The sequence below is a fragment of the Thioclava sp. F1Mire-8 genome (assembly GCF_002213165.1).
Taxonomy (GTDB): Bacteria; Pseudomonadota; Alphaproteobacteria; order Rhodobacterales; family Rhodobacteraceae; genus Thioclava; species Thioclava nitratireducens.
Genome location: NZ_NBNY01000001.1, coordinates 393930 through 449620, shown reverse-complemented (window position 1 = coordinate 449620; position 55691 = coordinate 393930). Strand labels below are relative to the sequence as shown.

Genomic DNA, 55691 nt, shown 5'->3' with positions numbered 1-55691 from the left:
TCGAATGGCATCTGCTCTTTCCTTCCTGTGGCTCAGGTCCTATCTACGCCGGACGGGCCGAAGGGGAAAGAGATGAGCGACACTGATCTGATCAAGCTCTATTCGCAGCGCATTCTGGCGCTGGCCGCCGATATGCCGGGCACCGATCCGCTGCCCGAGCCCGACGTGACCATGCGCAAGCGCGCGCCGCTTTGCGGCTCCACAGTCGAAGTCGCGCTGACCTGCGCAGACGGCCGCGTGACCGGCTATAGCCAGACCGTACATGCCTGCGCGCTGGGTCAGGCCTCGGCTGCGATCTTCGGGGCTCAGGTCGTGGGCCGCACGCGCGATGAGATCGCGAAGCTGCGCGATCAGCTGGCCGAGATGCTCAAGGGCGGCCCTGTCCCCGATGCGCCCTTCGGCGATTATGAAGTGCTGCAAGCCGCGCGCGACTACCCCAACCGGCATGGCTCGATCCTGCTCGCCCCCGAGGCGACGCTCGAAGCGCTCGAGCAGTGCTGAGCCGCTAACCACTCTCTCCTACGCTATAAAAAAAGCCGCCACTCGAAAGAGCGGCGGCTGAAGGTTGCGCTTTACGGACAGGCGGGCCTGGGAGACAGGCAAAGCCGCGGGTTTGGGACAGGTGCGGCAGCCAAAAAGCGCGAGGCAGTAACGATGAGACAGGTCGGGCTTAGAGGAGCCCCGGCAGCCAAAGCGCCATGATGAAGCTTGCGCAAAGCGCGATGCCCCCTACGGCGTCGGCCAGCAGCGTGCTGTGATTGCGGTCGAGAAGCTCCTTGATTTCCTTGGCCATCTGGCACCTCCATTCCCTCTGTTGCTACTTTGTTCTCATAATTGACGTCGCGTGTAAAGAACTTTTTAGGAACATTTGAGAACACTGAAGGAGAACGTGAGTCGAACCGGGCTCAGCCGATGCCGATCAGGCGGATCGCGCGGTCCTGTTCCATCAGCCACAGCAGCACCCGCGTCGCCTGTCCGCGCGGGCCGCTCAGCTCGGGATCGTCGGACAGGAGCTTGCGCGCATCCGACTGCGCCACCGCCATCAGACCGGCCTGACGTTCAAGGTCCGCCACGCGGAAACGCGGCAGGCCCGACTGCGCCGTGCCGATCACATCGCCCGCGCCCCGCATGGCGAGGTCTTCCTCGGCGATGCGGAACCCGTCCTCGCTTTCGCGCAGGATCGACAGGCGGCGTTCTGCCGTCTCGCTCAACGGGCTCTGGTAGATCATCAGGCAGGTCGAGGCCGCAGCGCCGCGCCCGACCCGCCCGCGCAGCTGATGGAGCTGCGCGAGACCGAAACTCTCGGCCCGCTCGATCACCATGATCGAGGCGTTGGGCACGTTCACGCCCACTTCGATCACCGTCGTCGCGACCAGCACGCGTGTCTGCCCCTTCACGAAGGCCGCCATCGCGGCGTCTTTCTCGGCGGAGGGCATCTGGCCGTGAACCAGTCCCACGACATCGTCGCCAAGCGCCGCGCGCAGCGCCAGAAAGCGGTCGGTGGCGGAGCTCAGATCGACCCGCTCGCTCTCTTCGACCAGCGGGCAGACCCAATAAGCCTGCCGCCCCTCGGCCACCGCCTTGCGCAGATGCTCGACCACCTCTCCCATCCGCTCCATCGCGACGAGCGCGGTCTTGACCGGCGTCCGACCCGGTGGCTTCTCGTCGAGAAGGCTCACATCCATGTCACCATATTGCGCCAGCGCGAGCGAGCGCGGGATCGGCGTCGCGGTCATGACCAGCACGTCGACCGCCTGCCCCTTGGCACCCAGCTCCATCCGTTGCGCCACGCCGAAGCGATGCTGTTCGTCGATCACGGAAAGCCGCAAATCCTGAAATTCCACGTCTTTCTGAAAAACCGCATGGGTGCCCACGAGGATACCGATCGCGCCCGAGGCCAGATCGGCGAGCTTGCGCGCCCGCTCCGCCCCCTTGTCGCGCCCGGTCAGAATCTCCAGCCGGACGCCCGCCGCCTCGGCCAGCGGCGCCAGACCTTCCAGATGCTGGCGCGCGAGAATTTCCGTGGGCGCCATCATCACGCCCTGCCCGCCAGCCTCGACCGCCGTCAGCAGCGCCATGAAGGCGACCAGCGTCTTGCCCGCGCCGACATCGCCCTGCAGCAGCCGGTTCATTCGCCGCTCGGAGCCCATATCGCCCGCGATTTCGGCGATCGCGCGGGTCTGCGCACCGGTCGGCTTGTACGGCAGGCTGGCCAGAACCTGCGCCGAGAGCTTGCCCGTGCCGCGCGTCACCCGACCCTTCTTGCGCCGCGACTGGCGCCGGGCGAGCGCGAGTGTCATCTGATGCGCGAAAAGCTCGTCATAGGCGAGGCGCGCGCGCGCCGGCGCCGTGGCCGCGAGATCGTCAATCTTTTCAGGGTGATGCGCCGTTTGCACTGCGTCGCGCCAATCCGGCCAGCCCTCGCGGCGCTTGAGCGCAGCGTCGATCCATTCGGGCAGGTCCGGCGCACGCGCCAAGGCCCCCTCGGCCGCCTTCGCCATCAGCTTTTGCGTGATGCCCGCGGTGAGCGGATAGACCGGCTCGAACCGGGGCATCTCGCCCGCATTTTCGGGCGGCAGGATGTAATCGGGATGCACGATCTGCGCCTGCCCGTCATAAATCTCGAGCTTGCCCGAAATGATCCGCCGCGCCCCGTTGGGCATCTGTTTCGCGAGCCAGTCGCCCCGCGCGCGGAAGAAGACCAGCGTGATGTCGCCCTGCGCGTCATGGCATAGAACCCGGTCTGGCGCGCCCTGTTTACGCGCAGGACTATGGGCTCCGATCGTCACTTCGACGGTGACAGTAGTGCCCGCGGGCACGCCTTGCACGGTCGCAACAGGACGGCGGTCGATCACCGAATAGGGCAAGGTGAACAACACGTCGCGCGGGCGGGTGATCCCCAACCCTTCGAAATGCTTGGCCGTTTTCGGACCGACGCCCGCGAGACTGTCGAGCTCGGCGAAGAGCTCGAACAGTTCGGAGGGCCGGGTGCTCATGCGCCCCCCGCGAGCGCGATCCATTCATCCTCGTCGATGACGCGGATGTTCAACTCGGCCGCTTTCTTGGCTTTCGATCCAGCGCCCGGCCCCGCGACGAGCAGGTCGGTCTTGGCGCTGACGGACCCCGAGACCTTCGCGCCAAGCGCCTCCGCCCGCGCCTTCGCCTCGGCCCGGGTCATCTTCTCCAGCGTCCCGGTGAAAACGACGGTGAGGCCCGAAACCGGACTGTCGGATTTCGGCTTCTCGGCCTCCTCGACACTCAGATGCGCGGTGAGACGGTCGATCGAGGCGCGCTCGGCCTCTTGCTGGAACGTCGTCACGACCGAGGTCGCGAGTGTCTCGCCGACCCCGTCGATCGAGATCAGGTCGTCCCATTCCGGGCCCTGGCCGCAGTCTGCCTGCGTCATCGCGGTCTCGAACGCGTCCCACGTGCCGTAATGTGTGGCGAGCATCCCTGCGCTCGTCTCACCGACATGACGGATGCCGAGCGCGAAGATCAGGCGTTGCAGCGGAATCCTGCGTTTCTCTGCGATGGCGGCAAAGAGGTTGCGCGCCGATTTCTCTCCCCAGCCCTCGCGGTTCTTGAGCTGCTGGATGCCCTGCCCGTAGCGCTCTTCCAGCGTGAAGATGTCGGCAGGTTCCTTGATCCAGCCATCCTCGTAGAATTGCTCGACCTGTTTCGCGCCGAGACCTTCGATGTCGAAAGCCGCGCGCGAGACGAAATGTTTCAGCTTTTCGACCGCTTGCGCGGGGCAGATCAGCCCGCCGGTGCAGCGGCGCACCGCATCGCCCTCTTCGCGGATCGCCTCGGATCCGCAGCGGGGGCAATGGGTCGGAAAGTCGTAGGGCACCGCGTCTACGGGGCGGCGCGCGAGATCGACATCGGCGATCTTCGGGATCACGTCCCCCGCGCGATAGACCTGCACCCAGTCGCCGACGCGTATATCCTTGCCGCCGCGAATTTCCGCGCCCTTGGAATCGCGCCCGGCGATGTAATCTTCGTTATGCAGCGTCGCGTTCGAGACGACCACGCCGCCCACCGTCACCGGCGTCAGCCGCGCGACCGGCGAGAGCGCGCCGGTGCGACCGACCTGAATGTCGATCCCTTCGAGCTGCGTCCAGGCAAGCTCGGCGGGGAATTTATGCGCGATCGCCCAACGCGGCGTGGTCGAGCGGAAGCCGAGGCGGCGCTGCAGCGCGAGGTCGTTCACCTTGTAGACGACGCCGTCGATATCGTAGCCGAGCGTGGCGCGCTTTGCCTCGATCTCGCGGTAATGGGCGAGCATGTCAGCAGGTCCGTCGCAAAGCTCGGTCAGCGGGTTGGTCTGGAAGCCGAGGGATTGCAGCCGCGCGATGGCCTCGATCTGGGTCTCGGCCAGCGGCGCGGAAAGCTCCCCCCAGGCATAAGCAAAGAACTTCAGAGGGCGCGACGCGGTCACTTTCGGGTCGAGTTGGCGCAAGGATCCAGCAGCGGCGTTGCGCGGATTGGCGAAACGCTTTTCGCCCGCGGCCTCGTTGCGGCTGTTGAGCGCCTCGAAATCGGCATGGCTCATATAGACTTCGCCGCGCACTTCCAGCACGTCCGGCGCATCCGCGATCGAGGTCGGAATGTCGTCGATGGTGCGTGCGTTCTCGGTCACGTTCTCGCCGACCGCACCGTCGCCGCGCGTGGCGGCATGGATCAGCTTGCCCTTCTCGTAGCGGATCGAGAGCGACAGCCCGTCGATCTTCGGCTCGGCCGTGTAGTTCAGCTTTGCGTCGGATTTTAGACCGAGGAAGCTGCGGACGCTTTCGTCGAACTCGGTCACCTCCTCGTCAGAAAAGGCATTGGCGAGGCTCATCATGCGGATCGCATGGGTGATCTTGCCGAAGCCTTCCGCGAGTTGGCCGCCAACCTGTTCGGTGGGCGATTGCTCGGATTTCAAAGCGGGAAATTTCGCCTCGATCGCTGCGAGGCGTTGCTTGAGCGCGTCATATTCCGCATCCGAAATCTCGGGCGCATCATGAGTATGATAGGCGGTATTGGCCGCCTCGATCTTGGCGATCAGGCTGGGCATTTCTGCGCGGGCCTCGGCCTCGCTCAGCGCGTCGATCTCGGTGCGGCTTGGCTCGGACATGGAAAACCCCCTCGTGCTGACCTTGGTTTAGGCAAGCGCCGAGGGGGCGTAAAGAGCCGTGACGACGGAGATCGCCGGCTTTGTGAAGTCAGGCGCCCATGGCGATGCGCCGCTCCAACTCCGAAGGGTCGGGATCGCGCAGCACGTAGCCACGGCCCCAGACGGTTTCGATGTAATTCTCGCCCTCGGTGGCATCGGCGAGTTTCTTGCGCAGCTTGCAGATGAAAACGTCGATGATCTTCAATTCAGGCTCATCCATGCCGCCATAGAGGTGGTTGAGGAACATCTCCTTCGTCAGGGTCGTGCCTTTGCGCAGGCTCAGGAGTTCGAGCATCTGGTATTCCTTGCCGGTCAGATGCACCGGCTTGCCATCGACCTCGACCGTCTTCGCATCGAGATTGACCGAGATCTTGCCGGTGCGGATGATCGATTGCGCATGGCCCTTGGACCGGCGGATGATCGCGTGAATGCGCGCCACCAGTTCCTCGCGGTGAAAGGGCTTCGTCATGTAGTCATCGGCGCCGAAGCCGAATCCCTTGATCTTGTTTTCGGTATCGTCGGCCCCGGTGAGGATCAGAATCGGCGTGTCGATCTTCGACAGGCGCAGCTGGCGCAACACCTCGTGCCCGTTCATGTCGGGCAGATTGAGGTCAAGCAGGATCAGGTCGTAATCGTAGAGTTTCGCGAGATCGATGCCTTCTTCACCCAGATCGGTGCAATAGACGTTGAGATTCGCATGGGTCAGCATCAATTCGATACTGCGCGAGGTCGTCGGGTCGTCTTCCACCAATAAAATACGCATTCTGGGTTCTCCGCATTAATCCCTCGATCAGGTCGAGACTTACATCAAATGGTTAACACCGGGTTACCTTCTCACGTTTCCGCGAGGGTGCAACCTAAAGCTGTTTGAGCTTCTGGATCGCGGTCACCTTAAGCCCTTGAATCCCGTGCCTTTCGATCGCTTCGATCCAGAGGTCGAGCTCCTCGTCGGAGAGCCCGTAGCGCTCCAGCACCTCATCGCGCGAGATCAGATCATGCGCGACCGCCTGCACGATTACGGCTTTTCGGCTGGCCACCCATCTTCGGGTTTTCGGAGAAGGCAGATCGGCACGGGTCAGGATCGTGCCGTCGGCGAGGGTCACCGCGCGCGGGCCGTCGACTTTCTTGAGATACATGGGCTCACCCCTTCAAGCTCTTCACGCCGGCCACATTGGTGCGCACGCCGTTAACACTGCGTGAAACGCGGGGTTGAGAGTGGGTCGCATTTTCCTATATTGCTGCACGTCTCGTTAAAGGACGCTTCATCATGCCCAAGGATCTGCCGCTCAATTCGCTCGGTTTCGCCAAACCGCCCGCGGACACCCGCGTCGTCGTCGCCATGTCGGGCGGCGTCGATAGCTCGGTCGTGGCCGCGAAACTCGCCGAGGAAGGCTATGACGTGGTGGGCGTGACGCTGCAGCTTTACGACCACGGCGCGGCGCTGGCCAAGAAAGGCGCGTGCTGCGCGGGGCAGGATATCCACGATGCCCGCCGCGTCGCCGAGGAGATGGGCTTCCCGCATTACGTGCTCGATTACGAGAACACGTTCCGCGAGGCGGTGATCGACGAATTCGCCGACGCCTATCTGGGTGGCGCGACGCCGGTTCCCTGCATCCGCTGCAACGAGCGCGTGAAGTTCAAGGATCTGCTGGAGACGGCGAAGGATCTCGATGCCGATTGCATGGCGACGGGCCATTACATCCAGCGCAAGGACGGCGCGGCCGGGCCCGAGTTGCATTGCGCGGCCGATCCGAACCGCGATCAGAGCTATTTCCTGTTCTCGACCACGCCGGAGCAGCTCGATTACCTGCGCTTCCCGCTGGGCCACCTGCCCTCGAAGGATGCGACGCGGGAACTGGCGGCGAAATACGGGCTGGCGGTGGCCGACAAACCCGACAGTCAGGATATCTGCTTCGTGCCGAACGGGAACTACGCAAGCGTCATCGAGAAGCTGCGCCCCGGCGCCGCCGATCCCGGCGATATCGTCGACATGGAGGGCAACGTGCTCGGCCAGCATCGCGGCGTGATCCATTACACGATCGGACAGCGGCGCGGGCTCGGCATCGGCGGACTGGAAGATCCGCTTTACGTTGTGAAGCTCGACCCCGAGACGCGCCATGTCGTCGTCGGCCCGAAAGAGGCGCTGTCGACCCGCACCATCCCCGTGCGCGAGATCAACTGGCTAGGCGACGAGCCCTTCACCTCGCGCGAGGAATGGCACCTGAAGGTCAAGGTCCGCTCGACCCGCCCGCCGCGCGAGGCGATCATCCGCCCCGTCTCGGAGACCGAGGCCGAGGTCGAACTGGTCGTGCCAGAGGAAGGCGTCAGCCCCGGACAGGCCTGCGTGTTCTACGCGCCCGAGGACAGCCGCATCTTCGGCGGCGGCTGGATCTACAAGAAGTAAGCCCGCAGACTGCCCGCAAGCGGCACTGCGCGCGGCGAGCCCCTCCGGCTTGCCGCGCCAACGCGTTTTCGGATCGCTCAGACCGGCACGCCGCCGAGGCTCACCCCGTGCTTGCCGACCCGAGGCGTCACTTTTTTCCGACCGCCTTGGCGAGCGCTTCGCCCTCTTCGGTGGCAGAGCGCACCGCGCGTTCCGCGATCCCCGTCATCGAGGTGGCGAGCTTGGTCATCTCGGCGGTGTAATCGCTGGCCGTACGCTGCCAGAACTCACCCCAGAGCGTCATCGCGCGCATCGGATCGGCAGTTTCCGACAGCTGGTTGACCATCTCCTGATCACGCTCGAACCGGGCTTTCAGGAATTCGAGCAGTTCGATGTTCTGCGCGATCATCGATTCCATCATTTTGAGCTGCGGTGCCATCACCGAGCTTACCGAACCCATATCCGGCACCGGCATGCAGCCGGCCATGTTCATGCCGGGTGGGGATTTCTTCTCTGCCATGTAAGCCTCCCTTGTGACTGGATAGCGTAACCCTAACATGGGCGCGCCGAAGATCGTTTGATTTGGAACAATCGTCGCGCGAAAAGCTTGCCCTAGGGCGATTGCCGAAAATTTGGGCCGGGCGCGCGCCCTCGCGTATGCATTTCGAGCGTTACCGTAAGTGAAAGACCGATGGCCGAGCCGCTTCTGATCCCGCGCCCCGAAGGGCTCTATTGCCCGAGCGGCAATTTCTATATCGACCCGAGTCGTCCCGTGGCGCGTGCGCTGATAACGCATGGTCACGCCGATCACGCGCGCGCAGGCCACGGGCATGTACTGGCCACGCGCCAGACGCTGGAGATCATGGCGATCCGCTATGGCGAGGATTTCGCAGGACAGCGGCAGGCTTACGAGGGGCCGCTCTCGGTGGGGGGCGTGGATGTCAGCTTTCATCCGGCGGGGCATGTGCTGGGCTCGGCGCAGATCGCGATCACGCATAAGGGGCAACGCATCGTGGCCTCGGGCGATTACGCGCGCGTCGCGAACCCGTCCTGCGCGCCTTTCGAGCCGGTGCCCTGCGACACGTTCATCACCGAAGCCACCTTCGCGCTGCCGGTCTTCAAGCATCCCGATCCTGCCGAAGAGATGGCGAAGCTGATGGCCTCGATGCGCGCAGCCCCCAAGCGACCGCATCTGGTGGGCGCCTATGCGCTGGGCAAGGCGCAGCGCGTCATCATGCTCGCGCGCGAGGCGGGCTATGACGCGCCGATCTACATCCACGGCGCGCTGCAGCGGCTCTGCGACTACCACCTGGAGCAGGGCATCCCCTTGGGCGATCTGCGCCCCGCCACGATGGACAAGGCAGAGGCGCGGGAGCTGCGCGAGGCGCTGGTGATCGCGCCGCCCTCGGCCTTTTCCTCACCTTGGGTACAGCGCTTCGCCGACCCGGTGATCTCTTTCGCCTCGGGGTGGATGCAAATCCGCGCCCGCGCCCGCCAGCGCGGCGTCGAGCTGCCGCTGGTGATCTCGGACCATATCGACTGGGTGGACCTTACGCGCACGGTGCGCGAGATCGACCCGTCCGAGCTGTGGATCACCCATGGCCGCGAGGAGGCGCTGATGCGCTGGGCGGAACTGGAGGGGCGCGTGGCCCGTCCGCTCCATCTTGTGGGCTACGAGGAGGAGCCGGAATGAAAGCCTTCGCGGTCCTTCTCGAACGTCTCGCCTTTACGCCCGGGCGCAACGCCAAGATCGACGCGCTGGCCGATTACCTGCGCCACGCGCCCGACCCCGAGCGCGGCTATGCGCTTGCGGCGCTCACCGGAGAACTGGAACTGGGCCGCGCGCAACCTGCGGTCCTGCGCGCGATGGTGGGCGAACGGGTCGATCCCGAGCTGTTCGCGCTGTCCTATGACTACGTAGGCGATCTGGCCGAGACGATCGCACTCATCTGGCCGCAGGAAAACACGCCCCAGGACCTCGATCTGGTGGAGATCGTCGAGACCCTGCAGGACACGCCCAAGACCCGCGTGGGGCCGCTGATCGCCGGGTGGCTGGACCGGCTCGAGCCCTCGGAACGCTATGCGCTCTTGAAACTCGCGACCGGGGGGCTGCGCGTGGGCGTCTCGGCGCGGCTTGCCCGGGTGGCTCTGGCCTCGCTCGGCACGCCCGAACTTGAGGAGATCGAGGAAATCTGGCACGGGCTATCGCCGCCCTATCAGCCGCTTTTCGACTGGATCGAGGGCGGCGAAAAGCCCGAGCGCGCAGGTTTTGCGCCGTTCCGTCCGGTGATGCTGTCGACTCCCACCGATCTCGACGCGCTCACCGATCTGACGCCCGACGACTTCGCCGCCGAGTGGAAATGGGACGGCATCCGCGTGCAGGCCGTGGCCGAGGGCGGCGAGAGGCGGCTTTATTCGCGCACCGGCGAGGATATTTCGGGGGCGTTTCCTGATGTAGTCGCGCATATGGCATTCGACGGCGCGCTCGATGGCGAGTTGATCGTACGGCGCGGCGATCAGGTGGCGCCATTCGGCGATCTCCAGAAGCGGCTGGGGCGGAAATCTCCGGGCAAGGCGATGCTCGCCTCCCACCCGGCGGCGCTGCGGCTCTACGATATCCTGATCGCGGGCGAGGAGGACCTGCGCCCCCTGCCCTTCGAGGCCCGCCGCACCCGGCTGGAGGCGTTTGTTGCTGACCTCAACCCCGAGCGCTTCGACGTCTCGGAACTGCTGCCCTTCGACACTTGGGAGGATCTCGCCGAGTTACGCGAAGCGCCGCCCGAGGTGGTGATCGAGGGCGTGATGCTGAAACGTCGCGATACGCCCTACATGGCGGGCCGCCCCAAGGGGCCGTGGTTCAAGTGGAAGCGCGACCCGCGGATCATCGACGCAGTGATCCTCTATGCGCAACGCGGGCATGGCAAACGCTCGGGCTTCTATTCCGATTTCACCTTCGGCGTCTGGGAGGGAGAGCATCTCGTGCCCGTGGGCAAGGCCTATTCCGGCTTTACCGATGAGGAACTGCGCAAGCTCGACCGTTTCGTGCGCAATCACACGGTGGAACGCTTTGGCCCGGTGCGATCCCTGTCGCCCGATCTGGTGGTGGAGGTCGCCTTCGAGGGGCTCAACCGCTCCACCCGACATAAATCCGGCGTCGCGATGCGCTTCCCGCGCATCTCGCGAATCCGCTGGGACAAACCCCCAGGTGAGGCCGACCGGATCGAGACGCTGCGCGCGATGCTGCCCGAGGTCGAGCAGCCCTAGCGGGTCAGCACGTACGCCCCCGGCGCATCGCAGAGCGCGCGGTATTTGCGCCCCTTGCCCATCGGGGGCGGCGCGATCTCGGACCCGTCCCCGGTCTTGCGCAGCCATTTCGCCCAAGGCTCCCACCACGACCCGTCGCGGGGCGCACATTCCGAGGCCCAGTCCACGGCGGAGGGATGCGGCATGCCGGGGCGATGCTCCATCAGGCGGTAATGCGCCCGCGGCGCACCCGGCGGACGCACGATCCCGGTATTGTGCCCGCCCGAAACCAGCGCGAAATTCACCGCTCCCGGCAGAGACCATGTCAGCTTGAAGACCGAATGCCACGGCGCGATGTGATCGGCCTCGGTCGCGACGGCGAAGACCGGCGTCTCGATATCCTGCAGGAAGACCGGCACGCCGCGCGTATCCATGCGTCCCTCTGCCAGATCGTTGTCGAGAAACAGCCGGCGCAGATATTGCGAATGCATCCGGTAGGGCATCCGCGTCGCGTCGTGGCTCCACGAGGCCAGCGCGCTGTCCGTCTCGCGCTCGCCCATCAGGTAGGTATGAACCGCCTGCGACCAGATCAGATCCTTCGACTTGAGCATCGTGAAAGTGCCCGCCATAGCGGTCTTGTCGAGATAGCCCTCCTCCCACATCATATCTTCGATCAGGCTCAGCTGGTCTTCATTGGTGAACAGGCTCAGCTCCCCGGCCTCGGTGAAATCGACCTGCGCAGCCAGCATCGTCAGCGAGGCCAGCCGTTCGTCGCCATCGCGCGCCATCGCCGCCGCTGCGACCGACAGGAGCGTCCCGCCGAGGCAATAGCCCAGCCCGTGAACCTTCTCCGCACCCGTGATCGCACAGACCGCATCGAGCGCCGTCATCACGCCCTTCTCGCGATAATCGTCGAAGCCCAGATCGCGGTCGCCCTCGTCGGGATTTTTCCAAGAGATCGCGAAAACGGTAAAGCCTTGCCCCACGAGCCAGCGGATCAGCGAATTCGTCTCCTCCAGATCGAGGATGTAATATTTCATGATCCAGGCCGGCACGATCAGCAGCGGCACCGAATGGACCTTCTCGGTGCGCGGTTCGTATTGCAGCAGCTCGATCAGATCGTTGCGCAGCACCACCTTGCCCGGCGTCAGCGCCACATCGGTCCCCGGGATCAGCGTGGGTTCAGGCTTGGTATCGCCGGTGAGCGCCTTGACCGCATCCTCGCCCCAATAGCGCGCCCCGCGCAGGAGGTTCACCCCGCCTTCCTTCAACGTCCGCTCGATCACTCGCGGATTGGTCGCGATGAAATTCGTGGGCGCCACCATGTCGAGCCATTGGCGCGCGTAGAACTGCATCATCTGTTCGTGCCGGGCCTCGACCCCGCGCACGTCCGTCGTGGCGTTGTGCCACCATTGCTGGGCATGCAGGAAACTCTGCGCGTAGAGGGAGTACGGAAACTGCTGCCAGTCGGGCGCGGAGAAACGGCGGTCCTGCGGCAGCGGTTCGAGCGGCTGCGCCTCGACATCGTCGCTGCTGTGCGGCGCCATTGCGCGCAACAGGTGCATCCATTTGCGCCCGGCCTTCCAGCCAAGCTCGGCCTGTTTGCCGGGGCTGAGGGCCAGATGCGTCGCCCAATCGGCCCAGGCGAGGCTCAGCGAGATCGGAGACAGCCCGCCCTCGGCCCGGCCCATCAACGCGTGAGAGAGACGGTCGAGCGCCTCGAAGGAGGCCAGCGCCGCGCTGTGTTCCTCGGTCCGGGGCTGATCGACGCCCGCGAGCTTGCTCACCACATTGGCCGATCCCGCGCCCGCCGTCGCGCCCTTGCGCGGCGACCCCTTGCGTGACGTCCCCTTGCGCGGCGGCACCTTGTCCCCGGCCAGATCCTTCATCCCGCTGTCTCCTGCCTGTGCGATTCCACGCCAAACCTAGCGCAGAAAGCATGACATTGGTTTGACCTGACGCAAGGGAGGACGCGCCCGCGGCACCTCACGGAAAACCGGCGCGATCTCACATGAACGGGAGGCGAATGAAATATCGGAACTGCGGCATTGCTGCATCGGTTCTCCCTGCACATCTCGAGACGCAAGGGCATAGGCAAGATGGCAGGCCGGGATACGCCACCCCCGGACATCGCCGTCGAGCGCAGATGCCTCGCGACATTCGGAAAGGCCGGGTTTCTCTCTCTCCCCCTCCCTGCCCGGGTTTCCGCGACGACCTGCTTCCGGGTTCTCTCGTCTCTCCTGCCCGGAAGCAGGCCCCATCACTCCCAACTCCCCGCCCGTTCTCGGGCGGGGTTTTTCTTTGCCGATCTCACCTGCGCGATAAAGCACGGCGCTCTGCGCGCGCCCGGCGGGGTGACACCGCGCGGCAAAGTGCTAGCTATGCCCGGTCATGCTGAGCAGGCTTCGCGAAAATATCATTCCGCTGACGGTGGCGCTGTCGCTCCTGATGGAGCTGATCGACGCGACCGTGCTGGCCACCGCGATCCCGGTGATCGCGCGGGACCTCTCGGTGCCGGTGCTGTCGCTCAAGATGGCGATGGCGACCTACCTGATCGCGCTCGCGGCCTTCGTGCCGATTTCCGGCTGGATCGCGGATCGGATCGGCGCACGACGAACGTTTCTGGCCGCGATGGGTGTGTTTCTCGTGGCCTCGCTCCTCTGCGCGATCCAGACGAGCGTGACGGGGCTCGTGCTGGCCCGCGCGCTGCAGGGCATCGGGGCCGCAATGATGAGCCCGGTGGGCCGGCTCATCGTGCTGCGCCACACCTCCAAGGAGGAGATGACCCGCGCGATGGTCTATGTCACCCTGCCCGCGCTGATCGGCCCGGCGCTGGGCCCCTTCGTGGGCGCGACGGTGACGACCTTCCTTGGCTGGCGCTCGATCTTCCTGATGAACCTGCCACTGGGCGCGCTGGCGATCTGGCTGACGCTGCGCCACATGCCCGCCGACGGCCCGCCCGAGCCGAAACCATTCGATTTTCCAGGCTTCGTGCTCTCTGCCGTAGGTCTGGCCACCGTGATGACGGGGTTTTCCGCGTTGGGCGAGCATATCCTGCCGTGGCAGGCCGCAGTCGCCCTCAGCGTCGCGGGCGTGGCCCTGCTGGTCCTCTACTGGCTGCGCGCGCGCAATACGTCCGAGCCGCTTCTCGATCTGCGGCTATTCCGGCACAGGACGTTCGACGTTTCGATCACCGGCGGGCTGATCTTCCGGCTGTCGAACGGGGCGATCTCGCTTCTGCTGCCGCTGTTCTTCCAGCTGGGGCTCGGCGCTTCCGTGATGGTCTCCGGCGCACTGACCGGGTTGAACGCCGTGGGCGCGGTCAGCCTGCGGACATTCGTGCCGCGCATCCTCGATCGGTTCGGCTTCAAATGGGTGATGATCTGGGCCGCCGTCATACGGGGTGCCACGATCTTCGGCTTCCTCACCGTGACCAGCATCCATGACTGGCAGTTGATCCCGCTTCTGCTGATCGGCGGCGCCGCGCAATCGGTGGTCTTCACCGCGATCAACTCAATCGGGTTTGCCGATCTCGACCTGCGCGAGATGAGCCCCGCCACCGCCTTCACCGCGATGAGCCGTCAGGTCTCGCTTGCGCTTGGCATCGCGCTGGCGGGCGTGGTGCTGGAACTGACCGCCGGGGCGGCCGCGACCACCACCGGGGCCGAGATGATCCCGATCCACGCTTTCCTCTGGGGATTTGCCATCGCGGGTGCGACGGGACCGCTCTCGGCGCTTTATTTCATGCGCTTGCGCCGGGGCGATGCCGACGGGCTGCGTCGCAAGCGCCGGACGGTCGAGCCCTACGGCTCCTCGCGCGAACGCTTCCACGCTCCGCAGTCCAAGGAGGCGCGCGAAGCGGCCGAGTGAGCCCCCAAGAGAGCAGCCGGAAAATCGGGGATGCACAAGGCGTTGAGCCGGTGTAGCGTGGCGCCATGATCAAGCTCGACCCCCGCGATATCGAAATTCTGCGCGTGCTGGCACGCGAGGGCCGCATCACCAAGGCGGCGCTGGCCGAGAAGATCAACCTCTCGCCGACGCCCGCATGGGACCGGCTGAAAAAGCTGGAGAAGGCGGGCCTCATCGCTGGCTATCGCGCGACCTTCAACCTCAAGAAGCTCGGGCCGCATGTGACGCTGTTCGTGGCCGCCGAACTGGCCGATCACACCGCCGCCAGTTTCCAGACCTTCGAGCGGTCGCTCGATCAGCACCCCGAGGTCGTGGGCTGCTGGGCTCTGGGCGGCGGCTTCGACTACCTGATGCAGATCGTGACCCGCGACATCGACGCCTATCAGCGGCTGATCGACTCGATGCTTGACGCGCGGATCGGGATCGCGCGCTACTTCACCTATATCGTCACGAAAGAGGTGAAGAACGCCGCCATGCCGCCCTTCGACCTCTTCGCAGACCAAATGGACTGACGGTCGGCGGTATTTCAGCCCAAATGCGGGGCCCGCGCAGCCCATTCGGACTATTACCCTGTCAAAACGGGCGCAGAGTGATCTCAACCAAGGAGGTCTCTCATGCTCGATACCGCCATTTCCGCCCGCCCCGATATCGCCGACAAGCGCCTTCTGCGCAGCTTTGCCTATGTGAACGGTCGCTGGGTCGCCGGCGAGACCGGCGAGGTGATCCCCGTCACCAACCCCGCCAACTCGGAACGGCTGGGCGACATCACCGCACTCAGCCGCAGCCAGTCGCTAGAAGCCGTCGATGCCGCACAGCGCGCGTTTCTCGATTGGTCGACGACGCTCCCGCAGGAGCGCTCCGCGATTATGCGCCGCTGGTTCGATCTGATCATCGAGGCCAAGGATGACCTCGCGCGGATCATGGTGCTCGAACAGGGCAAACCGCTGAGCGAAGCTCTGGGCGAGATCGACTACGCGGCGAGCTTCATCGAATATTACGCCGAAGAGGCCAAGCGCCCGAATATCGAGGGCGTCACCTCGCATCTGCATGACGCAGAAGTGGAGCTGTGGCTCGAACCCGTGGGCGTCGTGGGCCTCGTCACGCCCTGGAACTTCCCCGCCGCGATGCTCACCCGCAAGGCTGCCGCCGCCATCGCCGCAGGCTGCACCGTAGTCGCGCATCCCTCTCACGAGACGCCCTATTCCGCGCTGGCGCTGGCGGAGCTGGCCGAACGCGCGGGCCTTCCCGCAGGCGTGTTCAACGTGCTTACCGGCCACGCCGCCGAGATCGTCGAGCCTTGGGGAGAAGACACCCGTGTTCGCGCGCTGTCCTTCACCGGCTCGACCGAAGTAGGCCGCCTGCTCTATCGCCAATCGGCTCAGACGGTGAAGCGACTGGTCCTCGAACTGGGCGGCCACGCCCCGGTCATCGTCTTCAAGGGTGCCGATCTGGACCGGGCGGTGGAAGAGGTCATCAAGGCGAAATTCGCAACCTCCGGTCAGGACTGCCTCGGCGCGAACCGCATCTATGTCGAGCGCCCCGTCTATGAAGAGTTCTGCCGTCGGTTCACCGAGGCCACACAGGCGCTGAGCGTGGGCATCGGCATGGACGACCCCGATATCGGACCGCTGATGAACGAAAAGGCCGTCGCCAAGCAGGAAGAGCATGTCGCCGACGCGCTGGCCAAGGGCGCGAAACTGGCCTGCGGTGGCAAGCGGCTCGACCGCGGCCCGCTGTTCTTCGCGCCGACCGTTCTCATGGATGTGCCCGACAGCGCGAAGATCATGCAGGAGGAAACCTTCGGCCCGGTCGCTCCGATCACCGTCTTCGACACCGAGGAAGAGGTATTCGATCGCGCCAACGCTACCGAATACGGGCTCGTGGCTTACGTCCATAGCCAGAACCCGAAACGCATCTACCGCGCCACCCGCGCGCTGCAATTCGGCATGGTCGCGGTCAACCGCACCAAGGTCACCGGCGCGCCGATCCCGTTCGGCGGCATGAAGCAGTCCGGCCTCGGCCGCGAAGGCTCGCGCCGCGGAATGGAGGAGTTCATGGAAATCAAATACGTCTGCCGCGACTGGGGCTGATCGCCCCGCCCGCCCGGACGCCCCAAGACAAGAAGAAGGAGAGAAAATTGCTGACCAATGACCAACTCGACAAGTGGGATCGCGAAAGCTTCTTCCACCCCTCGACCCATCTCGCCCAGCACGCGCGCGGCGAGTCTCCCAACCGCATCGTCACCGGCGGCAAGGGCGTCTTCATCGAGGATCGCGACGGCAACAAGCTGCTCGACGCCTTCGCAGGCCTCTATTGCGTGAACGCGGGCTACGGGCGCACCGAAATCTCCGAGGCTATCGCCGAGCAGGCGAAGGAACTGGCCTATTACCACGCCTATGTCGGCCACGGCACGGAAGCCTCGATCACGCTGGCGCATATGGTCCTCGACCGTGCGCCCGATCACATGTCGAAGGTCTATTTCGGCCTGTCGGGCTCGGATGCGAACGAGACCAACATCAAGCTGGTCTGGTATTACAACAACATCCTGAACCGGCCCGAGAAGAAGAAGATCATCTCGCGCTGGCGCGGCTATCACGGCTCAGGGCTGATGACCGGCTCGCTCACGGGGCTGGAGCTGTTCCACAAGAAGTTCGACCTGCCGCTGAGCCAGGTGGTCCACACCGAGGCGCCCTATTACTTCCGCCGCCCCGATGAGGCGATGTCGGAAGAGGCCTTCACCGCCTATTGCGCCACGGAGCTGGAGCAGCTGATCGAACGCGAAGGCCCCGACACCATCGCCGCCTTCATCGGGGAGCCGGTTCTGGGCACGGGCGGCATCGTGCCCCCGCCGAAAGGCTACTGGGAGGCGATCCAGAAAGTGCTGAACAAATACGACATCCTGCTGATCGCAGACGAGGTCGTGACCGGCTTCGGACGTCTGGGGAGCATGTTCGGCTCGGATCACTACGGCATGAAGCCCGACCTGATCACCATCGCCAAGGGCCTGACCTCGGCCTATGCGCCGCTCTCCGGCACGATCGTGAGCGACAAGGTCTGGAAAGTGCTCGAGCAAGGCACCGACGAGAACGGCCCGATCGGACACGGCTGGACCTATTCGGCGCACCCGATCGGGGCGGCGGCCGGTGTCGCGAACCTCGAACTGATCGACAAGCTGGGTCTGGTCGAGAATGCGGGCAAAGTCGGCAAATACCTCAATGACCAGATGCGCGCCGCCATCGGCGAGCACGCGAATGTCGGCGATATCCGCGGCGAAGGAATGCTCTGCGCGGTGGAATTCGTCTCGGATCGCGACAACCGCACCTTCTTCGACGCCTCCGACAAGATCGGCGCGAAGATCGCAGGCGCGATGGTCGAGCGTGGCGTGATCGGGCGCGCGATGCCGCAGGGCGACATCCTTGGCCTCGCCCCGCCGCTGTGCCTGACCGAGGCGGAGGCCGACAAGATCGTCGAAGTCACCGCCGATGCCGTGAAATCGGTGCTGGGCTAAGGCCCCTCGGCAGGGGTCGTCTTACGAGGCGAGCTCTGCCAGCCATGCGGCAATCGCCGCGCGGCTGTCGGGATCGGGCGAATGATGCGAGACGATGAAATCGTCGAGCCATTCGCGCCGCTCCTCCGGCGTCTTCGAACCGAGCGCCCAGCCGAGCCTTTCCATCAATCGCTCCGCATCGCGATGACAGCGCCCGCAGGATTGCGTGAAAAGCTGCGCCGGATCGGGTTCGGCCAAAACGCTTCCCGCCCAAAATATCAGCGTCATCACCAAAAAGACGCGCATCACGCCCTCCCGAGAAACTCCAGAACTGAACGCGCGGCACGAAGGCCGGGCGGCTCGCCGCCCTCGCCCAAACGGCGCATCACCTCTTCCATCGCGGCCATCTGCTCGTCACGCGCCGCGTCTTCTTCCAGCAACTCCAGCATCTTCGTCGAAATCTCGCGCGGCTTGCATTCGGGGCCGAGGAATTCCGGGATTACCCGCGTGTCCGAGACCAGATTGACCAGCGTCACCGTGTCGATCTTGAGCATCCGCGAGATAATATGCCAAGTCAGGAAATTCGCGTCATAGGCGATGACCATCGGCACCCGGTTCGCCGCCAGCTCCAGGCTGACAGTCCCCGAGGCCGCCAGCGCGATATCGGCGGCGGCGAAGGCCGCGCGCTTGTCATCGGCATTCTCGACCACGATCGGCGCGACCGGCCAGCGCGCCGTCATCTCGCGCACCATCGGCGCCACGCCCCGCACCGTCGGCAGCACGACGCGCAGCCCCGGCTCGCGGTCGCGCAGCTGCATCAGCGCCTCGTCGAACCGTGCCCCGAGCCGCTTTACCTCGCCGCGCCGCGAGCCCGGCAGACACAGCGCCAGCGGTTGATCCTCGCCGATCATATGGGTCTCGCGGAAGGCCGCCGCGTCCGCACCGGTCGCACGCGGTTCGGCGACGACGGGATGGCCCACGAAATCGCAACTCATCCCGGCGGCTTCCATATAGGGCGGCTCGAAAGGCAGCAGCGCGAGCACGTGATCGACCACCCGCGCCATCTTCGCCGCGCGCCCCGGACGCCACGCCCAGACCGAAGGCGCCACATAGTGGACCACCTTGAGGTCAGGCCTTTTTTCCTTCACCAGCCGCGCGACGCGAAGGCAGAAATCGGGACTGTCGATGGTGATCAGCGCTTCGGCGCCGCTTTCGATCACATGATCCGCGGTCTCGGCGATACGACGTTTCAGATGGCGGTATTTCGGCAGAACTTCCATCAGCCCCATGACCGAAAGCTCTTCCATCGGGAAGAGGCTGGTCAGGCCCTGCGCGCCCATTGCCTCGCCGCCAATGCCGGACCATTCGACGTGCGGCACGAGCTCGTTAATCCCCGCCATCAGGGCGCCGCCGAGCTTGTCGCCCGAAGCCTCGCCCGCGATGACGTAGAGCCTCATGACGCCCGCGCCCAGAGAAAGAGGCCCGCTTCCTCGGCGGCCTCGATGACCGCGTCGCGGTCGAGAAGCATCACGCCGCCCGCCTCGAAGGCGATACCGGACAGGCCAGCAGCGGCGGCGTTCTTCACCGTCTCAACGCCAATGGCGGGCAGATCGGCGCGACGGTCCTGATCGGGTTTCGGTGCCTTGTAGAAGACCCCTTTCACCGCTTTAAGATCGCCGCGCAAGCCTTTGTGGTGACGCACGAAATCAAGCATTGCGTCGGTGCCCGGCAGTGTCTCGACGGCAAGGCAAAGCCCGCGCCCAACGACCGCACCCTGACCGATATCCGAGGCCCCAAGCGCGGCCACGATTTCGGCGCCACGCTCGGCGTCGTCTTTGTCCACGGCGGACGGTTTGCCGCACAGCACCCCCGCCTCGGGCAGCAATGTCGGCACTATTTCATGCGCGCCGACGACCTCCAGATCGAACTCCTCGAAGACCTCGATCACCGCCCGCAACGTTGCATCGTCGCCGGCCTGCATCGCCATGGCGAGACGCGGCACCAGTTGCGCCGAGCGCGGATCGAACTGCTCGGGGTCGATCGCCGGTCGCTGCATCGCGCCGGCGAACACCACTCGCTCGATCCCGCGATCGGCCAGTTCGTCGAGAAACGGCACCAGCCGCTCGATCCGGAATCGCAGGTGATCGCCATCCAGATCGCAAGGCGCGCCGATCATCTCGCAAACGAGGATGTCCGGCACGGCTTCTTGCACGATCGCGGGCAGACGGCCAGAGCCGGCGATCAGCGCGGTATGCTTGCCCCCGCTCATTTGCCGGGCGTCAGGAAGCTGCGCTCGGACGGGCCGAGGATGAAGTCGAGCACTTCGCGTGCCAATTCGCCCTCGACACCCTCTTCGGAGAGGGTTCGCGCGCTTTCGCGGAAGCTGCCCTGACCGAGCGCCTCGACGGTCTTGCGCAATGCCGAGATTTCCTCGCGCGGCGTTCCACGACGCTTCAGGCCCACGAGGTTCAGCCCTTCGAGCCCGGCGCGCGGTCCTGCGACCAGCGCGTGCGGGATAACATCCGCCGTCACCATCGACAGCGCGCCGATGATTGCGCCGCGCCCGATGCGGACGAACTGGTGCACGCCCGAGAGGCCCCCGACGATCACGTCATCGCCCAGCACGCAATGCCCCGCCACCGCGACCGAATTCACCAGAATGACCCGATCGCCCAGCTTGCAGTCATGCGCGACGTGGCACGACGACATGAAGAGCCCGTCATCGCCGATCTCGGTCAGCCCGCCGCCGCCCTCCGTGCCGGTGTTCATCGTCACGTATTCGCGGATGCGGTTGCGCTTGCCGATCTTCAGCCGCGTCTTCTCGCCGTTGAATTTCAGATCCTGCGGGATCTGCCCGAGCGAGGCGAAAGGAAACACCTCCGTCTCGTCGCCGATCTCGGTCGCGCCTTGCACGACGACATGGCTTTGCAACGACACGCCGCGGCCGAGCACGACCTCGGGCCCGACCACGCAGAACGGACCGATCCGGCAGTCCGGACCGATCACCGCCCCGGGCTCGACCACCGCGGAGGCGTGAATCTGCGCGCTTGGGTCAATGCTCATGCATTCAGCCCTGAAGGTCCATCATCGCGGTGAACTCGGCTTCGGCGGCCAGTTCGCCATTCACCGTACCCCGGCCCTCGAATTTCCAGATCTTGCCGCCGCCACGCTTCACGGAGACGTGCAGCTCCAGCACGTCGCCCGGAACCACCTTGCGACGGAACTTGCACTTGTCGATACCCATGAAATAGGTCAGCAGCGGCTTGTCGATCACGTCGAGCGAAATCCCCACGACGACCGCCGAGGTCTGCGCCATCGCCTCGACGATAGTGACACCGGGCATGATCGGCTCTTCCGGGAAGTGGCCCTGGAAATGCGGCTCGTTCGCGGTGACGTTCTTGATTCCGACCGCGCCCTTGTTCGGAACGATGTCACGCACCTTGTCGATAAGCAGGAACGGATAACGATGCGGAATGATGCGCTTGATGAGCGACAGATCGGCTTCGGTATAGGGGGCGGGTTCGGTCATGAGCTGTCCTCGTTCTCGGGCAAATTGCGCCTGCGGCCGCATTAGGGCGCCGCATCACGCAATCGTCGCTTTTGGCTTGTTGCTAGCAATCGCGGCCTCGCTTGGCAAGCAGCGCGCGCCTGCTATTGCCCCGGCTTGGTGTCCGTCGGAGTGGCCTGAGTACCATCTACCACCGGCAGACCGAGCGGTAATCCGGGCGCATCGCGGGTCGCCCCGTCCAGCGTGGAATTGCCGTTGCCCTTGGGCTTCGTGTTCGGCGTCGTATCCACGAAAACGCCTGCCTCACCACTCGAATCCGTCGTCGCGCCATTCGCAGGTTGATCCGGAGCGGGCTGGGAAGGCGCCGCCTGATCCGAAGGCGCGGGCGTATCGGTCGCCGCACCCGCGCTGTCATTGGAGGCGGGCGGGACCAGCGGTGTCACGCGCCCGGCCCCGTCGCCGATTTCCTTATCGACCCGCGCGCCGAGTTCCTGCGTCACGTCGGCCTGCGCGAGCCCGCGGATGATCGCGCGGGAATCGAGCACCACGACCGCACCGCGCGCCCGCAGTACCTCGTCGAGCAACGGCACCACCGTTTGCACGAAGGTCTGGTGCTCTTGATTGAGCTGGCGCTGGATTGCATCGGCCTTGGCCTTCTGGGCCTGACGAATATCGGTTGCCCGCTTGTCGAACGCATCGGCGGCTTTCTGGAACGCGTCCGAAGGCATCGTCAGCCGCTCCTCGGTGAGCTTTCGCTCCTCCGCCTCGAGCTGACTCGCGATCCGGTCGTTTTCCTTGCGCAGCGCGCTCGACGCGGCCTGAATCTCGGATTGCACTCGCTTGCCCCACAGCGAGTTGTCGTAAAGCTTCTCCCAATCGAGGGTCAGAACCGCGCTCTGTTGTGCGCGCGGCCCCAAGGCCTGCGCGTCGGGAGTCTGACCTGCCGATTGCGCGACAGCCGCGCCGGGCCCGAAGGCCAGCGCGGCTGCGATAAGGGTGGCGGAGATACGGCTCAGACGCATCGCGCGCCCTTAGAACTGCGTGGAAAGAGACAGATCGAAGTTCTGCGTCTTGTCGTAGCTTTCTTTCTTGATCGCGCGCGAGAAGTTCAGACGCAGCGGACCGATCGCCGATTTCCAGAACAGCGATACACCGACCGCGGAACGGACATGCATCGAGTCGTCGACCTCGTTACCGCCAGTGCCGTTGGTGTCATCCAGACCCCAGACGGAGCCAACATCCCAGAACACACCGCCGGTGATGCCGTACTCTTCGGGCAGACCGATCGGGAACTCCGCTTCGACCTTGCCGACCCAGTAGTAGTTGCCGCCGAGCGCGTCTCTGTTCGCTGCATTGAGATCACGCGGACCGATACCGTAGCTCTCGAAGCCGCGGATCTGGCTACCCGAGAAGCGTTGCAGGATCGTCGAACCACCCGTGGCGTCGACCGCACCACCTTCGAGCGAGGCGCGCAGCGTCGCTTCCTCGTTGAAGATCTTGCGCTCGCCGACAATCTTCGCGGTGGTCTGGCCACCTTTCACGTCACCGCCCACGCCCCAGAACTGCTGGTCGACGTTGAAGCGCCAGGTGAAACGCGGGTCGATCTGTTCGCGCGAGGTGTCGTAGCTGTAGCGCAGACCCGGGCCGCTGTACCGCTGCGAACCCTGGTTGGTTTCTTCACGCTGCAAGATTTCTGAGGAGTCGGTCGGCACGTTGTTCAGCGTGTCTTCGCCGATCTTGTAGCTCACCTGCAGCCGGCCGCGCTCGGAGACCGGGAATTCCAGCGCCGGTTCGATGCTGATACGGCGCGTGTCGTAATTGGTGTTCGTGGCCGAGCTGGACGTCGCATAGATCGCCGAGAATTTCAGCGCCACGTCACGGCCGAGGAAAGCCGGCTCGACGAAGCGGATGCTCGAGCTGTTGTTGTCCTTGGTCGTTCCGAGCGACAGGCCGAGATATTGCCCGCGGCCGAGGAAGTTCTTCTCTTCCAGCGAGGCGTTGAAGCCGATCCCGTCGGTCTTGGAATAGGACGCGCCGAAACCGAGCGAACCGGTGGGCTGCTCCTCGACGTTCACGTCGACCACGACCTGATCGGAGTTGCTGCCCGGCTTGGTGTTCACGTCGACCGACTTGAAATAGCCGGTGCCACGGATCCGGTCAGCCGCGTTCGAGATCTCGCGCGGGTTGTAGGGGTCGCCTTCGACGGTGCGGAATTCGCGCCGGATCACCCGGTCGAGCGTCGCCGTGTTGCCTTCGATGTCGATGCGCTGCACGAAGACGCGCGGGCCACGGACCAGAACGAAATCGACATTGACCGACTGCGTGCGCGGGTCTTCGGTGATGCGGGGATCGACGCGGACAAATTGCACGCCCTTCTTGATCGCAAGCTGTTCCATCCGGGTCACGGCCAATTCGATCGCCTTTGGCGAGAAGGTCTGACCTTGGCGGATCTTGGTGAGCGGCGCGAACTCGTCAGGCGCAAGCCCGTCGATCTCGGAGCTCGTGTTGATCGCGTTGAAGTGGTATTTCTGCCCTTCGATGATGTTGAAGGTCATGAAGAACGCATCGCGCTGACGCGACATCTGCGAGGACACGCCGGTGACCTGCACGTTCTTGTAGCCGCGCGCCTGGTAGAACTCGATCAGTTTCTGACGGTCGACCGGAATGCGGCTTGCGTTGAACGTGTCGTTCTTCACGAAGGTGCGGAAAATCCCCGCCTGCTTCGTCTCGAGCACCTGACGCAGACGACGATCCGAGAAGGAGCGGTTGCCAGTGAAAGTGACACGTTCGATCGAGGTGACTTTGCCTTCCTTGATCTCGAAGGCCACGTCGACGCGATTGTTGTCGCGGCGAATGACCTTCGGCACGACACGCGCGGCCATGCGGCCATCCTCGGAATAGGCACGCGCCAGACGCTGGGCGTCGGCTTCGATCTGGGCGGGATTGTAGACGCGGTTCGGCTTCGCCTGAATGATCGCGGCGAGCTGCGCATCCTTGATGATCTTGTTGCCTTCGAAATTGATCACGCTGATCGTCGGATATTCCGTCACGGCGATCTTGAGCGTGTTGCCCTGCGGCGTGATCGCAACGTTCTCGAACAGGCCGGAATTCGTCAGGCGCTGGTAAGCCGCGTTCAGATCGGCGGCGGTGACGGGCTGATTGCGGGCGATTCTGGCGAAGGACAGAATCGTCGCCGCGTCGACGCGCTCGTTACCGGTGATGACCACCTGCGAGAAGCTGTATTGCTGCGCCTGAGCGATCACGGGAACCGCGAGGCAACTCATTGCAACTGCTGGAAATACTACGCTGGCCCGCAGTGCCTTTCGCGTCGCACAGAGTCTCAGCATAGTTTGCACGCTCATCGACATCGCCCTCTCCCGCCGGAAGTTCACTTTTCCCTTTGGTTAGGGTGGTAGCGAAGGGCGTAACCGATGTCAAAGCTGGGATGACCCCTCGGCCCCGAGATTTTGTGGACCGCGATCATCTTGCCACGAAGGAAAGGGCCGCGAAGGCGGCCCCGGGATCAAGGAAGAACGGATTTTGCGGGCGTTGCGCCCCTGTCGGCTCCGGCTCAGATGCGCTGGAAACTCGAAGCGTCGCCGCCGAGAATATCGATCAGTTGAACACCGATCAGAGCCGCACCGAGAAGCGCGACCAGAACCGCCGCGATGAACAGCAGCCGGTCGCCGACAATATCCACCAAGGGGCGGAGTTCGCGATAGTGATGCGCGATGATCTCGGACATGGGTGGCCTCCTTCGCGCGAGTTGCGCCTAAAGGTTCCCTACCCGGCCTTCATGTCGGCATTGCGAGGCAAATGTGGCGAAACCGCGGCATCGCCCGGTCGCGCGCCCATCAGGACCCGCTCAGTCAGGCCCCGCTCAGCAGGTCAGATCGTTCCACAGCCCGAAGACCATCAGCGTCAGCACCAGCGCCAGCCCGATCGACATGAAGACGTTCATCAACTGATCGGAGGGCGGCTTGCCCGTGATCGCTTCGTAGAGGTGGAACATCAGGTGGCCGCCATCGAGCACCGGGATCGGGAAGAGGTTCAGGAAACCCACAGCCGTCGACAGCACCGCGATGAACCAGATGAAGTCGAGCATCCCCGATTTCGCCGCCGCAGCCGAAGTCTCGGCAATGCGCAGCGCGCCGGTGAGATTACAGCTCGAAATCCGCTGCGCGATCATCGCCTGAATGCCCGAGACCGATTGCGTGATGATGCCCCAGGTCTGGGTCACGCCACCCACCAGCGCATCGACAGGGCCGACCGATTGGGTTACCGGCTCGAACATGAACGAGCCCGTGGCGCCAATCAGGAACCGGGTCTCGAATTGCCCGTCGCCCACCGGCAGATCGGTGCGGCGCGGCTCGAGCGTCACGGAGAACGTCTTGCCCGCATCCCCCTCGGGCCGCCAGATATCGAGCGCGACCGGCTTGCCCGCGCCCGCTTTCACCGCATCCTGCAGATCGATGAAACGATAGACCGGCTTGCCGTCGATCGCCGTGATCACGTCGCCGGCCCGCAGCCCGGCATCATAGGCGGCCGAGCCGGGTTGAACGCCCGCAAATCGCGCCGGGAAGAGCTGCGGCCCCGTGGCGTCGGTTTTGCTGCCGTCGCGGGTTACGGTGTAATCGAGCGTCGGCCCTGCGGGCAGTTGATCGACCACGTCGGAGAGCGCTTGATAATCCGGTGTCGGCTTGCCCGCCACCGCGTCGATCACGTCGCCCTGTTGCAGATCGCCTGCCCCACCGGGCAGCGCCACGACAGTCTGGATCGCGGGCGTCTCGGTCGCCTTTCCGGCCCAGAGGCTCAATCCCGCGATCACGAGGATAGACAGAATGAAGTTGAAGACGGGCCCTGCCGCCACGGTCGCAGCCCGTGCCCAAAGAGGCGCGCCATGCATGGTGTGGCGGCGTTCCTCGGGGCTCAGGTGCTGCATCTCCTCGACATCGACCCCGGCCGAGGCCGCGTTCGCATCGCCCAGAAACTTGACGTAGCCGCCCAATGGCACCGCCGCGATCTGCCAGCGCGTGCCATGCTTGTCGACGCGGCTGATCAGCTTCGGCCCGAAGCCGAGCGAGAAGACCTCTGCCTTGATCCCGGAAATCCGTCCGATGATGTAATGGCCGTATTCATGCACCGCGACGATGATCGAGAGCGCGACGACGAAGGCCACCACGGTATAGAGCAGATTCCCGAATTGGGGCAGCAGGTCCAAAACTCAGATCCTTCCGTGTTCACAGATCGCCATTGCGCGCGCGCGCGCCTCGGCGTCGCAGCTCAGAACCATATCGAGGTCTTTCGCCGCGATTCCAAGCCCCTGATCCCGCGACATCTCGCCCAAGGTGGTCTCGACCAGCGCCGCCATGTCGAGAAATCCGATACGTCCCGCAATGAACAGATCGAGCGCCACCTCCTTGGCGGCGTTGAACACGGTGCCCGCCAGACCGCCCGTCTCCATCACCTCGCGCGCCAATCGCAGCGCGGGAAACCGCTGCAGATCGGGGGTGCGGAAATCGAGCTGTCCGATCTTCGCCAGATCGAGCTTCTCGACCGGAAGCGGCTTTCGCGCGGGCCAGTTGAGAGCATAGCCGATCGCATGGCGCATGTCGGGCACACCCATATGCGCCATCAGCCCGCCATCGTGGAACCCGACCAACGAATGGACGATGCTCTGAGGATGCACGAGGACTTCGATCTGCTCTGGCGCGAAACCGAAGAACTCTTTCGCCTCAATAACTTCCAAGGCTTTGTTGAACATGGACGCGGAGTCGATCGTGATCCGCTGCCCCATGTCCCAATTCGGATGCGCCGAGGCCTCTGCCACGGTCGCATGGGCCAGCTTTTCCATCGGCCAGTCGCGGAATGCGCCGCCCGAGGCGGTGATGATAACCCTTTCGACCGCAGCGATATCCTCGCCCACGAGCCCTTGGAAAATCGCCGAATGCTCACTGTCCACCGGCAGGATCGTCGCGCCGTGGGTGCGCGCCTCGGCCATCAGGAGCGGCCCGGCGGTGACCAGCGACTCCTTGTTCGCCAGCGCCAGCGTCGCCCCTTGCGAGAGCGCCGCGAAGCCGGGTGCGAGCCCTGCCGCGCCGACGATCCCCGACAGAACCCAATCTGCGGGGCGATAGGCCGCCTCGATCAAAGCCTGCGGCCCGGCGGCCACCTCGATCCCGGTCCCGGCGAGTGCATCGCGCAAGGCGGGCAGGCAGTCGTCGAATGCGGTTACGGCCAGATCGGCTTTCAGCGCCACGGCCTGCTCGGCCAGTCGCGCAACATTGCGGCCCGCACTCAGCGCCACGACGTCGTAGGCTTCCGCCCCGCCCTGTGCCATCAGCAGATCAAAGCAGCTTTCCCCGATCGAGCCGGTCGCCCCGAAGACCGAAACCTTCCGCATCGTTCAGCCTTCCGTCAGCGGCAGGGTCGTCACCTGCGAGATCAGCATCAGGAACACGACGGCCCCGGTCAGCGCGTCGAACCGGTCGAGCACACCGCCATGGCCCGGGATCAGAGAGGAGCTGTCCTTCACCCCGGTCGCGCGCTTGATCGCGCTTTCGGCAATGTCGCCCAGCTGGCCCGCGAAGGCCAGAAGCGGCGAGATCCAGATCATCGCGAGACCGCCGCCCATCTGGGCAAAGACGAAGCCCACGAGCGCCGCGCCGACCCAGCCGCCGATCGTGCCCGACCATGTCTTCTTCGGGCTGACCTTGGGCCAGAATTTCGGTCCGCCGACCGTGCGGCCGACGAAATATCCCATGATATCAGAGACAACGACCACCGCGACGATCCATGTGATCGCACCCAGCCCCGCGCCCTCTCGCAGCGCGACCAGCCCGTATCCCGTCAGCATGATCGCCAGCGCATAGGCCGCGCCGATCCGGCGCCGCCCGGTGCAGATCACCGCCGCCATGATCGGTACGATCAGCAGGTAAATCAGCCCGTAAGGTTCGTGGATCACGAAGACGAAGGTCAGGGTCGCCGCCGCCACGAGCCCCAGACCAACGGCTTTGCCGGGGCGTTCGGGGCGCAGCATCTCGGTCAGCTCCCAGACCATCAGCCCGGTGACGAGCACCGAGAGCGCCGCGAAGACCGGCCCGCCCCACCAGATCGCGGCAAGCCCGATCGCGACCATTGCAAGCCCGGAGGCGAGCCGCGGGACGAGATCGCCCCATTTGCCGGTCCGCGGCTGACGGGTCACGAGGCGACCCCGCCGAAGCGCCGCTCGCGCCCGGCGAACCGCTCGAGGATGTCCGCAAGCTCGGCCGGGGTGAAATCGGGCCAGAGCGTGGGCGTGAATTCATATTCGGAATAGGCCGCCTGCCACGGCAGGAAATTCGAGGTCCGCGTCTCGCCCGAGCTGCGGATCACCAGATCGGGATCGGGCATCCCCGCGCTGTCGAGCCGGGCCGAGATCAGGGCCTCGTCGACCGCATCGACGTCGATCTTGCCCGCGGCCACGTCACGCGCGATGGATTGCGCGGCGCGCTTCAGCTCGTCGCGCCCGCCGTAATTGATCGCAACCGCCAGCGTCAGCTTCGAATTGCCCTTGGTGCGGGTCTCGATCGCGTCCATCGTCTCGCGCAGAAGCGGGTCGAGCGGCGTCCGGTCCCCAATGAAGCGCAGCTCGACGCCCTGACGCGAAAGCTCCGCCGCCTCGCGTTTGATCATCAGCCGGAACATCTTCATCAGACCAAGAACTTCCTGCGTCGAACGCTTCCAGTTCTCGGTCGAGAAGGCGTAGATCGTCATGTAGCGGATGCCGAGGTCGGGCGCGGCCTGCACGACCTTCTTGATCTGCTCCGCCCCCTTGCGGTGACCGGCGAGACGCGGCCAGCCCCGCTGGGTGGCCCACCGCCCATTGCCATCCATGATGATCGCGACATGCAGCGGCGCAGGCGCGCCGCCGTCATGCCCCTGCGGGGTTTGGGCGATATCGGGAATGCTAGGGGCCATCGGCGATGTGATCCTTCTCGCGCAGGACGCAATGCGGGGCTGAGGCGGAGGCCTCAGACCTGCATGATCTCGGCTTGCTTGTCTTCCAGCGCCTTGTCGACCTTGGCGATATGCGCGTCGGTCATTTCCTGGACTTCGCTCTCCCAGAGTTTCACGTCATCTTCGGACATGCCGTCGGCCTTGGCCTTCTTGATCTGGTCCATGCCGTCGCGGCGCACGTTGCGGATCGCGACGCGGGCGTGCTCTGCATATTGGGCGGCGACCTTGGTCAGTTCGCGGCGGCGTTCCTCGTTGAGCTCGGGGATCGGCAGCATGATGATCGTCCCGTTGGTCTGCGGGTTGATGCCCAGACCCGATTCACGGATCGCCTTCTCGACCTTGCCGACGAGGCCCTTGTCCCAGACGTTGATCGTGACCATCCGCGGCTCGGGCACGTTGACGGTCCCGACCTGGTTGATCGGGGTCATCTGGCCATAGGCTTCGACCTGAACCGGCTCCACCATCGAAGCCGAGGCGCGGCCCGTGCGCAGCGACGCGAATTCATGCTTGAGCGAGCTCATAGCGCCATCCATACGGCGTGCCAGGTCATCGGTATCGATCTCGAAATCGTCGGACATTGGGTATTTCCCGTTCTTGTTGAGCCTCGGGCCGAGCTTTAGCGCAGCTCGCAGGCGAAAACTAGCATTTGTGATCGTCGCGCGGCGCTCAGCCCTGCACTTTGGTGTAGGTGCCTTCGCCTGCCAGAATGCCGCGGAAGCCACCCGGCTCGTCAAGCGAGAACACGATGATCGGCTTGTTGTTGTCGCGTGCGAGCGCGATCGCCGAGGCATCCATCACTCCGAGATTCTTCTGAAGAACCTCGTCATAGCTGACGGTATCGTACCGTTTCGCATCGTCGAATTTCTTCGGGTCCTTGTCATAGACCCCGTCGACCTTGGTGCCCTTGAAGATCGCTTCGCAGGACATCTCGTTGGCGCGCAGCGTCGCGGCCGTGTCGGTGGTGAAATAGGGGTTGCCGGTGCCGGCGGCGAAGATGCAGACCCGCTTCTTCTCGAGGTGGCGTACGGCGCGGCGGCGGATATAGGGCTCGCAGACCTGATCCATCGGGATGGCCGAGATTACGCGGGTGAAGACGCCCAGGCCTTCCAGCGCCGATTGCATCGCCAGCGCGTTCATCACGGTCGCGAGCATCCCCATGTAATCGGCCGTCGTGCGCTCCATCCCCTGAGCAGAGCCCGCAAGCCCGCGGAAAATGTTGCCGCCGCCGATTACCATGCAGATTTCGACACCGAGATCGCGCACCGACTTCACTTCATGCGCTATACGCGACACGGTCGGCGGATGCAGGCCGTAGCCCTGGTCCCCCATCAGCGCCTCGCCCGAGATTTTCAGTAGCACGCGATTGTATTTGGCCGCGGGATGCGTCTCGGCGCTCATCTGATCCTCCGATGGGCTGTTGTCATTGGCGCGCAAAATGATCCAAATAGAGCCGGGGTTCAACCTCTTGCAGAAGCGTTGTTCCCCGAGCCCGACAGAAAGCCTGCAAGAGCCGCCGATGCCGCCTGCCCTGCCCGATATATCGCCGCGAACGCCCGTGCTGATCGCGGGCGCCACGGCGAGCGGAAAATCGGCGCTGGCACTGTCGATCGCCGAAGCCGCGGGCGGCATCGTTATCAATGCCGATGCGCTTCAGGTCTGGTCCTGCTGGCGGGTGCTGAGCGCGCGACCCTCGCCCGAGGAAGAGGCCCGCGCGCCGCATGCCCTCTACGGGCATCTCGATCCCGGCGCGGACTATTCCGTCGGCCATTGGCTGCGCAATGTCACGCCACATCTTGAGGCATTTCACGCAGGCGGGCCGCGCCCGATCGTCGTTGGCGGCACCGGGCTCTATTTCACGGCGCTGACGCAGGGATTGGCGGAGATCCCTGAAACGCCAGCGGAAATTCGCGCCGAGGCCGATCAGCGGCGGCTCTCGGAAGGCCATGCGGGGATGCTGGGCGAGCTCGACGCGACGACCCGCGCGAAGATCGATCCGCAGAACCCGATGCGCGTCCAGCGCGCGTGGGAGGTGTTGCGCGCCACCGGCGAAGGCCTCGCCGTGTGGCAGGCCCGCACCCCGCCGCCGCTTCTGCCGCTCGAGACTGCGGCGCCCCTCCACCTCGATCCGGAGCGCGACTGGCTGGCCGAACGCATCGATCGCCGGTTCGATCTGATGCTTGAACAAGGCGCGCTCGACGAGGTTCGCAGGGTGGAGCCAATCTGGGATCCGGATGCGCTTTGGGCGAAGGCGATCGGAGCGCCGGAATTGATCGCGCATTTGCATGGCCAACTCGATCTGAGTGAGGCGCGCAAACGCGCGCAGGCGGCAAGTCGCCAATATGCCAAGCGGCAACGCACATGGTTTCGTAGCCGTATGAAGGCGTGGCACAAGATCACGTAGACTGTGACCCAACGGCAACTGCGCATCCGGGCTTCTGTGGAAAATTCCTTGGTCGCTAAGCGGGTTGCGGGCTATCCTCCCGCCGTCATCGCTTGGGATCAACGCATCGTGAAGCTCTTTTCCACTCCGCCCCTGTCGCAGCTGTCGCAGGCAAAGACCGTAAGGCCCGGGTCGCAGTCCATGTCCGGCCCGACGCGCGGTGACGTCGGCCAGCCTTCGGAACTGCCCACCGTTCCGCGGGAGCCACGGCTGGTGCAGATCGCCCATCTGGCCAAGGGCGGGCGTTGGCGGGTCGAGGCAATGCGTGCCCATTCCGAACCTTGCCTTCTGTGGTTCTCTCGAGGGCAGGGCCGGATCACGCTGGCGGGCGTGACGCGCGGCTATGGGCCCAATAACGCGATTTTCATCCCGCCGGGCGTGATGCACGGCTTCGAGATTTCCAACCAGACCCACGGTCAGGCGCTGTTCTTCGGGCGCGACAGCGACATCGTCTTGCCGCCCGCCGCCCATCACCTGCGCATCCGGGAGGCGATCGCACAGGGCGAAATCGGCTCGATCTTGGAAGCGATCCAGCGCGAGAACGAGAGCACGCGTCCCGCCGCCGACCGGGCACTGCGCAGCCATCTGGGCCTGCTCAGCGTTTGGCTCGAGCGACAGATCGCGAGCAATGCGAGCGAGGCGATCCGCCCGAGCGCGGCGCGCCGTCTGGTTACGCGCTACGCCTTTCTGGTCGAGCGCGAGTATCGCGCGGGAACGCCGGTCGCGGATATCGCGCGCGAACTGGGCGTAACACCGACCCATCTGTCGCGCGCCTGTCGCGACGCCTGCGGGAAATCGGCTCTGGAACTGATGCAGGAGCGGCGCCTTTACGAAGCCCGCCGCCTGCTGCGCGATACCCCCGTTCCGATCAAGGAGATCGCGCAGCTTCTGGGATATCGCAGCGCCGGATATTTCTCCCGCGCCTTTCAGGCCGGCACCGGCAGTACCCCGATCGCCTTCCGCCGCGCCACCTGAGCGGCGTCTCGCGCCGCGCGGAAGGGCCGGCGGGCTTGCTTTCCGAGCGGGCCCCGGGCCGATCGCCCCGGGGGACTGCGACCGGCCGACGCGTGGGTCGCGTCTGGGCGAATTCGTCCCATCACGCCAAGGGCGACGATACCTCGCCGCCTCGATCCGTGCGCCGAGGCGGCGGGGAAATCGCCCTCGCGCGTTTGTCACACCGATGTGCGTCTTTGGAACGGGCCCATGGATCAGACGCCTCATGCAGCGCTCGCGGTGCCATCGCGTTGCGGTAGGGTGAAACTCGAAACGGCGGCGATCAGCTGCGCGCTCTCTGACAGCATCGCGCGGCTGGCAGCGGCGCTGCGGTCGAACATCGCGGCCCCACGTTGCGTTGCCTGATCCAGTTGGTGCACCGCAGTGTTGATTTCGGCGATACCATTCGCCTGTTCCCCCGAAGAAGCCGCGATTTCCGAGACCCGGTCATGGATTTCGCGCACCGAGCCCACGATCCGCGCTAGAGCCGCACCGGTCTGGCCGACCAGACTCACGCCGGATTGCACCTGCCGGTCCGAGGAAGAGATCAGCTCTGAGATTTCCTTAGCGGCTTCGGAGGAGCGCTGCGCCAGCGCGCGCACTTCCGAAGCGACGACCGCGAAGCCCCGGCCCGCCTCGCCCGCCCGTGCGGCCTCGACCCCGGCGTTGAGCGCGAGCAGGTTGGTCTGGAAGGCAATATCGTCGATCACCGAAGTGATCCGCGAAATCGCCTTTGCAGAGGTCTCGATCTCCGCCATCGCGGCCACCGCGCTATCCACTACGTTGGAGCCGCTCTCGGCATGTCCGCGCGCGTCGCTGGCAAGATCGCGCGCCGACTGCGCCCCTTCCGCTGCCGATTGGACCGAGACCGTAAGCTCGTTGAGGGCCGCCGCAGTTTGTTCGAGCGTTGCGGCATTGCGCTCTGTCTGGGCGCTGAGTTCATCGGCGGAGTTTGCGATTGCGCGGGCCTCGCCGTCGATATGCCGTGCCCCGCTGTCGATCTGACTCAGCGAAGCGGCAAGCTGGGCCACGGCCGCGTTGAAGTCGTGGCGGAGTTTTTCATACTCGCCGGGCAGTTCGTGATCGAGCGAAGCACCGAGATCGCCGCGCGCGAGCGCATCGAGCCCCGCAGCGAGCGTATTCACGATGGTCTTCTGATCCGCGAGAGCTTGCCGCGACTCTTCCTCGCGCTGGCGCAGGGCTGCCTGTTCCACGGCTTCGGCTTCGCGCTCCGCGCGTTGCGCGGCCTCTGCCTCAGCACGGCGAGCCTCCTCGGCCTGCGCGACCTCTTCCTGACGCGCGCGATCCGCCTTTCGGGCATTTTCCTCTTCGAGACGCAGGCTCTCCTGCATTTCGGCGTTCCGCTCGATATTCTCGGCGAAGACCTGAAGCGCCCGTGCCATCTCGCCCAGCTCATCGCGCCGCTTGGCGCCCGAAACCTTGACCTGCGTATCCCCTTTTGCAATCGCATCGGTCGCCCGCGCCAATGCGCCGATCGGGCGCGTGATCCGTCCACCCGCGATCCAGGCGATCACCCCGGAGACGACGAAGGCCGCGGCAATCAAGCCGAGCGAAATCTGCCAGATCATTCGCCGCAGAGCCGCCAGCTCATCGGCGCTCAGTTCCACAGTCGCGGCACCGACGACGTCGCCGGAGAAATCCCGCACCGGTGTCGCGCGCAGCACGTAGTCCGCCCCGTCATGGGAGATCCACTTGTCGACCGTCTCGCCTGCGCGCAATGCCGCGAAATCCGCGTCGTTCAGCGGGTTCCGCTCATCCACGGTGAAGGCAAGCCGTTCTGGCTTCCCGTCCCCGAGGAGACCGAAATATTCATACTCGGAGCCGGTCTGGGCCTTGAGCGCGTCGAAGAAGGTTTGTCCGATATTGAGGCCGATCTCGACCGAACCGACCTGCTTGCCCTCGTGGAAGACCGGGGCGACGCCCCGCGCGCCGATCCCCGCCTTGCCCGATTCCAGCGCCGCGACCGGCTTGCCGGTCTCGTTCACCGTGACCACGGTCTTGCGGAACCCCGACAGATCGTCGCCGCGTTTTTCCAGCTTGTGGATACGGATCAGCGACGTTGCAGGCGCCAGATGGAACTGAAACTGCGCCACGCCGGTCTCGTCGCGCAAGACCGGCCAGTTCGGCGCGAAGATCGCTTCCAGCGCAGCATCGTCGCGCGCAGCCATTGCTGCCTGTACCTGCGGCAATCCTGCGATCAGCAGCGCCCGGTCGCGCGCACCGACACTCGCGGCCTCGATCGCGCTACGCATCCGTTCCTCGGCCGCATTCAGATTGCGCACGCGCGAGACATCCTCGAGCTTGCCACCGACCCAGAACATCCCCGCTGCCATCAGCGCGCAGGCGATGAGCGAGATCACGATTGGCAACAACAGGATTCGCCGGCGAATGGACATGTCGGACCCTTTCTCAAAGTCAGTCGGATCCGGACTAGAACGATTCTCCTAACATCTCGTTCACGCGATATCGGCGGCCCGCCGCGCCGCATAGAAATGGGCCGCGCCCTTTCAGGCGCGGCCCGGGTTTCGGGGAGGTAAACCCTATCAGAAGAACCCGAGCTTGTTCGGGTTGTAGCTGACCAGCATGTTCTTGGTCTGCTGGTAGTGATCGAGCATCATCTTGTGGGTCTCGCGACCGATGCCCGACTGCTTGTACCCGCCGAAGGCCGCGTGGGCCGGATAGGCGTGGTAGTTGTTAACCCAGACGCGGCCCGCCTCGATCCCGCGACCGAAGCGATAGGCACGCGAGCCGTCACGGGTCCAGACACCGGCGCCAAGGCCGTACATCGTGTCATTGGCGATCTCGAGCGCCTCTGCCTCGTCCTTGAAGGTCGTGACCGACACCACGGGGCCGAAGATTTCCTCCTGGAAGACCCGCATCTTGTTGTGGCCTTTCAGGATCGTCGGCTGGATGTAGAAGCCGTTCGCCAGATCGCCGTTGAAGCGCGCGGCGTCACCGCCGGTGAGCACCTCGGCCCCTTCTTCGCGACCGATGCTCAGATAGGACATGATCTTGTCATGCTGCTCCTGGCTCGCTTGCGCGCCGACCATCGTCTCCATCACGCGAGGGTCGCCCTGCTTGATGGCTTCGACGCGGGCAATGCAACGCTCCATGAACTTCTCGTAAATGTCCTCCTGAATGAGCGCGCGGCTCGGACAGGTGCAGACTTCACCCTGATTGAAGGCAAACAGCACGAAGCCTTCGACCGCCTTGTCGAGGAATGCATCATCCTCGGCCATCACGTCGGAGAAGAAGATGTTGGGCGACTTGCCGCCAAGTTCCAAGGTGACCGGGATCAGGTTCTCCGTCGCGGCCTGCATGATCTTGCGGCCCGTCGCGGTGGAGCCGGTGAAGGCGATCTTGGCGATGCGCGAGGAGCGCGCCAGCGCCGCGCCGACTTCCGCGCCGTAGCCGTTGACGATGTTGAGAACGCCATCGGGCAGCAGGTCGGCGATGACTTCAGCCACGACCATGATCGCTGCCGGAGTCTGCTCGGCCGGTTTCAGCACCACGCAGTTGCCTGCCGCCAGCGCCGGCGCCAGCTTCCATGCCGCCATCAGAACCGAGAAGTTCCACGGAATGATCTGCCCGACGACGCCCAGAGGCTCGTGGAAGTGATAGGCGACGGTGTCGGCGTCGATTTCCGACATCGTGCCTTCCTGGCTGCGCAGAACGCCCGCGAAATAGCGGAAATGGTCGACGGCGAGCGGAATGTCGGCGGCCGTGGTCTCGCGGATCGGCTTGCCGTTATCCCAGGTTTCGGCGGCGGCGATCAAGTCGAGATTTTCCTCGATCCGGTCGGCGATCTTGAGAAGGACGTTCGAGCGTTCGGCAGCCGAGGTCTTGCCCCATGCGTCTTTCGCGGCATGGGCGGCATCAAGCGCGGCTTCGATATCCGCCTCGTTCGAATGGGCGACTTCGCAGACCTTGCCGCCAGTGATCGGTGTGATGTTGTCGAAATACTTGCCGCTTTTCGGGGGCACGAACTTGCCGCCGATGAAGTTGTCGTAGCGGTCGCGGAACGGCGACACGGAAACGCCTTTGAACTCGGGCGTCATATCATTGGCCATTGGTCTTCCTCCCAGTTTAGAGCGCAACCGACAGGGCCGCGCAGCATGGGGCTCAGCTTGCCTAATCGCGCACGCTACGCATAGCCGGCCTGCGCTGGGGGAATACGTCATCTGTATCAGACCTGAGACAGGTGCAGGCGCAGCATTCAGAGGAAGGAGGGGCGCCGCCCCGCACCCGCGGAACCGCCGGAATACTTTCAGGACCGAAGGGGAGCGTCGCTAGCTCCGTCTCCACGTTTTCGACAGGTTGTGGCGGTGAATCTTGTGCATGCGAAGAGCAGACAGCGCACCAGAAGCCCTGTCGGCGCTCGCCGACCGACCGCGTCAGATACCGGCGCTACGACCCGAATTTCACGGTTGCGACGAGGCGACTTTTATCGTCGCTACGGGGACCGTTTTCACGAGTTTATATTGCGCGTTATAGTCTTGAATGACCTTCTTGCCTGCGCTTTGGCTCGCGAAGCTCCATTGCCCGGTCTCGGCGCCCTTCACGATCAGGGAATACACAGCGAGCTCCATGGCACGCCGCACCGCGAAGGTCTTGGGCTCGTTCCGCGTGACGCCGGTCTCGAGTTCGAGAATCTTGTCTGTCGCGACGAAACGGAAGACATCGCCCTGCAATTGAACGGAATATATCGTCTTGGTCGTCGTGACCGAGGTCAAGACCCGCCCAGTGGAGACGCTGACGGCCCGAAGCGCGACCGTAACGACGTTCTTGCGATATTCGTGTGTTCCGCCGATCCCGAGGAAACGAGCGCCAAATCCACCGGTCTGGACGCTGCTATCGTAACCGACGATCGAGCCTTCCATGATGATCCCGGCGAAGCGCAGAGGCGGCAGCGCAGCCTTGCCGCCATAAGCCTTCTGCGTCTGCTCGATTATGCTTCTTTCCTTAAGAAGATCGTCGACATTGTTGCGTTCGACGACGTTGAACCACTTTCCGTTACCTACTGAAGTGAGAACATCGGTGAGGATGTCCGCGCCGCCTTGGGTCACGGCCCGAGAGAAATCGGCAAAATCACTGTTGGGTTTGTTCTGACCAGTGAGATCGGGGAAATCATAGACAGCGACATCGATCGGCCGCGCAGGGGGCGGAAGATAATCGAGGCTGATTTTCGTGCTCGAGTTTTCTTGGAGCACTGGCTTTTCCGCGAACATCATATCGCTTTGATGCGGAAAATTAGCCCCACAGCCTGACAAAGTGAAGCCAGCGACAACGGCGAACGCCAAACGTAATACTGATTTCATAACTTCCACTTTTTAGTTGCTCGCCCTGTTGGGGGCCTGCCGCACTGGAGTTTTCTTTTATTGGTTCGTCGTCGTCCCAGAGCCAATTCCTGCGGTCGGAGCCGTCGGCGTCCCCGTATTGATGGGGATGATGATCGTAGGACCGCCGATACTGCCACCAGTGGAACCTCCTCCACCGATCCCAGGGGTCGTCGTGCCGCCTCCGCTGCTCTGGTTCAAATCGGTGATGGTCGCGGTCTTCTGGGTATCGGCAAGTCCGAAGAGAAAGCTGCCGTAATTCGGATTCCCACCGAAATCGGGGTTCTTGAACTTGAAGATGAGTTCCTGCGCAGACGCAGATCCAGCCGCGAGAGTGATCGAGAGAGCGAAAAGTCCCAATGCTGTCGAAAGTTTATTCATGCGTGCCTCACAGCAAAATTTTGCGTCACGTCAAAACCAATTGTTTCAGCAATGACATATTTTCGCAAAGAATTCCATTGCCGATCGCTTGAACCGGCAGCTTGGCGGGTCGTGTTGTTTTCGCGTCACGATCGAAAAACACCTCAAGATGAAACTCGATCATGGATTTATGACGATCGAGCCATCTGGCGCTCGCGCAATCGAGTAACTCGCCGGAGCGGATGAGCGCCCCTGGATCACACCGACCTTGAAGCGTCCGCTCGGCGACCGCGAATTCGTCGTCGGCGACGATGAAGAGCGAACCATCTGGTCAGAAACGTTAAGGGCTAGACGCTTCCCGACACCGAATTGAGACACGGATACGTCGGTGTCGTTCCCGGTGACCGTGACCGACGACTGGTTCCAGACCCCTTGCTGGTAAAGACCGACCGTATTTCTGTGGCCGTTGATCCCGATAAAGGATGAATTCAGACCGCCGACCTGCACCGCCAGCGCCGCGTTCAGGCTACCCTGGTTCACCGTGAGTGCCGAATTTTGGACCCCCGCCTGAATAAGTGCGGAACTGTTTCGGCTGCCAGATGAGATCTGCGCGCCGACATTACGTTGACCGGCTTGGAAAACACTCTGCATGTGTTTTGCGCCAAAGGCGACGTTCGCAGCACCATTGTGAGAGCCAATTTGCTGCAAGTAAGCTTCTTGAGCGACCGCGGACGAACTGCAGACTATCACGAATGCAGCCGTCATCAGCCACTGCGACGAGCGCGGCGGCATGATCCCCACCTCTCTTTTTCAAGACAGCAACCCTACGCCCGCACACACTTGGGCGGGCGTAGGAAAGAGTTTCAACTCAACTTAGTTGATGGTCGCGTGCGAGCCGTACGGGAAGCTCACATGGGCAATCGGCGACGGCAGCGGAGCCGTACCAACATTCGTGAAACCGAAGGCCGGCGTCGAGATCGAACCGTAGGTCTGCCCCGCCATGCCGCCCTGGTTGTTGCCGTTATTCTGCTGCCAATTAACACCAGTATTGTTGTTACCTTCCTGGATCGTCTGCGCCCTGAAGTTGGCATTCTGCACGCCCGGAGCCTGGTTAGCCAACTGGACCGTTACAGCCTTGTTGTTGCCGTTCATAAAGCCCCGCCCGCTTTGAATGACCAGCGAGTTCATCTGCGCACCCAAACCCGAGCGGGTACGCGCGTTATTGTTTGCCTGCGTATCTTCAAGTGAATTGTCGAAACGCGTGTCGACCTGATACGTCATCGCGGTATTGTTGGCACCCCGGCTCAAGTTGGCGGCGCGGAAGCCAATACCCTGTTGTGCAATGACCTGCCTCACATTCGTGCCATTGCTATATTCGGAATAGTTGAGACCGGTCAGGTTGTCGCCAAGCTGCGTGATGTATGCGTCTTGCGCATGCGCACCACCCGCGATGAGCAGCGCGGCTGCTGTTACTGCAAAAAGTTTCATGATCATCTTCCCCACTCAGTTAAAATTTGCCACTGGTCAAATCGTGATCAGAACAATGTCGCCAACCACAACGTACCGCGACGTCAGGTAGTAAACGCGCCGCATCGCAGTCTCGCAAGAGCAATGGTTAAAGAATGTGCCATTTTCTCGCCACATTCTAAACAAAATCATCAAATCAATTGAATTGTCGTCAATTATCGAATAGCACCCCAGCTATATTTCAATTTAAGATTTAATTAGAATATATATTTTCAACCAAAAATTGAATTTCGAATCTATGCTTTTTCGCGCATATAAGAATATTCGAGTCGCCTGAGGCTTCGCATGCTTCGCAAGCACCCACAACCAACGTGTTCGAAATAAGTTCGGCGCGGAAAGTTCGAGAGCGCGCAGCTTTGCTCGACGATTACTTGAAATCGAAATCTGACGGCAGCGCCTCCTGTCAGCAGGATCTCCGACTGCGAGCGTGAGACGCCTCCAGGCGCCGACCTTGCCGGACGCCCGTCAATTGATAAGAAACTAAATTGGAGGTCGAGGCGTGCTCGTGCCGTGCACATAACCCCGCCGCATCGTTAGCGCGGCAGCCCGCGCGACGTCTCACAGGCTGCCGGATCGTCGCCTAGCGTTGAACAACCAAAGCTCGATTATAGCTACCGGTCTGGCTGACGGATGCCATGGCTCGGTTACCGGTTTGATAAATGGATGCGCCGTTCCTCGTGCCGCTTTGCACAAGCGACGCCATGTTGAAGTTGCCGGTCTGCTTAATCGAGCCCGCCTGGACGCCTACCTGATAGAGCATGCTGGTATTGGACGTCCCCGTGCTCTGCACGTCCGCGAGCGCACCGGATGCCGGGGGAGTCGCCACCGGAAAGCCGCTCAGGTCCACACTCGTTATGCTTGGCTCCAAATGGAGATTTGCGATCCGCAGCTGCACATCGGGAAGGGCCTGTACAATTTTCGGCTGTGGCACAGTCAGGGTCATCGGACCCGCAGACACTTGCGCCAAGTAAGCCTCGCCCGCCATACCCTGCACCGGGATGCTAAGAGCTAGCACCGCACTTGCAATTACCATTCTGCTCATCATTCGCCTCTGCCCTATGCTTTGCCTCAGGCACGCCGCGGGTATCGGAGCGATACGTGTCGGAGGATTCCGAAGTCTTCATGCCTCAAGGAATCATCGAACTGTGGCGTGTTTTGGACGTTCGGGCGGCGATTTTCGTATCATCTTTACAACTCTGGGGCGCAGATCGTGCCGAGCGACACCGGACCGATCTATGTGGGAAACCGTTGCGAAAATGTGAGTGAAGCACTTTGCACAGCTAATTGGGCGCACGACGACTTGCAGTTGTTACCACAAGGCAGGCGCCCCACGGGGTGCCAGGCAACAAACGGAGATCCGGAAACGCGATAGAATAGCGCCGTGATCGGTCGGCCCAGCCCCCTGCCCGCCTCACCGCCACTCAAACGCCGAGGTTGAGCGCCTTGGCCTTGCGGTAGAAGGTCGCCCGACCGATGCCGAGATCGCGGGCGGCAGCCGAGACGTTGCCGCCGTTGCGGGCCAGTGCGCGGGCCATTTCGGCGCGTTGCGCTTCTTCGAGACCGTTGCGGATGCCATGCTCCAGCAGATCGGAGGCCGGAAGCTGGCCGATCTGCCCGGCTTCGATGCCGAGGTGCCGCCGGGCGGCGCGGGTGGCGCCGACGACGAGATCGTCGCGGTCGAGCGCCAACAGCATCACGCCCTGCGCCCCGGTTTCGCCCGAGCCGGTCGAGAGGATGCGCGCGCCGTCATAGGAGGCGCGGAACAGGTCCGCCTCGATCCGGTGCGCCGCGTCCTGCACGGTCAGCGCCACGAGGCGCGCATAGCCCTCGGTCATGTCGGAGCGCGCGGAGCTGACGTCGATCACGCCGGCCAGATCGCCCTGCGCGCCGAAAATGGGCGAGCCCATGCAGGTCAGCACCGTGTTGCGGGTGCGGAAATGCTGATCGCGCCAGACGGTGACGGGGCGCGCCTCGGCGACGCAGGTACCGATGCCGTTCGTGCCCTCGACCCCTTCGGACCAGTCCGAGCCGGGCGCGAGGTTGGAGGAATGGAAATCATCCTTATCCGCGTCGCGCAAACGCTCGTCCAGCACGAGCCCGCCCGCGTCGGATAGAAGGACCGTGCAGCCCGCATCGCCTGCCGCCCGCGACAGACGGTCGAGCACCGGCGAGGCGATCCGCATCATCAGTTCCGCCCGCTCGCGCCGCTCGCGCATCTCGGCCTGGGTCAGGCGCTCGTTGCGCCCACCGGTTTCGGGGTCGATGCGATGATGGATCATCGAGCGGCGCCAGCTCGCCGCGAACCCCGCCCGCGTGGCGGATTTCGGCGAAGAGACGACTTCGCGCACGATATCGGCATGTTGGCGCGGAACGCCCGTATGCAGTGACGGCATGCGAAAGCCTCCCTCTCTTGCGCAGCCTATGAAAGTCCACGCAGGTTAGGCCGATTCGAACCGTTCACAACGTAAATTCCCGCTGAGCGGGCAGGCACCTGTCTCGGGGTTGAGACAGTCTAGGCTCACGGCTCCTCGTGCCGCCGCCCGCGAAAACCTTGCGCCACCACGAATTTCTCCGAGCTGTCCGAGCGCGAGGCTGGCGGTTTCACATTGGCGACCTTGGTGAAGTTTTTCTTCAGGATCGTCATCAATCCCTGCTCCGCGCCGCCTGCGAGAACCTTGGCGACAAATGTGCCGCCCTCTTCGAGCACGTCGAAGGCGAACTCTGCCGCCGCTTCGCACAGCGTGATGATGCGCAGGTGATCGGTGTTCTGGTGCCCCGAGGACGCGGCCGCCATATCCGACATCACCACATCCGCAGAGCCGCCAAGCCATTCCTTGACCTTGTCGTCGGCGCCTTCTTCGAGGAAATCGAGCACGTGGATTTCGGCCCCGGCGATCGGCGTGACCTCCTGCAGATCGACACCCAGAACGGTGCCGACCTTCTTGCCGGATTTCTCGCCCAGGGCGTTCACACGCTTGACCGCCACTTGACACCAGCCGCCAGGCGCACAACCCAGATCGACCACGCGCGCGCCGGGCACGAGGAAGCGATACTTGTCGTCCAGCTCGAGGATTTTGTAGGCGGCACGGCCTCGATAGCCCTCTTTCTTTGCACGTTGCACGTAAGGGTCGTTCAGCTGCCGCTCCAGCCAGAGGGTCGAGGACAGCTTGCGCCCCTTCGCCGTCTTCACGCGCACGCGCAGGTCACGCTGCCCGCGTCCCGAAGTGTTCTTGCCGCTGGGTGTCTTCGCCATCATTTAATCTCTTCTAACACGCCGTCTCCGGCCATTTGCGCATAGAGGAGCCCCTCGCGCAGGCCACGGTCGGCAATGGACATCTGGTCGGTGGGCCAGACCCGCATAAGGGCCTGGAGAATTGCGGCGCCGGACATGATCAAGGTGTGTCGGTCGCGCCCGATCCGCGGGTCGGAGCGCCGCCCGGCGGGCCCGAGTTGCAGGAAGGAGCGGATCACAGCGTCGATCTCGCCCGAGGTCATGGTCAGCCCGTCCACCCGGTTGCGGTCATAGCGCTTCAGGTTGAGGTGGCAGGCCGCGACCGTCGTGACGGTGCCCGAGGTGCCGATAATCTGGAACCCGTCCTGCGGGCTGCCCGCCGCGTAGGGCGTGAAGTCCGCGAGCTTCTCCTCGAAGAACCAGCTCATAAGCGCAAAGCGTGCGGCATCGTCTTCGACATCGGCGAATTGATCCTTGAGCGTCGCGACCCCGAGCGGCACCGAAATCCAATCGACAACGCGTGCCGCCGGATCGGGCCCGTCGGGCTGGTTGAACCCTTGCGAGAGCCGCATGATCGCGCGGGCCCTGTCGCCGGGCGGCACGTCTTCGAGGTCGATCCAGACGAGCTCTGTCGAGCCGCCGCCGATATCGACCACCAGAACCTGCTCGGAATTGGGCGACACCAGCGAAGCGCAGGAGATCACGGCCAGCCGCGCCTCTTCCTCGGGCGCGATGATCTCCAGCGGCAGGCCGGTCTCGCGGCGTACATAACGGATAAAGTCGCGCGCATTCTTGGCGCGCCGGCAGGCTTCGGTCGCCACCAGACGCATCCGGGTGACCCCGTGCGTTTCGATCTTGCGGCGACAGATTTGCAAAGCCTGAACGGTGCGCGACATCGAGCTGCGCGACAACCGGCCATAGGTTTCGAGACCCTGACCCAGCTGGACCGCTTTCGAGAAGCTGTCCACGACCTGAAACTGAGAACCCTTGGGACGGGCAATCAGCATCCGGCAACTGTTGGTGCCAAGGTCGAGAGCGGCATATAGCCCCTCGCCGGACTTGGCGGATTTGGTCGCGGGGGACTCGACCTGAGCCGGTTTCACCGCCCGCGCGGGCGATGCAGCTGTCGGGAGCGCGCCCGCCGACCGGGGACGCTTGGGCGTCATCATTACGCCCTCCGATTTGAAGTTGCCATAAAGCTATCGGTTTGCGCGTCCCGGTTCAAGGGAGCGCGACGCGGAAGTGACAGAACGTCAGCGCATCTCGTCTGCCGAAACCGAACCGTACCGGCGCGCTCTCAGGCCGCAGGCAGGATCACCGTGAAGCAGCTGCCCTCGCCCTTCTTGCTGTCGACGCGGAACCGGCCACGGTGGCGCGCCACGATATGCTTGACGATGGCGAGACCCAGCCCCGTTCCGCCCTTTTCGCGCGAGCGGTGGGTATCGACGCGGTAGAAGCGCTCGGTCAGGCGCGGCAGGTGCTGTTCGTCGATGCCCTCGCCGCGGTCGATCACATCGACGCGATAGGCTTTGCCGCGCAACACCGGCTCATGCGGGATCAGCGAGACCCGCAGCCGCACCTCGCCGCCCTGCCCGCCATATTTGATCGCGTTCTCCACGAGGTTCGAGAAGACCTGCGTCAGCTGATCGGGATCGCCCTGCACGGGCAAGGCCCCGGTTTCGCCCTCGCAGATCAACTTGACGGACGCCGCTTCTGCCACGGGTTCGAGCGTCTGCGTGATCCCTTTGAGCACCAGCGCCAGATCGACCTTGCCAGTGGGACGCATCCGCTCTTCGCCCTCGACACGGCTGAGCGAGAGAAGATCGCCCACCAGACGGTTCATCCGCGCCGCCTCGCGCTCCATGATCGACAGGAACCGGTCGCGCGCCGCCGCATCGTCGCGCGCGCTCGAGCGGAGCGTCTCGATGAAACCCATCAGAGCGGTCAGCGGCGTGCGCAACTCGTGGCTCACATTTGCAACGAAATCGCGCCGCATGGCTTCGGCAGATTCGAGAGCCGTGATGTCTTCGAAGCTTGCCAGAACCGAATTCGTCGCAAGCGGCCCTTCGGGCGCGGGCGGCAGCGGAGAGAAATGCACCAGCGTGATCGTCTCGGCCTGACCGGTGGGATGCAGCCGCAGGCGAACCGGATCGGGCCGCGCCCCGCGCAGCGCCGCGCTTACCGCCGCGCCGAAGCCGGGCTGGCGCAACACCGTCACATAGGGGCGCCCGAGAAACTGCGTGCCGAACAGCCGATTGGCTGCGAGATTGCCCTGCGCGATCCGCTCGTCGCGCCCGATCAGCAAAACCGCGCTCGGCAGCGCGTCGAGAACCTGTCCGATCGCCCCTTGGCTCATTGCCGCGCCTCCCCGCCTGCCATCTCGTTCGGAGCAAGGTTTGAGCGATGCGAGGCGAGCTGTAAAGGCTTGTCATAGACATGAAATCCAACCCTGCATCGGCATTGCAACTCACGCTTCGCGGTTCGCAATCAATGGGTTGTAGAATGGCTACCGAGACGTTAAACCTAGGCGTGTATTTAGCGGAGCCCGGTCGGGTTCCGTCGAATACATCATCGGGGGCGATGAGGTTATTACGAATTATGCCAAGAACCCCGAGTTCCCGCCTTGCGCTACAAGCTGTTCTCTTTCAATGCGTGAAAACGTCCGAGAGCAGCAACCTTCTGCTTGTAGACCCGGGCGGAAAGTTGCCCCCGTCGCTCAACGAGATTTCGGGCCAGGCGATTCAGGTACTGCAATACGACCAGATCACCGCGAAAAAGATGGCGGCTCTGCGCCCCGAACTGGTGCTGGCGCCGCTGCTGACCACGCGGTTCGACATTCTCGATCTGGCAAAGCGTCTCGAACGGTTCGGGTTTACCGGCAAGCTGCGAGCCTATTCCACTCCGCTTCCGAATATCGACTTCATCCGGCAGGAGGTGCGCGCCGCGCATCCCCAGCTCGATTTCGATATATTCACCTTGCCGGTCGACAAGCGACGCGACAATTAGCCGATCGCTTTCAACCCCTTGGCGAAACGCGCCGCATTCTCGCGGTAATGCGCGGCCGAGCCCAGAAGCGCCTTGCGCGCGCCCTCGTCGAGTTCGCGAACGATCTTGCCCGGCGCGCCCATCACGAGGCTGCCATCGGGAATTTCCTTGCCCTCGGTGATCAGCGCACCGGCGCCGATCAGGCAGCCCTTGCCGATCTTCGCCCCATTCAGAACCGTCGCCCCCATCCCGATCAGCGAGCCGTCCCCGATCGTGCATCCATGCAGCATCGCCTTGTGGCCGATCGTGCAATTTTCGCCGATGGTCAGCGGAAAACCCATATCGGTATGGCAGACCACGTTTTCCTGCAGGTTCGAGCCGCGTCCGACCCGGATTTCCTCGTTATCGCCGCGCAGGGTCGCGCAGAACCAAACCGAGGTTTCGGCTTCCAACACGACCTTGCCGATCACGTTGGCGTCGGCGGCGACCCATGCGTCTTCGGCGATTTGCGGGGCGATCCCGTCCAGTTCGTAAATCATCTTGCGTCGAACTCCCTGTTCAGTTTTCGCACGAATTCGCTGAGCCCGACCTGACGATCGCGGCGGTTACGCTCCGCAGTCAGAATGGTGCGCAGCATCTCCTCGGCGCGGTCGAGGTCGTCATTGACCAGAACATAGTCATATTCCGACCAATGGCTGATCTCGGCGAGCGATTTCTCCATCCGGCTGCGGATCACGTCGTCGCTGTCCTGCGCGCGGCTGCGCAGACGGTCTTCCAGCGCCGCGATCGAAGGCGGCAGAATGAAGATCGAGACCACGTCCTTGCCAAGCGTGGAGTTGCGGATCTGCTGACCGCCCTGCCAGTCGACGTCGAAGAGCGTATCGCGCCCCTCGCCCATCGCCGCCTCCACCGGGCCTTTCGGGGTGCCGTAGAAATTGCCGAACACCTCGGCATGTTCCAGCATGTCGCCCTGCACCACCATCGCTTCGAACTCTGCGCGGGTCTTGAAGAAATACTCGACACCATCGGTCTCGCCCGTGCGCGGATCGCGCGTCGTGGCCGAGACCGAGAAGCGCAGCGTCGGATCCCAGCTCATCAGCCGTTTGGCAAGCGTGGATTTTCCAGCGCCCGAGGGCGAGGACAGGATGATCAGAAGGCCGCGGCGGGCAGTGTCGGGCATTGGTATCACTCTACGTTCTGGATCTGCTCGCGCAGCTGGTCGATCGCGTATTTCAACGCCAGACCGATCCGCGTCAACTCCGCATCGCCCGATTTCGAGCACAGCGTATTGGCCTCGCGCACGAATTCCTGCGCCAGAAATTCGAATTTGCGGCCCACGGGCCCGGTCTCGGCGAGAAGCGCGCGCGCGGCCTCGACATGGACGCGGAGCCGTTCGATCTCTTCGGTGACATCCGCCTTGATCGCGATCAGCGCCAGTTCCTGCGCGACCCGGTCGGGATCGGCCTCGGTCGCTTCCATCACCCGCGCGAGCGCCGCGCGCAGCGTCTCGGCAGCTTTCGGAGCGCGTGCTGCGGCGGCGATTTCCGCTTCATCGGTCAACGCCGCGATCTCGTCGATGCGGGCGGCCAGCAACGCGCCCGTCCGCGCGCCTTCCTCGCGGCGCATCGCGACGAAGCTTTCCAGAACAGGCGCAAAACTCTCCATCAAGGCGGCCAGCAGTGCGGCGGGATCCTCGATCGTGCTGCCAGAATGGTCGATCACCCCGCGCATCGCCATCAGGTCACTCGGCTTGAGCGGCGCCAGCGCCACGCCCTTGCGTTCGGCTGCGCGCTCGACCTTGTCGACGGCAGCAAGGGCAGCGTTCAGCACCTCCGGCTCGATCCGCATCGCGGCACTGCCTACGGCCTGCGTGAGCTTCAGGTTCAGCGTGACGTTACCCCGCGCGACCCGTTCGCCGACCGCCTTGCGCAGCGCGGGCTCCAGCCCCTCGATATCGGGCAGCCGCAACCGCAGGTCGAAGCCCTTGCCATTGACCGAGCGCAGATCCCAGCTCCAGTCATGCCCCGCGCCGCTCCCCTGTCCGGCGGCAAATCCGGTCATCGAGACGGTGGCGGCGGCGGGCGCCCCCTCCGGGCGCGGCTCTGGGGCGGGCTTAACCATTTAAGAGTTTCTTTCTCCATGTGACGAAAAAATGGCCTAACTTGGGGCCCGGTAAGAGTTCAGTAACGATTTCGTCCCGACGGTCAACCGCAAGGCGCCCCGCGCCACCGGCGCGCCGGGCGAGAGTAAGCGGCCCCGCGCCCGTGCCGCGCGGGACGAAACAAGGATTATAGAAATGGATCGCGAGACCGACAGCAACGCTGCATCCCCCGCCTCGGCCAAAGGTCGCCGGGTCGGCAACGAGCTGCACGCCTATTGGGAGGCGCTGCTCGACGGTCGCCCGATGCCCGCGCGCGCCGATATCGATCCGCGCGGCATCGACCGGGCACTGCAATTCGCCTTCATCCTCGAGCGCGTCGCGCCGGGCATGGCGCGGTTTCGCCTTGCCGGCCAGCATATCTGCGGCCTGATGGGAATGGAGGTGCGCGGCATGCCCCTGACCTCGCTTTTCGCGCCCGAAGCCCGCAAACAGATCGCCGATCTGACCGAGGCCGTCTTCGCGCGTCCCGCCATCGCCGAGGCGCAGCTGGCCTCGGCCGCAGGGCTCGGAAAACCGGAACTGACGGGCCATCTGCTGATGCTGCCGCTAACGGACGATTTCGAGGCGGTGACGCGCGCGCTTGGATGTTTCGTAGCGGAACCTCTGCGCGCTCCGGACGCGGCGGACGGTAACCTCGACGCTGGACGCGCCCCGCGCCGCTTTACCGTGTCAGCCGCGCGGATCAAGCCTTTGGAGATGCCGCCCCTGCGCGACCCGCAGCCTTCGCCCCGACCGACTGGGCGCAGGTCTCCTCCGGCGCACTCCTTCGAGCAGCCCGTGCCGACCGCCGCCACCTCTGGCTTCGCCGAAAGCCAGACGCCTTACACCCCGCGGCCGAAATCCCGCGCCGCACGTCTGGCGGAAATGACCCCGGAAGAGCGCCGCGCGATGTTCCGGGTGGTGCGACAGGAGGGTTAAGACCCGTGATGGATGACCTCTGCACCGCCGACAGCAATAAATAGGCCCGGACGCAAAGGTCCGGGCCTATCTATTTCGTAAACTGTGCCGCGGCGCGCGGGGCCTTATTGCGACGCCGCTTTCGCGAGCTTGCGGCGGTCCTGCAGCTCCTCGGCCACGAGGAACGCCAGTTCCAGCGATTGCGAGGCGTTCAGGCGCGGGTCGCAGGCGGTGTGGTAGCGCGAGGAAAGATCGCCGTCGGTTACCGCGCGCACGCCGCCGGTGCATTCGGTCACGTCCTTGCCGGTCATCTCGAAATGCACGCCGCCGGGGATCGTGCCCTCGGCTTTGTGAATCGCGAAGAATTCCTTCACCTCGCGCAGCACGGAGTCGAACGGGCGGGTTTTGAAGCCCGACGCGGACTTGATCGTGTTGCCATGCATCGGATCGCAGGACCAGACGACATTCGCGCCCTCGGCCTCGACCGTGCGGATCAGGCGCGGCAGGTGATCGCCGACCTTGCCCGCGCCGAAGCGCGCGATCAGCGTCAGACGGCCCGCCTCGTTCTCCGGGTTCAGCTTCTCCATCAGCACCTTGAGGTCGTCCTCGGTGGTGGTGGGGCCGCATTTCAGACCGATCGGGTTCTGCACGCCGCGTGCGAATTCGACATGTGCACCGTCGGGCTGACGGGTTCGGTCGCCGATCCAGAGCATGTGACCGGTGCCCGCAATCGGCAGGCCGGAGGTGGAATCGATGCGGCAGAGCGCCTCTTCGTATTCCAGCAGCAGCGCCTCGTGCGACGTGTAGAAATCGACCGAAGCCAGCTCATTCGCGGTTTCCGAGGTCACGCCCGCGGCCCGCATGAAGTCCATCGCCTCGCTGATATGGTTGGCGACTTCGCGGTATTTCTCGGCCTCGTCGGCATCGGTGAAGCCGGCGATCCAGCTCTGGACGCGGTGGATGTCGGCGAAACCGCCCGTCGAGAAGGCGCGCAGCAGGTTCAGCGACGCCGCCGCCTGCGTGTAGGCCTGCAGCATCCGGTTCGGATCGGGCAGACGCGCCTCCGAGGTGAACTCGAAACCGTTGATGATGTCGCCGCGGTAACTCGGCAGCTCGGTGCCGTCGATGGTCTCGGTCGGCGCCGAACGCGGCTTGGCGAACTGGCCCGCCATGCGGCCGACCTTGATGACCGGAACCTTCGCGCCCCAGGTGAGCACGACCGCCATCTGCAGCATCACCTTGAACGTGTCACGGATATTGTCGGCGGAAAATTCCCCGAAGGACTCGGCGCAGTCGCCGCCCTGAAGCAGGAACGCCTCGCCACGCGCAGCTTTCGCAAGCTCCGCCTTCAGCGTGCGCGCCTCGCCCGCGAAGACCAGCGGCGGCATCCGCGACAGCTGTGCCTCGACAGCGTTCAGCGCCCCCTGATCGGGATAGTCGGGCATCTGAACCCGCGGTTTCGCGCGCCAGTCCGATTTGCTCCAACCCTTGCCCATCTGATCCTCCAAAAGCGTGGTCGTGTTCATTCGGCGCCGCTTATAGACGGCGCGGGTCTGGGAAACAAACCCGAATTTGCATTTCGACAAGTCTTCAGCGCCCACCTTGCCCCCCTCTTGCGGCGCGCGCCAATTTCCTGTTTCGGTGATTCACCACAGATGACGGATTGACGACATGCCTGATCCCCGCCCCACCCGTCGGCCAGCCCCTTCGCAAGGAATGATCCGGATTGGCCCGGACGCACGCCAGCGTTCGGTCGTCTTCCTGCTTCTAGAGCGATTCACGATGATGGCCTTCGCAAGCGCGATCGAGCCACTGCGCCTCGCCAACCAGGTGTCCGGTCGCACGCTCTACACGTGGAAACTCGCCTCAGAGTCCGGCGCGGATGTCACCTGCTCGAACGGGACGACCTTCCGCACCGATATCGGTCTGGAGGAGCTGGGACGCGACACGATGGTGCTGGTCTGCGGCGGCATCGACGTGGCCGAGGCGGTCAGCAAGCCGCTGTTGAACTGGCTGCGGCGCGAGGCGCGGCGCGGCGCGGTGATGGGCGGCTTGTGCACCGGCTCTTACGCGCTGGCCCGCGCGGGTCTGCTCGACGGCAAGCGCGCGACGATCCACTGGGAGAATATCGACGCCTTCGCCGAGGATTTTCCCGATATCGAACTGACCAAGGGCGTGTTCGTGATCGACGGCAACCGGGTGACGACGGCGGGTGGCACCGCCTCGATCGACCTGATGCTGCGGCTGATCGCCCGCGATCACGGCGAGGAACTGGCCAATACAGTCGCCGATCAGCTGATCCATTCCTCGATCCGCTCGGACCGCGACACCCAGCGGCTGTCGATTCCCACCCGCATCGGCGTGCGCCACCCGAAGCTCGCGCAGGTGATCGGCCGGATGGAGCGCAATATCGAAGACCCGATCAGCCCCGCGACGCTCGCCACCGAGGTCGGCATGTCGGCGCGCCAGCTGGAGCGGCTGTTCCGCCGCTACCTCAACCGCTCGCCCAAGCGCTATTACATGGAATTGCGGCTGCAGAAGGCGCGTAACCTGCTGATGCAGACCGAAATGAGCGTGATCAACGTCGCCATGGCCTGCGGCTTCGCCAGCCCCTCGCATTTCTCGAAATGCTACCGCGCGCATTACCAGACCACACCCTACCGTGAACGCGGCGCGAGCGCTGCGGGCGAGAAGGAGATCCCGGACGCCGCTTCCGAGGTTGGACCGGAAGACTCGCTCGACTGAAAATTGCGCAATCCGCCCCCTCGCCTTTCACGAATTTGCACAACGGCCCAAATTGCCGTTACGTCGCATTGCGCGATGCTTGACCTTCGGGTCGGTTTTTCGCGTCATCGCGCCACTCGCGGTTCTTCACATTTGACGCACCGCGCACTAACCTCGCGCAAGAACGCGAGTTCCAACACGGGAGTGAACACATGAAAAAACTGCTTCTGGCTTCGGCTGCGATCGCGCTTGGCGCGACCGGCGCATATGCCGATGACGTGAAGATGGGCGTCCTGCTGGGCTTTACCGGCCCGCTTGAATCGCTCGCCCCGCCGATGGCGCAGGGTGCCGAGATGGCGATCAAGGAAGTCTCCGACTCCGGCAAGCTGCTGGGTGGCGACACCGTGACCGCAGTCCGCGGCGACTCGACTTGCGTCGACGCAGCAGCCGCAACCGCTGCTGGCGAAACGCTCGTCACCACCGACAAGGTGGCCGGCATCATGGGCGCGATGTGCTCGGGCGCGACCACCGCTGTCCTGCAGAACGTCGCCATGCCGAACGGCGTCGTGATGATCTCGCCCTCGGCGACCTCGCCGGCGCTCTCGGATCTCGAAGACGATGGCCTGTTCTTCCGCACCGCTCCGTCGGATGCGCGTCAGGGCGAAGTCATGGCCGATGAGCTGATCGAGAAAGGCATCAAGAACGCCGCCGTCACCTACACCAACAACGACTACGGCAAGGGTCTCGCGGACAGCTTCGAGAAAGCCTACAAGGCCAAGGGCGGCAACGTCACGATCTCGGCCGCGCATGAAGACGGCAAGGGCGACTACTCCGCAGAAGTCGCATCGCTCGCCTCCGCGGGTGGCGACGCGCTCGTCATCGTCGGCTATATCGACCAGGGCGGCTCGGGCATCCTGCGCGGCGCGCTCGACACCGGCGCCTTCGAGACCTTCGTCTTCCCCGACGGCATGGTCAGCCAGACGCTCGAAGACAATTTCGGCTCGGAAATCAACGGCTCCTTCGGTCAGCTTCCCGACTCCGCGGGCGACGGCATGAAGACCTATCTCGGCATGGCCGAGAAAGCCGGCTTCGACGGCTCGTCGGCCTATTCGGGCGGCGCTTATGACGCGGCGGCCCTGATGCTGCTGGCGATGCAGGCCGCCGACTCCACCGACCCGAAAGTCTACAAGGACAAGGTCATGGAAGTCGCGAACGGCCCCGGCGAGAAGATCTATCCCGGCGAGCTGGGCAAGGCGCTCGACCTGATCAAGGAAGGCAAGCCTGTCGATTACGAAGGCGCGACCGCCGTCAACCTGATCGGCAATGGCGAAGCCGCGGGCACCTTCCGCGAAATCGAGATCAAGGACGACAAGATCGAAACGGTGAAATACCGCTAAGCGATCATCAGACGCGAGACAGCCCGGAGCGATCCGGGCTGTTTTCAATTATAAAACAACAAGATGCGGCGTGAAGCTAACATGCCTACAACTCAGGGGACCCTATGATCCGGGTTGAAAACCTAGTCAAATCCTTCGGCGGATTCCGGGCGGTCGATGGCGCGAGCCTCGAGATTGCAACCGGCTCTATCACCGGGCTGATCGGACCGAACGGCGCCGGCAAATCCACGCTCTTCAACGTCATCGCAGGCGTGCACGAACCCACCGCGGGCCGTGTAACGATGGATGGCGAGGACATCACCGGGCTTGCCCCGCACGAGCTGTTCCACAAGGGGCTGCTGCGCACCTTCCAGATTGCGCATGAGTTTCCTTCGCTCACCGTGCGCGAGAACCTGATGATGGTGCCCACCGGGCAAGCCGGCGAGACGCTCTGGAACACGTGGTTCGGGCGAAAACACATCCGCGAGGAAGAAGCGGCGCTTCTGAAGAAAGCCGATGAAGTGCTTGATTTCCTGACGATTTCGCATCTCAAGGATGAGAAGGCAGGGAACCTCTCGGGTGGTCAGAAGAAGCTTCTGGAACTGGGCCGCACGATGATGGTCGAAGCCAAGATCGTCTTCCTCGACGAGGTCGGCGCGGGCGTGAACCGGACGCTTCTGAACACGATCGGCGACGCCATCGTGCGACTGAACAAGGAGCGCGGCTACACCTTCTGCGTGATCGAACATGACATGGATTTCATCGGCCGCCTCTGCGACCCGGTCATCGTGATGGCCGAGGGCAAGGTGCTGGCCCAAGGGTCCGCCGATCACATCATGGAAAACGAGGCCGTGATCGAGGCCTATCTGGGGACCGGCCTGAAGAACAAGGTCAAGGCCGAGGAAACCGCCGAGACCGCCGCGCATGAAGACCACGGCGCGCAGCCCGGTCTGGGCGACGAAGCAGGCCATGGAGGCGACCAATGAGCTACCTCGACGCCTCACACATGACCGGCGGCTACGGCAAGGCCGACATCCTGCACGACTGCACCCTGACCGTCGAAAAAGGCGAGATCGCGGTGATCGTCGGCCCGAACGGCGCAGGCAAATCCACCGCGATGAAGGCGGTTTTCGGGATGCTCGGCCTGCGCGAAGGCAAGGTCACGCTCGACGGGCAGGACATCACCGGCCTCTCGCCGCAGGACCGCGTCAAGAAAGGCATGGGCTTCGTGCCGCAGGTGAACAACGTCTTCCCGACCATGACGGTCGAGGAAAACCTCGAGATGGGCGCCTTCATCCGCGACGACGATTTTCGGGGCACGATGGATCAGGTCTTCGACCTGTTCCCGATCCTGAAGGAAAAGCGTCGCCAGAATGCGGGCGAGCTATCAGGCGGGCAGCGTCAGCAGGTGGCCGTGGGCCGCGCGCTGATGACCCAGCCGAAGCTCCTGATGCTCGACGAGCCGACCGCAGGCGTCTCGCCCATCGTGATGGACGAGCTGTTCGACCGCATCATCGAGGTCGCGCGCACCGGCATCTCGATCCTGATGGTCGAACAGAACGCCCGCCAAGCGCTTGAGATCGCGGATAAAGGCTATGTGCTCGTGCAGGGCGCGAACAAGTACACCGACACCGGCGAGGCCCTACTGGCCGACCCGGAAGTCCGCCGCACCTTCCTGGGGGGCTGAGGAATGGAACTCATCAACGCGCTCGTCGCGGTTACCAATTACGTCATCATCCCCGCCACCGCCTATGGCGCGCAGCTTGCGCTCGGCGCGCTCGGGGTCACGCTGATCTACTCGATCCTGCGGTTTTCCAACTTCGCGCATGGCGATACGATGGCCTTCGGCACCGGGGTCGTGATCCTGATCACCTGGGGTTTCCAGGCGATGGGAATCAGCTTCGGGCCTCTGCCGACCGCCCTGCTCGCATTGCCCTTCGGCATCGTCATCACCTC

General features: G+C 64.0%; 54 protein-coding genes (2 of these 54 cut by a window edge). 17 read left to right on the top strand and 37 right to left on the bottom strand.

The annotated features are described in order from the left end of the window. On the bottom strand, window positions 1-11 hold the 5' end (the start) of the coding sequence (hisI, locus tag B6V75_RS02125) for a phosphoribosyl-AMP cyclohydrolase (RefSeq protein WP_088718574.1). Its footprint begins 352 nt before the window's first position; the window shows 11 of its 363 coding nt (coding positions 1-11); its start codon is at window positions 9-11; its stop codon lies beyond the left edge, outside the window. A 61-nt stretch (window positions 12-72) separates the two neighbouring features. On the opposite strand from hisI, the gene B6V75_RS02120 reads away from it, so the two are divergent. Continuing rightward, window positions 73-501 (top strand): iron-sulfur cluster assembly scaffold protein, encoded by a 429-nt coding sequence (locus tag B6V75_RS02120; protein WP_075774871.1) that lies wholly within the window; start codon window positions 73-75, stop codon window positions 499-501. 169 nt (window positions 502-670) lie between these two features. Here B6V75_RS02120 and B6V75_RS18905 read toward each other — a convergent pair whose 3' ends face one another. From B6V75_RS18905 to B6V75_RS02100, 5 genes are all read right to left on the bottom strand, one after another. Beyond that, the gene (locus tag B6V75_RS18905; protein WP_255266459.1) at window positions 671-793 is read right to left on the bottom strand and encodes a hypothetical protein; all 123 of its coding nucleotides are present in this window, start codon (window positions 791-793) and stop codon (window positions 671-673) included. 112 nt (window positions 794-905) lie between these two features. After that, the gene (gene recG, locus B6V75_RS02115; RefSeq protein ID WP_088719366.1) at window positions 906-2996 is read right to left on the bottom strand and encodes an ATP-dependent DNA helicase RecG; all 2091 of its coding nucleotides are present in this window, start codon (window positions 2994-2996) and stop codon (window positions 906-908) included. Further along, window positions 2993-5116 (bottom strand): NAD-dependent DNA ligase LigA, encoded by a 2124-nt coding sequence (gene ligA / locus B6V75_RS02110; protein WP_088718573.1) that lies wholly within the window; start codon window positions 5114-5116, stop codon window positions 2993-2995. The genes recG and ligA overlap by 4 nt, the downstream gene beginning before the upstream one ends. A gap of 88 nt (window positions 5117-5204) precedes the next feature. Continuing rightward, the gene (locus tag B6V75_RS02105; protein ID WP_075774873.1) at window positions 5205-5918 is read right to left on the bottom strand and encodes a response regulator transcription factor; all 714 of its coding nucleotides are present in this window, start codon (window positions 5916-5918) and stop codon (window positions 5205-5207) included. A 94-nt stretch (window positions 5919-6012) separates the two neighbouring features. Continuing rightward, the gene (locus B6V75_RS02100; protein WP_075774874.1) at window positions 6013-6291 is read right to left on the bottom strand and encodes a DUF1153 domain-containing protein; all 279 of its coding nucleotides are present in this window, start codon (window positions 6289-6291) and stop codon (window positions 6013-6015) included. A 131-nt stretch (window positions 6292-6422) separates the two neighbouring features. On the opposite strand from B6V75_RS02100, the gene mnmA reads away from it, so the two are divergent. Next, on the top strand, window positions 6423-7559 hold the full coding sequence (gene mnmA / locus B6V75_RS02095) for a tRNA 2-thiouridine(34) synthase MnmA (protein ID WP_088718572.1): 1137 nt from the start codon (window positions 6423-6425) through the stop codon (window positions 7557-7559). 127 nt (window positions 7560-7686) lie between these two features. Here the strand turns inward: mnmA and B6V75_RS02090 are convergent, their stop codons facing one another. Further along, a complete protein-coding gene (locus B6V75_RS02090; RefSeq protein ID WP_075774876.1) occupies window positions 7687-8058 on the bottom strand; it encodes a phasin family protein in 372 nt (123 codons plus the stop codon). A 171-nt stretch (window positions 8059-8229) separates the two neighbouring features. Here B6V75_RS02090 and B6V75_RS02085 point away from each other — a divergent pair, with 171 nt between their 5' ends. Further along, window positions 8230-9231 carry a ligase-associated DNA damage response exonuclease gene (locus B6V75_RS02085; RefSeq protein ID WP_088718571.1) on the top strand — a complete coding sequence of 334 codons (1002 nt, stop codon included), beginning with the start codon at window positions 8230-8232 and terminating at the stop codon, window positions 9229-9231. Beyond that, window positions 9228-10802: a cisplatin damage response ATP-dependent DNA ligase gene (locus B6V75_RS02080; RefSeq protein ID WP_075774878.1), complete on the top strand. Its 1575-nt coding sequence runs from the start codon at window positions 9228-9230 to the stop codon at window positions 10800-10802. The genes B6V75_RS02085 and B6V75_RS02080 overlap by 4 nt, the downstream gene beginning before the upstream one ends. Here B6V75_RS02080 and B6V75_RS02075 read toward each other — a convergent pair. After that, a complete protein-coding gene (locus B6V75_RS02075) occupies window positions 10799-12670 on the bottom strand; it encodes an alpha/beta fold hydrolase (protein ID WP_088718570.1) in 1872 nt (623 codons plus the stop codon). The genes B6V75_RS02080 and B6V75_RS02075 overlap by 4 nt on opposite strands. A 502-nt stretch (window positions 12671-13172) precedes the next feature. On the opposite strand from B6V75_RS02075, the gene B6V75_RS02070 reads away from it, so the two are divergent. The 4 genes from B6V75_RS02070 to B6V75_RS02055 all read left to right on the top strand — a co-directional run bounded on the left by B6V75_RS02070 (window position 13173) and on the right by B6V75_RS02055 (window position 18198). Continuing rightward, window positions 13173-14651 carry an MFS transporter gene (locus B6V75_RS02070; RefSeq protein ID WP_088718569.1) on the top strand — a complete coding sequence of 493 codons (1479 nt, stop codon included), beginning with the start codon at window positions 13173-13175 and terminating at the stop codon, window positions 14649-14651. 68 nt (window positions 14652-14719) lie between these two features. Beyond that, window positions 14720-15202, top strand: coding sequence for an Lrp/AsnC family transcriptional regulator (locus B6V75_RS02065; RefSeq protein ID WP_075775114.1), 483 nt, complete (start codon window positions 14720-14722; stop codon window positions 15200-15202). 102 nt (window positions 15203-15304) lie between these two features. After that, window positions 15305-16780, top strand: coding sequence for an NAD-dependent succinate-semialdehyde dehydrogenase (locus B6V75_RS02060; protein ID WP_088718568.1), 1476 nt, complete (start codon window positions 15305-15307; stop codon window positions 16778-16780). Between the two features lie 47 nt (window positions 16781-16827). Next, window positions 16828-18198 (top strand): aspartate aminotransferase family protein, encoded by a 1371-nt coding sequence (locus B6V75_RS02055; RefSeq protein WP_088718567.1) that lies wholly within the window; start codon window positions 16828-16830, stop codon window positions 18196-18198. Window positions 18199-18219: 21 nt separating this feature from the next. Here the strand turns inward: B6V75_RS02055 and B6V75_RS02050 are convergent, their stop codons facing one another. From B6V75_RS02050 to pyrH, 14 genes are all read right to left on the bottom strand, one after another. After that, window positions 18220-18483 carry a hypothetical protein gene (locus B6V75_RS02050; RefSeq protein ID WP_088718566.1) on the bottom strand — a complete coding sequence of 88 codons (264 nt, stop codon included), beginning with the start codon at window positions 18481-18483 and terminating at the stop codon, window positions 18220-18222. Further along, entirely contained in the window at window positions 18483-19634 is a 1152-nt protein-coding gene (gene lpxB, locus B6V75_RS02045) for a lipid-A-disaccharide synthase (RefSeq protein ID WP_088718565.1), read from the bottom strand. The genes B6V75_RS02050 and lpxB overlap by 1 nt, the downstream gene beginning before the upstream one ends. Further along, window positions 19631-20446: a UDP-2,3-diacylglucosamine diphosphatase LpxI gene (gene lpxI / locus B6V75_RS02040; protein ID WP_088718564.1), complete on the bottom strand. Its 816-nt coding sequence runs from the start codon at window positions 20444-20446 to the stop codon at window positions 19631-19633. Before lpxI ends, lpxB begins: the two co-directional genes overlap by 4 nt. Beyond that, window positions 20443-21240, bottom strand: a complete 798-nt coding sequence (lpxA, locus tag B6V75_RS02035) for an acyl-ACP--UDP-N-acetylglucosamine O-acyltransferase (protein WP_075774886.1) — start codon at window positions 21238-21240, stop codon at window positions 20443-20445. The genes lpxI and lpxA overlap by 4 nt, the downstream gene beginning before the upstream one ends. A 4-nt stretch (window positions 21241-21244) precedes the next feature. Then, window positions 21245-21706 carry a 3-hydroxyacyl-ACP dehydratase FabZ gene (gene fabZ, locus B6V75_RS02030; protein ID WP_075774887.1) on the bottom strand — a complete coding sequence of 154 codons (462 nt, stop codon included), beginning with the start codon at window positions 21704-21706 and terminating at the stop codon, window positions 21245-21247. A 122-nt stretch (window positions 21707-21828) separates the two neighbouring features. Next, window positions 21829-22707 (bottom strand): OmpH family outer membrane protein, encoded by an 879-nt coding sequence (locus tag B6V75_RS02025; RefSeq protein ID WP_088718563.1) that lies wholly within the window; start codon window positions 22705-22707, stop codon window positions 21829-21831. Between the two features lie 9 nt (window positions 22708-22716). After that, window positions 22717-24969: an outer membrane protein assembly factor BamA gene (gene bamA, locus B6V75_RS02020; RefSeq protein ID WP_088718562.1), complete on the bottom strand. Its 2253-nt coding sequence runs from the start codon at window positions 24967-24969 to the stop codon at window positions 22717-22719. Window positions 24970-25256: 287 nt separating this feature from the next. After that, window positions 25257-25430: a hypothetical protein gene (locus B6V75_RS18565; protein WP_157771582.1), complete on the bottom strand. Its 174-nt coding sequence runs from the start codon at window positions 25428-25430 to the stop codon at window positions 25257-25259. Window positions 25431-25565: 135 nt separating this feature from the next. Further along, window positions 25566-26906, bottom strand: a complete 1341-nt coding sequence (gene rseP / locus B6V75_RS02015) for an RIP metalloprotease RseP (protein ID WP_075774890.1) — start codon at window positions 26904-26906, stop codon at window positions 25566-25568. A gap of 3 nt (window positions 26907-26909) precedes the next feature. Beyond that, window positions 26910-28088: a 1-deoxy-D-xylulose-5-phosphate reductoisomerase gene (dxr, locus tag B6V75_RS02010; RefSeq protein WP_240496889.1), complete on the bottom strand. Its 1179-nt coding sequence runs from the start codon at window positions 28086-28088 to the stop codon at window positions 26910-26912. A 3-nt stretch (window positions 28089-28091) separates the two neighbouring features. Further along, the gene (locus B6V75_RS02005; RefSeq protein WP_075774892.1) at window positions 28092-28889 is read right to left on the bottom strand and encodes a phosphatidate cytidylyltransferase; all 798 of its coding nucleotides are present in this window, start codon (window positions 28887-28889) and stop codon (window positions 28092-28094) included. Continuing rightward, window positions 28886-29644 (bottom strand): polyprenyl diphosphate synthase, encoded by a 759-nt coding sequence (gene uppS / locus B6V75_RS02000; RefSeq protein WP_088718561.1) that lies wholly within the window; start codon window positions 29642-29644, stop codon window positions 28886-28888. The genes B6V75_RS02005 and uppS overlap by 4 nt, the downstream gene beginning before the upstream one ends. 53 nt (window positions 29645-29697) lie before the next feature. After that, window positions 29698-30261 carry a ribosome recycling factor gene (gene frr / locus B6V75_RS01995; RefSeq protein ID WP_075774893.1) on the bottom strand — a complete coding sequence of 188 codons (564 nt, stop codon included), beginning with the start codon at window positions 30259-30261 and terminating at the stop codon, window positions 29698-29700. 88 nt (window positions 30262-30349) lie between these two features. Beyond that, window positions 30350-31081, bottom strand: a complete 732-nt coding sequence (pyrH, locus tag B6V75_RS01990) for a UMP kinase (protein WP_075774894.1) — start codon at window positions 31079-31081, stop codon at window positions 30350-30352. Between the two features lie 118 nt (window positions 31082-31199). Here pyrH and miaA point away from each other — a divergent pair, with 118 nt between their 5' ends. Continuing rightward, complete coding sequence (gene miaA, locus B6V75_RS01985) at window positions 31200-32084, top strand: tRNA (adenosine(37)-N6)-dimethylallyltransferase MiaA (protein ID WP_088718560.1); 885 nt, start codon at window positions 31200-31202, stop codon at window positions 32082-32084. A 180-nt stretch (window positions 32085-32264) separates the two neighbouring features. Beyond that, window positions 32265-33098 carry an AraC family transcriptional regulator gene (locus tag B6V75_RS01980; protein ID WP_088718559.1) on the top strand — a complete coding sequence of 278 codons (834 nt, stop codon included), beginning with the start codon at window positions 32265-32267 and terminating at the stop codon, window positions 33096-33098. Window positions 33099-33340: 242 nt separating this feature from the next. Here the strand turns inward: B6V75_RS01980 and B6V75_RS01975 are convergent, their stop codons facing one another. The 11 genes from B6V75_RS01975 to B6V75_RS01925 form a co-directional block, all read right to left on the bottom strand. After that, window positions 33341-35533, bottom strand: coding sequence for a methyl-accepting chemotaxis protein (locus B6V75_RS01975; RefSeq protein WP_088718558.1), 2193 nt, complete (start codon window positions 35531-35533; stop codon window positions 33341-33343). 147 nt (window positions 35534-35680) lie between these two features. Then, complete coding sequence (gene adh / locus B6V75_RS01970; protein WP_088718557.1) at window positions 35681-37207, bottom strand: aldehyde dehydrogenase; 1527 nt, start codon at window positions 37205-37207, stop codon at window positions 35681-35683. 351 nt (window positions 37208-37558) lie between these two features. Then, window positions 37559-38455: a CsgG/HfaB family protein gene (locus B6V75_RS01965; RefSeq protein WP_088718556.1), complete on the bottom strand. Its 897-nt coding sequence runs from the start codon at window positions 38453-38455 to the stop codon at window positions 37559-37561. A 57-nt stretch (window positions 38456-38512) separates the two neighbouring features. Next, the gene (locus B6V75_RS01960) at window positions 38513-38854 is read right to left on the bottom strand and encodes a curli assembly protein CsgF (RefSeq protein ID WP_088718555.1); all 342 of its coding nucleotides are present in this window, start codon (window positions 38852-38854) and stop codon (window positions 38513-38515) included. Window positions 38855-39013: 159 nt separating this feature from the next. Then, the gene (locus tag B6V75_RS01955; RefSeq protein ID WP_088718554.1) at window positions 39014-39625 is read right to left on the bottom strand and encodes a hypothetical protein; all 612 of its coding nucleotides are present in this window, start codon (window positions 39623-39625) and stop codon (window positions 39014-39016) included. Window positions 39626-39706: 81 nt separating this feature from the next. Then, entirely contained in the window at window positions 39707-40321 is a 615-nt protein-coding gene (locus tag B6V75_RS01950; RefSeq protein ID WP_088718553.1) for a hypothetical protein, read from the bottom strand. Between the two features lie 619 nt (window positions 40322-40940). Further along, window positions 40941-41402, bottom strand: a complete 462-nt coding sequence (locus B6V75_RS01945) for a hypothetical protein (RefSeq protein WP_168174422.1) — start codon at window positions 41400-41402, stop codon at window positions 40941-40943. A 379-nt stretch (window positions 41403-41781) separates the two neighbouring features. Then, the gene (locus B6V75_RS01940) at window positions 41782-42753 is read right to left on the bottom strand and encodes a GAF domain-containing protein (RefSeq protein ID WP_075774898.1); all 972 of its coding nucleotides are present in this window, start codon (window positions 42751-42753) and stop codon (window positions 41782-41784) included. A gap of 125 nt (window positions 42754-42878) precedes the next feature. Then, window positions 42879-43613 (bottom strand): RlmE family RNA methyltransferase, encoded by a 735-nt coding sequence (locus B6V75_RS01935; protein WP_075775117.1) that lies wholly within the window; start codon window positions 43611-43613, stop codon window positions 42879-42881. Further along, on the bottom strand, window positions 43613-44758 hold the full coding sequence (locus B6V75_RS01930) for a Ppx/GppA phosphatase family protein (RefSeq protein WP_075775118.1): 1146 nt from the start codon (window positions 44756-44758) through the stop codon (window positions 43613-43615). Before B6V75_RS01930 ends, B6V75_RS01935 begins: the two co-directional genes overlap by 1 nt. Window positions 44759-44889: 131 nt before the next feature. Next, window positions 44890-45948: an ATP-binding protein gene (locus B6V75_RS01925; RefSeq protein ID WP_088718551.1), complete on the bottom strand. Its 1059-nt coding sequence runs from the start codon at window positions 45946-45948 to the stop codon at window positions 44890-44892. A 347-nt stretch (window positions 45949-46295) separates the two neighbouring features. On the opposite strand from B6V75_RS01925, the gene B6V75_RS01920 reads away from it, so the two are divergent. Further along, window positions 46296-46598, top strand: a complete 303-nt coding sequence (locus tag B6V75_RS01920) for a hypothetical protein (RefSeq protein WP_088718550.1) — start codon at window positions 46296-46298, stop codon at window positions 46596-46598. Here B6V75_RS01920 and B6V75_RS01915 read toward each other — a convergent pair. Genes B6V75_RS01915 through B6V75_RS01905 form a run of 3 tightly spaced genes read right to left on the bottom strand, consistent with a single transcriptional unit; the run spans window position 46595 to window position 48698 of the window. Then, complete coding sequence (locus B6V75_RS01915; RefSeq protein ID WP_088718549.1) at window positions 46595-47116, bottom strand: gamma carbonic anhydrase family protein; 522 nt, start codon at window positions 47114-47116, stop codon at window positions 46595-46597. The genes B6V75_RS01920 and B6V75_RS01915 overlap by 4 nt on opposite strands. Beyond that, entirely contained in the window at window positions 47113-47757 is a 645-nt protein-coding gene (gene gmk / locus B6V75_RS01910; RefSeq protein WP_075774902.1) for a guanylate kinase, read from the bottom strand. Before gmk ends, B6V75_RS01915 begins: the two co-directional genes overlap by 4 nt. 5 nt (window positions 47758-47762) lie before the next feature. Continuing rightward, window positions 47763-48698 (bottom strand): YicC/YloC family endoribonuclease, encoded by a 936-nt coding sequence (locus B6V75_RS01905; RefSeq protein ID WP_240496888.1) that lies wholly within the window; start codon window positions 48696-48698, stop codon window positions 47763-47765. Window positions 48699-48873: 175 nt separating this feature from the next. Between B6V75_RS01905 and B6V75_RS01900 the strand changes: the two genes are divergently transcribed. Beyond that, window positions 48874-49656 (top strand): PAS domain-containing protein, encoded by a 783-nt coding sequence (locus B6V75_RS01900; RefSeq protein WP_088718548.1) that lies wholly within the window; start codon window positions 48874-48876, stop codon window positions 49654-49656. 104 nt (window positions 49657-49760) lie between these two features. On the opposite strand, the gene B6V75_RS01895 is transcribed toward B6V75_RS01900, so the two are convergent. After that, a complete protein-coding gene (locus B6V75_RS01895; RefSeq protein ID WP_075775120.1) occupies window positions 49761-51131 on the bottom strand; it encodes a 3-deoxy-7-phosphoheptulonate synthase class II in 1371 nt (456 codons plus the stop codon). 220 nt (window positions 51132-51351) lie between these two features. Between B6V75_RS01895 and B6V75_RS01890 the strand changes: the two genes are divergently transcribed. From B6V75_RS01890 to B6V75_RS01870, 5 genes are all read left to right on the top strand, one after another. After that, on the top strand, window positions 51352-52380 hold the full coding sequence (locus B6V75_RS01890) for a GlxA family transcriptional regulator (protein ID WP_088718547.1): 1029 nt from the start codon (window positions 51352-51354) through the stop codon (window positions 52378-52380). Between the two features lie 191 nt (window positions 52381-52571). Beyond that, a complete protein-coding gene (locus tag B6V75_RS01885) occupies window positions 52572-53756 on the top strand; it encodes an ABC transporter substrate-binding protein (protein WP_075774905.1) in 1185 nt (394 codons plus the stop codon). 104 nt (window positions 53757-53860) lie between these two features. Continuing rightward, complete coding sequence (locus tag B6V75_RS01880) at window positions 53861-54721, top strand: ABC transporter ATP-binding protein (RefSeq protein WP_075774906.1); 861 nt, start codon at window positions 53861-53863, stop codon at window positions 54719-54721. Next, window positions 54718-55422: an ABC transporter ATP-binding protein gene (locus tag B6V75_RS01875; protein WP_075774907.1), complete on the top strand. Its 705-nt coding sequence runs from the start codon at window positions 54718-54720 to the stop codon at window positions 55420-55422. The genes B6V75_RS01880 and B6V75_RS01875 overlap by 4 nt, the downstream gene beginning before the upstream one ends. Before the next feature lie 3 nt (window positions 55423-55425). Continuing rightward, window positions 55426-55691, top strand: partial view of a branched-chain amino acid ABC transporter permease gene (locus B6V75_RS01870; protein ID WP_075774908.1) — the 5' end (the start) only. 742 nt of this gene lie beyond the right edge of the window; only the first 266 of its 1008 coding nucleotides appear in the window; the start codon lies at window positions 55426-55428; the stop codon falls past the right edge of the window.

Excerpts from the sequence above, each read along its gene's own strand:
- uppS (WP_088718561.1), bottom strand. The coding sequence starts at position 29,644 with ATGGCCCCTAGCATTCCCGATATCGCCCAAACCCCGCAGGGGCATGAC.
- B6V75_RS01885 (WP_075774905.1), top strand. The coding sequence starts at position 52,572 with ATGAAAAAACTGCTTCTGGCTTCGGCTGCGATCGCGCTTGGCGCGACC.
- B6V75_RS02090 (WP_075774876.1), bottom strand. The coding sequence starts at position 8,058 with ATGGCAGAGAAGAAATCCCCACCCGGCATGAACATGGCCGGCTGCATG.
- B6V75_RS01980 (WP_088718559.1), top strand. The coding sequence starts at position 32,265 with ATGTCCGGCCCGACGCGCGGTGACGTCGGCCAGCCTTCGGAACTGCCC.
- adh (WP_088718557.1), bottom strand. The coding sequence starts at position 37,207 with ATGGCCAATGATATGACGCCCGAGTTCAAAGGCGTTTCCGTGTCGCCG.
- B6V75_RS01895 (WP_075775120.1), bottom strand. The coding sequence starts at position 51,131 with ATGGGCAAGGGTTGGAGCAAATCGGACTGGCGCGCGAAACCGCGGGTT.
- B6V75_RS02100 (WP_075774874.1), bottom strand. The coding sequence starts at position 6,291 with ATGTATCTCAAGAAAGTCGACGGCCCGCGCGCGGTGACCCTCGCCGAC.
- B6V75_RS18905 (WP_255266459.1), bottom strand. The coding sequence starts at position 793 with ATGGCCAAGGAAATCAAGGAGCTTCTCGACCGCAATCACAGCACGCTG.
- B6V75_RS02075 (WP_088718570.1), bottom strand. The coding sequence starts at position 12,670 with ATGAAGGATCTGGCCGGGGACAAGGTGCCGCCGCGCAAGGGGACGTCA.
- fabZ (WP_075774887.1), bottom strand. The coding sequence starts at position 21,706 with ATGACCGAACCCGCCCCCTATACCGAAGCCGATCTGTCGCTCATCAAG.
- B6V75_RS02105 (WP_075774873.1), bottom strand. The coding sequence starts at position 5,918 with ATGCGTATTTTATTGGTGGAAGACGACCCGACGACCTCGCGCAGTATC.
- mnmA (WP_088718572.1), top strand. The coding sequence starts at position 6,423 with ATGCCCAAGGATCTGCCGCTCAATTCGCTCGGTTTCGCCAAACCGCCC.
- B6V75_RS01935 (WP_075775117.1), bottom strand. The coding sequence starts at position 43,613 with ATGGCGAAGACACCCAGCGGCAAGAACACTTCGGGACGCGGGCAGCGT.
- B6V75_RS01875 (WP_075774907.1), top strand. The coding sequence starts at position 54,718 with ATGAGCTACCTCGACGCCTCACACATGACCGGCGGCTACGGCAAGGCC.
- B6V75_RS01915 (WP_088718549.1), bottom strand. The coding sequence starts at position 47,116 with ATGATTTACGAACTGGACGGGATCGCCCCGCAAATCGCCGAAGACGCA.
- recG (WP_088719366.1), bottom strand. The coding sequence starts at position 2,996 with ATGAGCACCCGGCCCTCCGAACTGTTCGAGCTCTTCGCCGAGCTCGAC.
- B6V75_RS01955 (WP_088718554.1), bottom strand. The coding sequence starts at position 39,625 with ATGCCGCCGCGCTCGTCGCAGTGGCTGATGACGGCTGCATTCGTGATA.
- B6V75_RS02070 (WP_088718569.1), top strand. The coding sequence starts at position 13,173 with ATGCTGAGCAGGCTTCGCGAAAATATCATTCCGCTGACGGTGGCGCTG.
- B6V75_RS18565 (WP_157771582.1), bottom strand. The coding sequence starts at position 25,430 with ATGTCCGAGATCATCGCGCATCACTATCGCGAACTCCGCCCCTTGGTG.
- dxr (WP_240496889.1), bottom strand. The coding sequence starts at position 28,088 with ATGCGGAAGGTTTCGGTCTTCGGGGCGACCGGCTCGATCGGGGAAAGC.
- B6V75_RS01930 (WP_075775118.1), bottom strand. The coding sequence starts at position 44,758 with ATGACGCCCAAGCGTCCCCGGTCGGCGGGCGCGCTCCCGACAGCTGCA.
- B6V75_RS01950 (WP_088718553.1), bottom strand. The coding sequence starts at position 40,321 with ATGAAACTTTTTGCAGTAACAGCAGCCGCGCTGCTCATCGCGGGTGGT.
- B6V75_RS02025 (WP_088718563.1), bottom strand. The coding sequence starts at position 22,707 with ATGCGTCTGAGCCGTATCTCCGCCACCCTTATCGCAGCCGCGCTGGCC.
- B6V75_RS01945 (WP_168174422.1), bottom strand. The coding sequence starts at position 41,402 with ATGAGCAGAATGGTAATTGCAAGTGCGGTGCTAGCTCTTAGCATCCCG.
- B6V75_RS01975 (WP_088718558.1), bottom strand. The coding sequence starts at position 35,533 with ATGTCCATTCGCCGGCGAATCCTGTTGTTGCCAATCGTGATCTCGCTC.
- lpxA (WP_075774886.1), bottom strand. The coding sequence starts at position 21,240 with ATGAGCATTGACCCAAGCGCGCAGATTCACGCCTCCGCGGTGGTCGAG.
- B6V75_RS01960 (WP_088718555.1), bottom strand. The coding sequence starts at position 38,854 with ATGAATAAACTTTCGACAGCATTGGGACTTTTCGCTCTCTCGATCACT.
- B6V75_RS02120 (WP_075774871.1), top strand. The coding sequence starts at position 73 with ATGAGCGACACTGATCTGATCAAGCTCTATTCGCAGCGCATTCTGGCG.
- lpxB (WP_088718565.1), bottom strand. The coding sequence starts at position 19,634 with ATGAGGCTCTACGTCATCGCGGGCGAGGCTTCGGGCGACAAGCTCGGC.
- miaA (WP_088718560.1), top strand. The coding sequence starts at position 31,200 with ATGCCGCCTGCCCTGCCCGATATATCGCCGCGAACGCCCGTGCTGATC.
- B6V75_RS01905 (WP_240496888.1), bottom strand. The coding sequence starts at position 48,698 with ATGGTTAAGCCCGCCCCAGAGCCGCGCCCGGAGGGGGCGCCCGCCGCC.
- B6V75_RS01890 (WP_088718547.1), top strand. The coding sequence starts at position 51,352 with ATGATCCGGATTGGCCCGGACGCACGCCAGCGTTCGGTCGTCTTCCTG.
- B6V75_RS02085 (WP_088718571.1), top strand. The coding sequence starts at position 8,230 with ATGGCCGAGCCGCTTCTGATCCCGCGCCCCGAAGGGCTCTATTGCCCG.
- B6V75_RS01900 (WP_088718548.1), top strand. The coding sequence starts at position 48,874 with ATGGATCGCGAGACCGACAGCAACGCTGCATCCCCCGCCTCGGCCAAA.
- B6V75_RS02060 (WP_088718568.1), top strand. The coding sequence starts at position 15,305 with ATGCTCGATACCGCCATTTCCGCCCGCCCCGATATCGCCGACAAGCGC.
- B6V75_RS01965 (WP_088718556.1), bottom strand. The coding sequence starts at position 38,455 with ATGAAATCAGTATTACGTTTGGCGTTCGCCGTTGTCGCTGGCTTCACT.
- pyrH (WP_075774894.1), bottom strand. The coding sequence starts at position 31,081 with ATGAGCGCCGAGACGCATCCCGCGGCCAAATACAATCGCGTGCTACTG.
- B6V75_RS02050 (WP_088718566.1), bottom strand. The coding sequence starts at position 18,483 with ATGCGCGTCTTTTTGGTGATGACGCTGATATTTTGGGCGGGAAGCGTT.
- B6V75_RS01925 (WP_088718551.1), bottom strand. The coding sequence starts at position 45,948 with ATGAGCCAAGGGGCGATCGGACAGGTTCTCGACGCGCTGCCGAGCGCG.
- B6V75_RS01940 (WP_075774898.1), bottom strand. The coding sequence starts at position 42,753 with ATGCCGTCACTGCATACGGGCGTTCCGCGCCAACATGCCGATATCGTG.
- gmk (WP_075774902.1), bottom strand. The coding sequence starts at position 47,757 with ATGCCCGACACTGCCCGCCGCGGCCTTCTGATCATCCTGTCCTCGCCC.
- B6V75_RS01880 (WP_075774906.1), top strand. The coding sequence starts at position 53,861 with ATGATCCGGGTTGAAAACCTAGTCAAATCCTTCGGCGGATTCCGGGCG.
- lpxI (WP_088718564.1), bottom strand. The coding sequence starts at position 20,446 with ATGAGCGGGGGCAAGCATACCGCGCTGATCGCCGGCTCTGGCCGTCTG.
- B6V75_RS02080 (WP_075774878.1), top strand. The coding sequence starts at position 9,228 with ATGAAAGCCTTCGCGGTCCTTCTCGAACGTCTCGCCTTTACGCCCGGG.
- ligA (WP_088718573.1), bottom strand. The coding sequence starts at position 5,116 with ATGTCCGAGCCAAGCCGCACCGAGATCGACGCGCTGAGCGAGGCCGAG.
- bamA (WP_088718562.1), bottom strand. The coding sequence starts at position 24,969 with ATGAGTTGCCTCGCGGTTCCCGTGATCGCTCAGGCGCAGCAATACAGC.
- frr (WP_075774893.1), bottom strand. The coding sequence starts at position 30,261 with ATGTCCGACGATTTCGAGATCGATACCGATGACCTGGCACGCCGTATG.